The 57,671-nt window shown below is 62.2% G+C and carries 44 protein-coding genes and 5 pseudogenes (2 of these 49 cut by a window edge); 31 read left to right on the forward strand and 18 right to left on the reverse strand.

Annotated features, from left to right (window positions below; all coding sequences use genetic code 11):
- The 9 genes from ROSMUC_RS14180 to ROSMUC_RS14220 all read left to right on the forward strand — a co-directional run.
- Positions 1 to 271 carry the end of a cytochrome D1 domain-containing protein gene (locus tag ROSMUC_RS14180; protein WP_102105969.1) on the forward strand. The gene continues 968 nt to the left of window position 1, outside the view, so only the last 271 of its 1,239 coding nucleotides appear in the window; the start codon falls outside the window, past its left edge; its stop codon occupies positions 269 to 271.
- A 3-nt stretch (positions 272 to 274) separates the two neighbouring features.
- On the forward strand, positions 275 to 1,264 hold the full coding sequence (ahbB, locus tag ROSMUC_RS14185) for a siroheme decarboxylase subunit beta (RefSeq protein ID WP_037274443.1): 990 nt from the start codon (positions 275 to 277) through the stop codon (positions 1,262 to 1,264).
- Positions 1,261 to 1,710 carry an Lrp/AsnC family transcriptional regulator gene (locus tag ROSMUC_RS14190; protein WP_037274446.1) on the forward strand — a complete coding sequence of 150 codons (450 nt, stop codon included), beginning with the start codon at positions 1,261 to 1,263 and terminating at the stop codon, positions 1,708 to 1,710. The genes ahbB (ROSMUC_RS14185) and ROSMUC_RS14190 overlap by 4 nt, the downstream gene beginning before the upstream one ends.
- Positions 1,707 to 2,195, forward strand: a complete 489-nt coding sequence (ahbB, locus tag ROSMUC_RS14195; protein WP_037274449.1) for a siroheme decarboxylase subunit beta — start codon at positions 1,707 to 1,709, stop codon at positions 2,193 to 2,195. The genes ROSMUC_RS14190 and ahbB (ROSMUC_RS14195) overlap by 4 nt, the downstream gene beginning before the upstream one ends.
- Before the next feature lies 1 nt (position 2,196).
- Entirely contained in the window at positions 2,197 to 3,411 is a 1,215-nt protein-coding gene (nirJ, locus tag ROSMUC_RS14200) for a heme d1 biosynthesis radical SAM protein NirJ (RefSeq protein WP_037274452.1), read from the forward strand.
- Positions 3,386 to 4,933, forward strand: coding sequence for a nitrite reductase (locus ROSMUC_RS14205; protein WP_037274455.1), 1,548 nt, complete (start codon positions 3,386 to 3,388; stop codon positions 4,931 to 4,933). The genes nirJ and ROSMUC_RS14205 overlap by 26 nt, the downstream gene beginning before the upstream one ends.
- Complete coding sequence (locus ROSMUC_RS14210) at positions 4,890 to 5,630, forward strand: sirohydrochlorin chelatase (protein ID WP_037274458.1); 741 nt, start codon at positions 4,890 to 4,892, stop codon at positions 5,628 to 5,630. Before ROSMUC_RS14205 ends, ROSMUC_RS14210 begins: the two co-directional genes overlap by 44 nt.
- Complete coding sequence (locus ROSMUC_RS14215; protein WP_037274462.1) at positions 5,627 to 5,848, forward strand: hypothetical protein; 222 nt, start codon at positions 5,627 to 5,629, stop codon at positions 5,846 to 5,848. The genes ROSMUC_RS14210 and ROSMUC_RS14215 overlap by 4 nt, the downstream gene beginning before the upstream one ends.
- Positions 5,849 to 6,122: 274 nt before the next feature.
- Positions 6,123 to 7,961 (forward strand): PHA/PHB synthase family protein, encoded by a 1,839-nt coding sequence (locus tag ROSMUC_RS14220; protein WP_037274465.1) that lies wholly within the window; start codon positions 6,123 to 6,125, stop codon positions 7,959 to 7,961.
- Between the two features lie 243 nt (positions 7,962 to 8,204).
- Here ROSMUC_RS14220 and ROSMUC_RS14225 read toward each other — a convergent pair whose 3' ends face one another.
- The gene (locus tag ROSMUC_RS14225) at positions 8,205 to 9,698 is read right to left on the reverse strand and encodes an AAA family ATPase (protein ID WP_102105970.1); all 1,494 of its coding nucleotides are present in this window, start codon (positions 9,696 to 9,698) and stop codon (positions 8,205 to 8,207) included.
- A gap of 167 nt (positions 9,699 to 9,865) precedes the next feature.
- Here ROSMUC_RS14225 and ROSMUC_RS14230 point away from each other — a divergent pair.
- From ROSMUC_RS14230 to ROSMUC_RS14260, 7 genes and pseudogenes are all read left to right on the forward strand, one after another.
- Positions 9,866 to 10,123: pseudogene (locus ROSMUC_RS14230) on the forward strand (Tn3 family transposase); the annotation flags it as partial.
- A 321-nt stretch (positions 10,124 to 10,444) separates the two neighbouring features.
- Entirely contained in the window at positions 10,445 to 14,644 is a 4,200-nt protein-coding gene (locus tag ROSMUC_RS14235) for a metallophosphoesterase family protein (RefSeq protein WP_037274470.1), read from the forward strand.
- Between the two features lie 42 nt (positions 14,645 to 14,686).
- Positions 14,687 to 18,136, forward strand: coding sequence for a DUF6603 domain-containing protein (locus ROSMUC_RS14240; protein ID WP_102105971.1), 3,450 nt, complete (start codon positions 14,687 to 14,689; stop codon positions 18,134 to 18,136).
- A complete protein-coding gene (locus ROSMUC_RS14245; protein ID WP_037274476.1) occupies positions 18,133 to 20,703 on the forward strand; it encodes a hypothetical protein in 2,571 nt (856 codons plus the stop codon). The genes ROSMUC_RS14240 and ROSMUC_RS14245 overlap by 4 nt, the downstream gene beginning before the upstream one ends.
- Positions 20,700 to 25,076 (forward strand): hypothetical protein, encoded by a 4,377-nt coding sequence (locus ROSMUC_RS14250; RefSeq protein ID WP_037274487.1) that lies wholly within the window; start codon positions 20,700 to 20,702, stop codon positions 25,074 to 25,076. The genes ROSMUC_RS14245 and ROSMUC_RS14250 overlap by 4 nt, the downstream gene beginning before the upstream one ends.
- Positions 25,073 to 25,882 (forward strand): hypothetical protein, encoded by an 810-nt coding sequence (locus ROSMUC_RS14255; protein ID WP_037274490.1) that lies wholly within the window; start codon positions 25,073 to 25,075, stop codon positions 25,880 to 25,882. Before ROSMUC_RS14250 ends, ROSMUC_RS14255 begins: the two co-directional genes overlap by 4 nt.
- 1 nt (position 25,883) lies before the next feature.
- A complete protein-coding gene (locus tag ROSMUC_RS14260; protein ID WP_037274493.1) occupies positions 25,884 to 26,801 on the forward strand; it encodes a hypothetical protein in 918 nt (305 codons plus the stop codon).
- A gap of 73 nt (positions 26,802 to 26,874) precedes the next feature.
- Here the strand turns inward: ROSMUC_RS14260 and ROSMUC_RS14265 are convergent, their stop codons facing one another.
- From ROSMUC_RS14265 to dctP (ROSMUC_RS14285), 5 genes are all read right to left on the reverse strand, one after another.
- The gene (locus ROSMUC_RS14265) at positions 26,875 to 27,558 is read right to left on the reverse strand and encodes an IS6 family transposase (protein ID WP_037274496.1); all 684 of its coding nucleotides are present in this window, start codon (positions 27,556 to 27,558) and stop codon (positions 26,875 to 26,877) included.
- An 86-nt stretch (positions 27,559 to 27,644) separates the two neighbouring features.
- A complete protein-coding gene (locus tag ROSMUC_RS14270; RefSeq protein WP_037274498.1) occupies positions 27,645 to 28,454 on the reverse strand; it encodes a nitrilase-related carbon-nitrogen hydrolase in 810 nt (269 codons plus the stop codon).
- A gap of 15 nt (positions 28,455 to 28,469) precedes the next feature.
- The gene (locus tag ROSMUC_RS14275; protein ID WP_037274502.1) at positions 28,470 to 29,774 is read right to left on the reverse strand and encodes a TRAP transporter large permease; all 1,305 of its coding nucleotides are present in this window, start codon (positions 29,772 to 29,774) and stop codon (positions 28,470 to 28,472) included.
- Between the two features lie 3 nt (positions 29,775 to 29,777).
- Positions 29,778 to 30,296 carry a TRAP transporter small permease gene (locus tag ROSMUC_RS14280; protein ID WP_052115374.1) on the reverse strand — a complete coding sequence of 173 codons (519 nt, stop codon included), beginning with the start codon at positions 30,294 to 30,296 and terminating at the stop codon, positions 29,778 to 29,780.
- Between the two features lie 75 nt (positions 30,297 to 30,371).
- Positions 30,372 to 31,358, reverse strand: a complete 987-nt coding sequence (gene dctP / locus ROSMUC_RS14285; protein ID WP_206018458.1) for a TRAP transporter substrate-binding protein DctP — start codon at positions 31,356 to 31,358, stop codon at positions 30,372 to 30,374.
- A gap of 137 nt (positions 31,359 to 31,495) precedes the next feature.
- Between dctP (ROSMUC_RS14285) and ROSMUC_RS14290 the strand changes: the two genes are divergently transcribed.
- From ROSMUC_RS14290 to ROSMUC_RS14295, 3 genes and pseudogenes are all read left to right on the forward strand, one after another.
- Entirely contained in the window at positions 31,496 to 32,164 is a 669-nt protein-coding gene (locus ROSMUC_RS14290; protein ID WP_037274506.1) for a TetR/AcrR family transcriptional regulator, read from the forward strand.
- Between the two features lie 11 nt (positions 32,165 to 32,175).
- A pseudogene (locus ROSMUC_RS21405) lies at positions 32,176 to 32,301 on the forward strand (DUF2493 domain-containing protein); the annotation flags it as partial.
- A 132-nt stretch (positions 32,302 to 32,433) separates the two neighbouring features.
- Entirely contained in the window at positions 32,434 to 33,450 is a 1,017-nt protein-coding gene (locus ROSMUC_RS14295) for a nucleotidyltransferase family protein (RefSeq protein ID WP_245875189.1), read from the forward strand.
- Between the two features lie 526 nt (positions 33,451 to 33,976).
- Here ROSMUC_RS14295 and ROSMUC_RS14300 read toward each other — a convergent pair.
- Together ROSMUC_RS14300 and ROSMUC_RS14305 are read right to left on the reverse strand one after the other, a co-directional pair.
- Positions 33,977 to 34,849, reverse strand: coding sequence for a hypothetical protein (locus ROSMUC_RS14300; protein ID WP_052115375.1), 873 nt, complete (start codon positions 34,847 to 34,849; stop codon positions 33,977 to 33,979).
- Positions 34,850 to 34,852: 3 nt separating this feature from the next.
- Positions 34,853 to 37,570: a vWA domain-containing protein gene (locus tag ROSMUC_RS14305; RefSeq protein ID WP_170062574.1), complete on the reverse strand. Its 2,718-nt coding sequence runs from the start codon at positions 37,568 to 37,570 to the stop codon at positions 34,853 to 34,855.
- A 349-nt stretch (positions 37,571 to 37,919) separates the two neighbouring features.
- Between ROSMUC_RS14305 and ROSMUC_RS14310 the strand changes: the two genes are divergently transcribed.
- The 3 genes and pseudogenes from ROSMUC_RS14310 (at position 37,920) to ROSMUC_RS14320 (ending at position 40,685) form a co-directional block, all read left to right on the forward strand.
- Entirely contained in the window at positions 37,920 to 39,719 is a 1,800-nt protein-coding gene (locus ROSMUC_RS14310; RefSeq protein ID WP_052115377.1) for a bifunctional helix-turn-helix transcriptional regulator/alpha/beta hydrolase, read from the forward strand.
- 22 nt (positions 39,720 to 39,741) lie between these two features.
- Positions 39,742 to 39,906, forward strand: a pseudogene (locus ROSMUC_RS21755) (IS5/IS1182 family transposase); the annotation flags it as partial.
- Between the two features lie 116 nt (positions 39,907 to 40,022).
- Positions 40,023 to 40,685, forward strand: a pseudogene (locus tag ROSMUC_RS14320) (IS6 family transposase).
- Between the two features lie 48 nt (positions 40,686 to 40,733).
- Here ROSMUC_RS14320 and ROSMUC_RS14325 read toward each other — a convergent pair.
- Positions 40,734 to 41,885 carry an alpha/beta hydrolase gene (locus tag ROSMUC_RS14325; protein ID WP_052115378.1) on the reverse strand — a complete coding sequence of 384 codons (1,152 nt, stop codon included), beginning with the start codon at positions 41,883 to 41,885 and terminating at the stop codon, positions 40,734 to 40,736.
- Positions 41,886 to 42,096: 211 nt separating this feature from the next.
- Between ROSMUC_RS14325 and ROSMUC_RS14330 the strand changes: the two genes are divergently transcribed.
- From ROSMUC_RS14330 to ROSMUC_RS14340, 3 genes are all read left to right on the forward strand, one after another.
- A complete protein-coding gene (locus ROSMUC_RS14330; protein WP_052115379.1) occupies positions 42,097 to 42,639 on the forward strand; it encodes a helix-turn-helix domain-containing protein in 543 nt (180 codons plus the stop codon).
- Between the two features lie 217 nt (positions 42,640 to 42,856).
- The gene (locus ROSMUC_RS14335) at positions 42,857 to 43,954 is read left to right on the forward strand and encodes an efflux RND transporter periplasmic adaptor subunit (RefSeq protein WP_037274508.1); all 1,098 of its coding nucleotides are present in this window, start codon (positions 42,857 to 42,859) and stop codon (positions 43,952 to 43,954) included.
- Positions 43,951 to 47,016: an efflux RND transporter permease subunit gene (locus ROSMUC_RS14340; protein ID WP_052115380.1), complete on the forward strand. Its 3,066-nt coding sequence runs from the start codon at positions 43,951 to 43,953 to the stop codon at positions 47,014 to 47,016. Before ROSMUC_RS14335 ends, ROSMUC_RS14340 begins: the two co-directional genes overlap by 4 nt.
- On the opposite strand, the gene ROSMUC_RS14345 is transcribed toward ROSMUC_RS14340, so the two are convergent.
- Positions 46,995 to 47,414: an ion channel gene (locus tag ROSMUC_RS14345; RefSeq protein ID WP_052115381.1), complete on the reverse strand. Its 420-nt coding sequence runs from the start codon at positions 47,412 to 47,414 to the stop codon at positions 46,995 to 46,997. The two genes, ROSMUC_RS14340 and ROSMUC_RS14345, sit on opposite strands and share 22 nt — an antisense overlap.
- A gap of 361 nt (positions 47,415 to 47,775) precedes the next feature.
- Positions 47,776 to 48,042, reverse strand: a complete 267-nt coding sequence (locus tag ROSMUC_RS20870) for a hypothetical protein (protein WP_146005693.1) — start codon at positions 48,040 to 48,042, stop codon at positions 47,776 to 47,778.
- 222 nt (positions 48,043 to 48,264) lie between these two features.
- On the opposite strand from ROSMUC_RS20870, the gene dctP (ROSMUC_RS14355) reads away from it, so the two are divergent.
- Entirely contained in the window at positions 48,265 to 50,394 is a 2,130-nt protein-coding gene (dctP, locus tag ROSMUC_RS14355) for a TRAP transporter substrate-binding protein DctP (protein ID WP_102105972.1), read from the forward strand.
- Between the two features lie 518 nt (positions 50,395 to 50,912).
- On the opposite strand, the gene ROSMUC_RS14365 is transcribed toward dctP (ROSMUC_RS14355), so the two are convergent.
- From ROSMUC_RS14365 to ROSMUC_RS14380, 4 genes are all read right to left on the reverse strand, one after another.
- The gene (locus ROSMUC_RS14365; RefSeq protein WP_037274526.1) at positions 50,913 to 51,401 is read right to left on the reverse strand and encodes a VOC family protein; all 489 of its coding nucleotides are present in this window, start codon (positions 51,399 to 51,401) and stop codon (positions 50,913 to 50,915) included.
- 128 nt (positions 51,402 to 51,529) lie between these two features.
- On the reverse strand, positions 51,530 to 51,883 hold the full coding sequence (locus ROSMUC_RS14370; protein ID WP_037274527.1) for a DUF1428 domain-containing protein: 354 nt from the start codon (positions 51,881 to 51,883) through the stop codon (positions 51,530 to 51,532).
- Positions 51,880 to 52,599 carry a glutathione S-transferase family protein gene (locus ROSMUC_RS14375; protein WP_037274530.1) on the reverse strand — a complete coding sequence of 240 codons (720 nt, stop codon included), beginning with the start codon at positions 52,597 to 52,599 and terminating at the stop codon, positions 51,880 to 51,882. The genes ROSMUC_RS14370 and ROSMUC_RS14375 overlap by 4 nt, the downstream gene beginning before the upstream one ends.
- A complete protein-coding gene (locus ROSMUC_RS14380) occupies positions 52,589 to 53,023 on the reverse strand; it encodes a VOC family protein (RefSeq protein ID WP_037274532.1) in 435 nt (144 codons plus the stop codon). Before ROSMUC_RS14380 ends, ROSMUC_RS14375 begins: the two co-directional genes overlap by 11 nt.
- Before the next feature lie 67 nt (positions 53,024 to 53,090).
- Here ROSMUC_RS14380 and ROSMUC_RS14385 point away from each other — a divergent pair, with 67 nt between their 5' ends.
- The 5 genes and pseudogenes from ROSMUC_RS14385 (at position 53,091) to ROSMUC_RS14395 (ending at position 55,053) form a co-directional block, all read left to right on the forward strand.
- Positions 53,091 to 53,780: a winged helix-turn-helix transcriptional regulator gene (locus tag ROSMUC_RS14385; protein ID WP_037274535.1), complete on the forward strand. Its 690-nt coding sequence runs from the start codon at positions 53,091 to 53,093 to the stop codon at positions 53,778 to 53,780.
- A gap of 200 nt (positions 53,781 to 53,980) precedes the next feature.
- Complete coding sequence (locus ROSMUC_RS21050) at positions 53,981 to 54,136, forward strand: hypothetical protein (protein WP_170062575.1); 156 nt, start codon at positions 53,981 to 53,983, stop codon at positions 54,134 to 54,136.
- 58 nt (positions 54,137 to 54,194) lie between these two features.
- Positions 54,195 to 54,356, forward strand: a pseudogene (locus ROSMUC_RS20875) (integrase); the annotation flags it as partial.
- 89 nt (positions 54,357 to 54,445) lie between these two features.
- The gene (locus ROSMUC_RS14390; RefSeq protein ID WP_037274540.1) at positions 54,446 to 54,697 is read left to right on the forward strand and encodes a type II toxin-antitoxin system RelE family toxin; all 252 of its coding nucleotides are present in this window, start codon (positions 54,446 to 54,448) and stop codon (positions 54,695 to 54,697) included.
- A gap of 11 nt (positions 54,698 to 54,708) precedes the next feature.
- Positions 54,709 to 55,053, forward strand: a complete 345-nt coding sequence (locus tag ROSMUC_RS14395) for a helix-turn-helix transcriptional regulator (RefSeq protein ID WP_037274543.1) — start codon at positions 54,709 to 54,711, stop codon at positions 55,051 to 55,053.
- A gap of 71 nt (positions 55,054 to 55,124) precedes the next feature.
- Here the strand turns inward: ROSMUC_RS14395 and ROSMUC_RS14400 are convergent, their stop codons facing one another.
- The 3 genes from ROSMUC_RS14400 to ROSMUC_RS14410 all read right to left on the reverse strand — a co-directional run.
- Complete coding sequence (locus ROSMUC_RS14400; protein WP_037274546.1) at positions 55,125 to 56,630, reverse strand: pyridoxal phosphate-dependent decarboxylase family protein; 1,506 nt, start codon at positions 56,628 to 56,630, stop codon at positions 55,125 to 55,127.
- A gap of 65 nt (positions 56,631 to 56,695) precedes the next feature.
- Positions 56,696 to 56,980 (reverse strand): nickel-binding protein, encoded by a 285-nt coding sequence (locus ROSMUC_RS14405; RefSeq protein WP_037274549.1) that lies wholly within the window; start codon positions 56,978 to 56,980, stop codon positions 56,696 to 56,698.
- A gap of 28 nt (positions 56,981 to 57,008) precedes the next feature.
- Positions 57,009 to 57,671: the 3' portion of a PLP-dependent cysteine synthase family protein gene (locus ROSMUC_RS14410; RefSeq protein WP_037274552.1), read on the reverse strand. The gene runs 423 nt beyond the window's last position; the window shows 663 of its 1,086 coding nt (coding positions 424-1,086); its start codon lies off the right edge, out of view; it ends in the stop codon at positions 57,009 to 57,011.

The following is a 57,671-nucleotide window of genomic DNA, read 5'->3' on the forward strand; positions in this document are numbered from 1 at the left end:
GCAGGTCTGGGTAAATTTCGCGCATCCGTTGAATGACACGATTCAGGTGATCGATACGCTGAGCAAGCAGGTGATCCATGAATTCAAGCCCGGTCCCGGCGTGCTGCATATGGAGTTTACGCCGCGCGGTCACGAGGTCTGGCTGTCGGTGCGCGATGCGGGGCGGGTCATGGTCTATGACACCGAGACCTTTGAGAAGCTGCGCGAGATCGAAGCCGACAGCCCGTCGGGTATTTTCTTTACCGCGCGGGCGCATAAGACGGGGTTGTGAGCGATGGAGCATTTTGCCGATCCGATTGACCGGGCGCTCTTGAACGACTGGCAGCGCGATTTCCCGGTGGCCACGCGCCCCTATGGGGTGTTGGCGCAGAGCCTTGGCACCACGGAAGCGGATGTGATCGCGCGGCTGCGCGCAAAGCGCGCGGCGGGGCAGATCACGCGGGTGGGGGCCACGGTCACGCCCAACACGCTGTCGGCCAGCACGCTCGCGGCCGTGGCAGCACCGGAGGCGCGGATTGACGAGGTGGCGGCCATCATCGGCGCGGAGCCGGGGGTGAACCACTCCTACTTGCGCGAAAACCGCTGGAATCTGTGGTTCGTGGCCACGGGGCCGGACCGGGCGCATATCGACCGGGCGCTGGCGCGGATTGGCGCGCGCAGCCGGTTGCGGGTGCTGGATCTGCCCTTGGTGCGCCCTTTCAACCTTGATTTGGGGTTTTGTCTGCGCGGGGCGCGGGCACGGGTGCCGCAGGTGGCGGCCCCTGATCTGGCAGTTTTGCGCGCTGGCGACCGGGCGTTGGTGCAGGCGCTGACCGAGGGTCTGGCGTTCGAGGCGCAGCCTTATGAGAGGCTGGCAGCCCGGTTGGGGCAAAGCGAGGCCGAGGTGATGGCGCGTATCCGTGCGCTGAGTGCGGCGCGGATCATCGCGCGGTTTGGTGTCATCGTGCGGCACCGGGCGTTGGGCTGGCGGGCCAATGCGATGGTGGTCTGGGATCTGCCCTCTGAGGCAATCACCGAGGCCGGGCCGCAATTGGCGGCGAGCCCCGGTGTCACGCTCTGCTATGAGCGGCGGCCGGTTGAGGGGGTCTGGCCCTATCGGCTCTATTCCATGATCCATGCCCAGAGCCGGGCGCAAGCGTTGGCGGATCTGGAGTGCGCCGCCGCCCTGCCCGCGCTGCGGGATGTGCCGCATCTGGCGCTGTTTTCCAGCCGGTGTTTCAAGCAGACCGGGGCGATGGTGGCGGATGAAAGGAGCCTTGCATGACGCTCGATGCGATGGACCGGCGGATATTGAACCGGCTGCAAGAGGGGTTTCCCATCGTGCCGCACCCCTTTGAGGCGGTGGGTGCGGAACTGGGCTTGAGCGGTTGCGATCTCGTTGCGCGGCTGGAGCGGATGCAGGCGGAGGGCGTGATCACGCGCTTTGGCCCGTTTTACGATGCCGAGGCGATGGGCGGGGCGTTTTGCCTCTGTGCCATGGCGGTGCCTGAGGCGGAATTCGACGCGGTCGTGACAAAAGTCAATGCGCGCCCGGAGGTGGCGCATAATTATCAACGCACACACCGGCTGAACATGTGGTTCGTTCTGGCCACGGAAACCGAGGGAGAGATTGCCGGGGTGGCATCGGAGCTTGAGCGGGAAACGGGGCTGCGCGTGCACCGTTTCCCCAAGCTCAGGGAGTTTTTCATCGGATTCAGGGTAGCCGCATGACGATTGACGCCACAGACCGCCGGATCATCGCAGCCACGCAAGGGGGGCTGCCCTTGGTGCCTGCGCCCTATGCTGCCGTCGCGGCAGGGTTGGGGATGAAAGAGGACGTGCTCTGCGCGCGGCTGCGCGAGATGCAGGCGCAGGGTGTCATCCGGCGCATTGCCGTGGCCCCCAATCATTATGCCTTGGGCATGGTGGCCAATGGCATGTCGGTCTGGGATGTCGAGGACGGGCAGATCGCCGAGTTGGGGACGCTGGTCGGCGCGCTCGACTATGTGAGCCATTGTTATGAGCGCCCGCGCGCCCTGCCCGCGTGGCGCTATAATCTCTTTGCCATGATCCATGGCGCAAGCCGGGAGGCCGTCGAAGACAAGCGGCAGGCGATTGCCGCGCTCTTGGGTCCGGCGTGCCGGGCGCATGACATTCTCTATTCCACACGGATTCTCAAGAAAACCGGGCTGCGACTGCGGCCCAAGGAGGGCTGAGATGTTTCGTCTCACCGAATATATGCATCAACTGGTCAATCCCACGCCGCTGCGCCGCAGGGGGGCCGGGCCGGTCAAGCCGGTGGTGATCTGGAACCTGACCCGGCGCTGCAATCTGAAATGTCGGCATTGCTACACGGTGTCGGCAGATGTGGATTTTCCGGGCGAGTTGAGCCACGATCAGGCGATGGCGACACTGGCCGATCTGGGGGATTTCGGCATTCCGGCGCTGATCCTGTCGGGGGGAGAGCCGCTGGACCGGCGCGATCTGTTCGAAATCGCCGCAGAGGCGCGCAAGCGGGTGCGGATGCTGGCGCTGAGCACGAACGGCACCAAGATCCATGGCGAGACCGCCGACCGCGTGGCCGAGATCGGATTTGATTACGTGGGCATCTCGATTGACGGGGTTGGGTCGACGAATGACTGGTTTCGCGGGGTCGAGGGGGCCTTTGCAGATGCGTTGCGCGGGGTACGGGCCTGCAAGGCGCGGGGCATCAAGGTGGGGCTGCGGTTCACGCTGACGCGCGATAACGCGCCGCAACTGACGGATTTGTTGCGGCTTTGCGATGATGAGGGGGTGGACAAGTTTTACCTCTCACATCTGGTCTATGCGGGGCGCGGCGACAAGAACCGGGGCGAGGATGCGATGCATCGCCACACACGGCAGGCGCTGGATGCGTTGATCGACCGGGCTTGGGTGGCGGCGGCGGAGGATGCACCGCTGGATATTGTCACCGGCAACAACGATGCCGATGCGGTTTACCTGCTGCATTGGGCGGCGCGGCATTTCGAGGCGGAGCGGGTGGCGCATCTGCGCGCACATCTGGAGGCCTGGGGCGGCAATTCGTCGGGCTTGGGCGTGGCCAATATCGACACGCTGGGGCGGGTGCATCCCGATACCTATTGGTCGGATTACACGGTGGGCAATGTGAAAACCGCCAAATTTTCCGAGATATGGACCGGAAGCGATCCGATGCTGGCGCAGTTGCGGCAACGTCCGCGCCCTCTCAAGGGGCGGTGTGGGGACTGTGCGTTTCGCGCAGTGTGCGGCGGCAACACCCGTATTCGGGCGCTGCAACTGACCGGCGACCCCTGGGCCGAGGACCCGGCCTGTTACCTGAGTGATGCCGAGATTGGGGTGGAAAGCGCCCAAGCCCGGCTGACCGTGACCCCATTCCGAGGCAAGAGACATGATCCGGTTCACCGTTTTATCTAGCATTCTCATGATGAGCGCAGGTGTGGCGATGGCCGATCCAGCGCAGATTTACCGCGACGCCTGCGCCGAGTGTCACGGGGTGGCGCGGCTGGGTGGTCAGGGGCCTGCGCTCATCCCCGAGAGTTTGGGGCGGATGCGCGGGCCCAACCTGATCGAGGTGATCGCCAAGGGGCGGGCGGCGACGCAGATGCCCGGTTTCGGCGATGCGCTGAGCGACGAGGATCTGGCAGCACTGGCCGAATGGTTGCACACACCTTTAGCGCAGGCGCCGGTGTGGGAGGCCGAGGACATCGAGGCGACGCGGTGGTTCGACCCCGAGTATCACGCCGCCGAAGCGCCGGTGTTTACCGCCGATCCGCTCAATATCACGCTGGTCGTGGAAACCGGCGACCATCATGTCAGCGTTCTGGATGGCGACACATTCGCGGTGCTGGACCGGTTCGAGACGCCATTTGCCGTGCATGGCGGGCCAAAGTTCAGCCCCGAGGGGCGCTATGTGTTCATCATGTCGCGCGATGGCTGGGTGCAGAAATACGATATCTGGTCGCTCAAACAGGTGGGGCGGGTGCGCGCAGGCCTCAACAGCCGCAACATCGCGATGAGCGCCGATGGCAAATGGCTGGCGGTGGCGAATTACCTGCCGATGACGCTGACGCTGTTGTCGACCGAGGATCTGAGCGTGGCGCGCGTGATGCCGGTGATCGGCGCGGATGGCACCCCAAGCCGCGTTTCGGCGGTCTATCAGGTGCCGCAGCGCGACAGTTTCGTGCTGGCGCTCAAGGATGTGCCCGAAATCTGGGAGGTGGCGACCGACCCGGAGGCAGAGCCGGTCTATGAGGGATTTGTCCATAGCCGCGAGAAGGGCATGGTCGAGGCGCTACCCTCGTCCCAAGGCCTGTTCGCGCGCCGCCGGATCGAGGTGCGCGAGCCGCTGGATGACTTCTTTTTCTCGGATGATTACCGGCATCTGATCGGGGCCACGCGCGATTCCGAACGCGGCGTGGTGGTCAACCTCAACGTGGGCCGCGAGATTGCCGAATTGCCGCTGCCCGGTATGCCACATCTGGGATCGGGCATTTCATGGGAGCGCAATGGCCATCGGGTGATGGCGACACCGCATCTGAAAGAGGGCGTGTTGTCGATCATCGATACGAATGACTGGAGCGTGATCAAGACCATCGCCACCGAGGGGCCGGGTTTTTTCCTGCGCAGCCACGAGAATTCGCCCTATTTCTGGGCGGATGTGTTCTTTGGCCCGAACAAGGATGTCATGCATGTGATCGACAAGCAAAGCCTTGAAATCGTGCGCACATTGCAGCCAGAGCCGGGGGCCACGGTGGCGCATGTGGAATTCACCCGCGACGGGCGCTATGCCTTGGTGTCCATCTGGGAGGACGACGGCGCGGTGATCGTCTACGATGCGGCCACGCTGGAGGAAGTGACCCGGCTGCCGATGCGCAAGCCCTCGGGGAAATACAATGTCTTTAACAAGATTACATTCTCGGAAGGAACCAGCCATTAAACCCGCAGCCATCATCGTAAGCCACGGCCAGCCCTCGGACCCGGACCCGGCAGAGGCGGCGCTGGCAGGATTTGCCGCCGAGGTGGCGCGGTCCCTGCCCGGCTGGCATGTGGGATCGGCCACCCTGGCCAAGCCCGGCGCGCTGGAGGCGGCGCTGGCCGATGCCGGGGCAGGCGCGCGGATTTTCCCCTATTTCATGACCGGGGGCTGGTTCACCGGAGAGGCGTTGGTGCAGCGGCTGGAGGGGTCGCGCGCGGTGGTCTTGCCGCCCTTTGGTCTGGACCCTGGATTGCCGGGGCTGGCGGCGGCGCTCTTGACCGACGAGATGACCGCACAGGGCTGGCACGCGCCGGAGGTGCGGGTGTTTCTGGCCGCGCATGGATCGGGGCGCAGCACGCAGACGGCGCGGGACACGCAAGCGTTTGCCGCAGCCCTGGGCCAGCTTTTGCCCGTGGCGGAGCTGCGGGTGGGATTTGTCGAGGAACCGCCCTATCTGGCGGATCAGGCGTTCGATCTGGGCACGCGGGCGATTTGCCTGCCGTTCTTTGCCGCCAAGGGCGGGCATGTTCTGGACGATATTCCCGAGGCGCTGGATCTGGCGGAGTTTCAGGGTGTGTTGCTGGAGCCGATCGGCTGTGCGCCGGGGGCGGCGGCGCTGGTGGCGCGCAGTCTGGCGCGGGCACAGGTGCCGGCATGAGGCGCGCGCGGCTTTTCCTGCTGCTCTACCCGTTCACGGCACTGGCGGTGGCGATCAATCTCTTCATGCTGGCATTGATGGGGCAAGCCTTGGGGTGGCCCGCGATGCCGCCTGTCACGGCGCTGATGCTCTGTTGGCCACTTGGCCTACCGGTCAATTGGCTGGTCACGCGCTGGGTGCGCGGGCTGATTGACGAAGCAGAACGCGGCGCGTCCTGACCGGGTATCGGCCGAGATGGCCGCTGAGGCCGCTTGATGGCTTGCGTTGGACTGCGCCCTGTCGCGCGCGTATTTGATTCATATCAGGGGCAATGCCTGAAATCCGGAGGATACTCTGTCGCGGAATGGTTCTTCGCCCTGACCTCCGGGCGGCGGGCGTGTCTTGTGTGCCTTACGAGTTGTCCGGGTCTTTTGCGCTGGACCGTCAAAGACGCGGATCAGACGACCGCAGAGGCGGGGTTGGCCCCCTCAGATCCAAGGAGAGCAGTGCAGCATGGCCCGCAAACCAACCCTTCGCGAAACCCCGTTGCCAAAGACGGCGGCGGCAAAGCCCCTGTCCGTGGTGGCACCCTCGGTGCAAACACCTGCCCAAGCGCCGTCCGCTGACAAACGCGACCCGCACCCCCATGCAGCGCTGGACCGTGCCGCCATGGCGAGCCTCGCCCGGTTTACCGGCGGGTTGTCGCCACATGCGATGATCGACGCGTGGAGCGATTGGGCGATGCATCTGGGCCGCGCGCCGGGGCGGCAACTGGAGCTGATGGAACGGGCGCAGTCAAACGCGTTGAAGCTGATGCATTTCACCGCCGCGCAGATGTTTGGCCAGACCGCGGACAAGCCGTTCAAGCCGGGGCGTTATGACACCCGCTGGTCGCATCAAGGCTGGGACAAGCCGCCCTATGCTCTTTGGCAACAGGGGTTTCTGGCGACGCAGGATTGGTGGCATGCGGCCACCTCGGAATTGCGCGGATTGCGCCGGCAGAACGCGGATCGGACCGGCTTTTTGATGCGGCAGCTTCTCGATACCGTGTCGCCGTCGAATTTTCCGCTGGGCAATCCGGAAATTCTGGACAAGACGCTGGCGAGCGGGGGGCGCAACCTGATCGACGGGGCTGCGCATTATGCCGATGACGCCCGTCACATTCTGGCGCAGGAACATCGGCCGGTGCCAGAGGCGTTCGCGCTAGGCGAGGTTCTGGCCAGCACACCGGGGGTTGTGGTCTATCGCAATGACCTCATGGAATTGATCCAGTATACACCGACCACGGCAAAGGTGCAGGCCGAACCGGTGCTCATCGTGCCAGCCTGGATCATGAAATACTATATTCTCGATCTTTCGCCCGAGAACTCTCTGGTGCGGTGGTTGGTTGGGCAAGGCTATACGGTGTTCTGCATTTCCTGGCACAATCCGGGCGCGGACGATGCCGAGCTGTCCCTTGAGGCGTATCGCAAGCAGGGGATCATGCAGGCGCTTGAGGTCATCAACGGGATCGCGCCGGGACAAAAGGTGCATGCCAATGGCTATTGTCTTGGCGGCACGCTGCTGGCCATCGCGGCGGCGGCGATGGCGCGCGACGGCGATGACCGGCTGGCGTCGGTCACATTGATGGCGGCCCAGGTGGATTTCGCCGAAGCGGGCGAATTGCTGTTGTTTCTCGACGAAAGTCAGGTCGCATTCCTGGAGGATCTGATGTGGTCGCAGGGCTATCTGGACCGGCCACAGATGTCAGGCGCCTTTGCAGCGATCCGGTCTGAGGATCTGATCTGGTCGCGCGCGGTGCGGCGTTATTTCCTGGGAGAGTCGGATTTGCCCACAGATGTAACGGTCTGGGTCAATGACACGACACGAATGCCCGCCCGGATGCATTCGGAATACCTGCGCGGGATTTTTCTGGAGAACCGCATTTCGGCAGGCCGGTTTGCCGTGGACGGCAAGGTCATCGCGCTCAAGGATATTTCAGTGCCGCTCTTTGTCATCGGCACCGAGACCGATCATATCGCGCCGTGGCGGTCCGTCTACAAGACAGCCCTGTTTACCGATTGTGATCTGCATTTTCTGTTGACCAAAGGCGGGCACAACAGCGGCATCCTGTCAGAGCCGGGGCATCGGGGGCGGCATTATCGGATCGGCCATCGGCCAGAACTGGCGCTTTACCGCGATCCCGACACCTGGCTTGCAGGGCATGAGCCGCGCCCTGGGTCATGGTGGCCGGAATGGGCAGGCTGGCTGGCCCGTCAAAGCAGCGGGGCCGTGCCTGCGCGCACGCCCGGCGCAGACCCGGCCTATCCCGCGCTGGAGCGGGCACCCGGAACATATATCCACCAGACGTGATGATTGTTCCCGAGGCAAGAGACCCGGGGGCCAAGCTTAGCTTTGAACTCTGGCGAATGTTTTTTTCGTTTCCTCATTTCGGATCGTCTCTTTCACCATACGCTCCACCTTAACGGCTGGTCCAAATTTCCGCGACCACCTCTTCGCCTTTTTGTTGAGCGCGCGCTTCGATGCGTGAGTGTCTGCACTGTAAGGGCCGGGCAGAATAGGTTCATGACATTTCCTTCCCTATGCGCAGCGCTTTCACCCCAAAGACATTCGTGCAGAGCCTTGCGAAGCATGGTAATAGTTAAAAAGCTCGACATCACGCGCGGTCATATCCCTGACGCGCAGGAGATGCTTTGCTAACGTTATGAGCTTTGCCTTGTGTTCTTTCATCAAGGCAAGAGCGTTGCGCTTAGCTTCCATCAGATGCTGTTCTGCACGCCGCCTCACATACCCGGGTACGCTCCAGATATCTGTTGCCGCTTTTGCGTCCCAGAGCAGCCCTGTTTCCCCAAAGCCCCACTGTCGTTCTATGGACATGGCTATAGACGTCGCTTTAGCCAAATCACTTTCATCACCAATACCAGCGCCCGAGCTTGGTGCGCCAAGCACACATATTTCCGACGCCCTTCCCGCCAAGAGGACGACCAATCGTTCTCGAGCCTTAGAGGGCGTCATGAAGCTAAACGGTTCGTGCTCAACTTTCCCCCCCTCGCCGGTCAGACACACACGTTTTGGCAAGGACCACCCAAGTTGCGTCATAGCAACCACATGTCCGGCCTCGTGTATTGCAGCCCTACGCAGAGTTTCAATTTCAGGCTTTGGCGCAATCCTGTCGGCCGCAGCCTCTAGATGCGCTTGGTTGACTGGAACGGCATCTGCCCGCGCACGCCCAAGGGCATCACGAACAACCGCGTCCGCAACTGCACCCGATTGCCCAAGCAGCTGGTCTGCTATCGAACACAGATCCAGCCCCCCAACGTTGGTACTGCCAATCTTTGATGTCAGAATTGCCTCAATCCCCTTCTTGTCAGGAAGCGGCACATGCAGTTTGAGATCGAACCGACCGCTGCGAATGACTGCGGGATCAACGGCTTCCAACGAATTTGTCGCCCCAAGCAGGATCAGCCCCTCAACATCCTTCGCGCGGTTGATCTGTTCGAGCAAGCCATTGACGACGCCGCGCATATAGATTGAGTTAAACTCCGGAGTGTCTCGTTGCGTGAAGCTGTCCAGCTCGTCGATGAACAACACAGCCGGAGCGGCATTTTTTGCGTTGGCGAAGGCCTTGTCCAACGCGGCTAGCATGTCCCCCTGATGGCCATGCTTCTGGCAATCCGCGTAGGACGTGGAGATAATCGGGATACCAGCAGAGCCCGCAAAGGCGCTCGCGAGCGTTGTTTTACCGGTCCCTAGTGGCCCATAGAATACGGCGCTCGATGTCACTTCATCCCATGCAAGTTCCCCTGTTCGCCACGCGTTCAGCTCGTTGAGAATTTGGTTCAGATAGGTTCGAACCTCACCCACTCCATGCACAGCATCGAGGGTCAGGTCTGGCTGACCGATCGTCATTTTCTGGGCGATTTCAGCGAGCCGATCTGCGACTTTCAAGGTTGTTGGTGCCGCGAAGGCTGCATCAATCTGCGCCGGCGCCACCCTTTTCAGTAGCTGTTCAGACGGCAATCGGTTGCGAATGTCGGTCTCCGCAAGCTGACCGGTTGTACTGTGGGTCAACCGCAGGGTCTCGATCACTATATCCGATTTGAGGCCCCACCAGTCGACCTTCTGCGCAACAAGCGCGCGCGTTGCGGCAGATAGGCCACTACCTCATGTGGAAAACGAAAGCCCTTCAGGAGCGGCATGCAAGACGGGATGAGCATGCCAGAGCTCTACCGCCTACCGCAGACACAAACAACTTGGCAATGCCGAAGCGGGCCATGGCGCTCAACCTCGTCATCGCCGCCATCACGTTCTGGAATACAATCTACATGGACAAGGCCGCCAGCTACCTCGTGCAGACCAGCTCGCTCTACGACGTCAAACTGCTTGCCCACACATCGCCCCTCGGGTGGGAGCACGTCATCCTATCCGGCGACTTCGATTGGCATTCTGGAGCCGCAGACCGCAAAATTGCGCGCCCCCTGAACATCAGGCCAGCCAGAGACTGGGGAACCTGAAGGTGTTCGCTGAAAGTTCCTCCTTAGCGTGGTTCTACGAACAAACCTTCCGATGGCGCCGATCACCGATTTCGGATAGTGAACACCTTTGAACTCTATCACGCCAACCGCCTCTTACCAGCTCCCTGACAACGCTGAACTATCATGCGCGCTCCGAAAGTAGAAAGTTTGCGGCAATACCGTTCAATGGGCGGGAGCGGGTCGCATCTGTCGCGGGGGACCGACACCGGACCGCTGCCCGACTTCGGGCGCACGATCGTCTACGAAGTAGACGGAATTGACAAAACGGGCCGTGTCCCTTACACTTAATCAAATTTTTTAGTGTTTTCGATCAAGACTTTTTCGGGAACATGCCCTTTTTTTGCGCTTTTTTACGGCTTTTTTGATGTGCCCAATGATGACCCGCCTCCGTTCACGCTACGACCGTCAACCGAATGGCCGCTTCTTTTGCTCGGGCCGTTTGTCCGTAAAGTCACGCGGACAAAAGCGCATATCTTCATTGCAACCAAGGAACGCTGCTCCGCCCAGATCCTGATCCGAGAGGGCTTTCACGCCTATACCGCGCTGAACGACGGTTCAGAGGCGGACCAGGTGGAATTGCACCAATTGGGCTTGAACCTCTATGTGGGGCTTTTGGAAGTGGATCTGCCCAACCCCGGCGCAGAGAATGTCTACAGCTACGACGTGCAACTGCGCGACCTTGGTAGCACGGGGCCACTGTCTTATCGCCGACTGAACGATCTGGGCCTGCTGGGGAATCCGGATTTCTCGGGAAACGTCACGCTCGAAAGCCACGCCCCCCTCGGCTATGCTCAGAACCTGCTGCCGAGCTTTGTGACCCCGCCCGACAACCCCCTGCAGCTTCGTATCGCGCAGGCCTCGTGTCGCAAGCCTCATGGCAACCCTGATAGCGGGTACGAACCCGACGCGGTACCGATCCTCGACGAGATCATCGCGCGTGCGATCCAGGAACGCGAAATCGAGGATGCCGAGACAAACCTGCAATTCAAGGATTACGCAGGCAACACCATCTCTGGCCCGCAGTTTCCACCGACGGAGCTGACGGAACGTCCCCACCAGCTGATCCTTACCGGGGATCAGATCTATGCCGATGATGTCGCCCCCGCCCTGCTGGACACGATCATCAGCGTCTCCGAAGAGCTTTTTGGCTGGCACGAGGCACTACCGGGCATCAACGAGGGTGTGAACGGCTTTCTGGTCCAGCCGGGCTGGCGATCGCGCTACCTTGTGCTAAGCGGCGTCAAGGAACCGGCGAAGGACCTGAAATCCGACTATGACCAGAGCCACCTTCTGCGCTTTGCCGAATGGGTGACGATGTACATGATGGCGTGGTCGCCCGCACTCTGGCCGCGCACGCCCGACGAAAGCAAGGTGACCCTGCGCGAGGCCAAGCCCCGCCTACCGATTTCAGAGGCAATCGGTCTTCTGGAGATGGCCGAGTGGATCAACGCGCGTCTGCCGCAGCGCCAGGCGACGCAGCCGGTGGAACAGGGCGTGCGGCGCGCCACGCCGATCACGGCGCTGCTGGATTACGCTGCGGGCAAAGCGCGCGATCAACTCAAGGCTGCATCCGACAACGAAAAAGCGCGCAATGAGATCTTCACCAAGACACGCGAGCCGGCGATCCAATACGGCAGCACAGCCGTCTATGTGCGGCGCGTGCTGGCGAACACGCCCACCTACACGATGTTCGATGATCACGAGATCACCGACGACTGGTTCGTCACCCGCGACGTGGCAGAACGGCTCTTGGGCTACGACCCGATCAGTGCCAGTGCGCCTATGCCCGGACCCACCATCCCCGGTCCGAATGGCACCGTGCCGCCCGAGAATTTCTGGGGCGCCCATGTCGGTCCGAGAATCCTGCGCAACGGGCTCTCGGCCTACGCGATCTTCCAGCACTGGGGCAACGTGCCCGAGGATTTCGCCGGCTGGCAGAACCATGTCGCGAGCCCGGCCAGCAGTTTCGACAACTGGGAGGCCGACGGCATCAGCATCGGCGCTCGCCTACTGCACCTCTGGCGGCCCGGGGGACAGACCCCGCACCCACTATCGCCCCCCTTGGCCGGGCCCCATGTGGACCCCGACATCATCCGCGGCACCCTGTGGTGGGCAGGAACCGGGGGCGGCACCCCGCCGCCGGGCACGCAAGACGAGTGGTTGGCCTATACTTGGGCGCCGCATTCCGAAACCCGCGCCGCTGACGATCTGTTGCGCATCGGCGATGCGCCTGATGCCAGCACCGGGCTGATCCCCGTGACCGGCACGCCTGAGAATCGTGCGGCGTTCAAATCCTTCCGCTGGGACTACGCCATAGAATTCGACAGTCATCGCCTGATCGCGCTGGACAGTCGGACTTGGCGCCGCTTTCCGACAGATGCCAACACCAACCCTATCCCCGGCGTGAACATTCCAACCACCACGCTGATGGCGCGGGATGCCACTGCCGGCGTGCTGGAGACCTACGCCCAGGTCTGGACCGGTCGGACCAACCAGCCCTGCGTGCAGCTTGGCCTGATCATGCAGAACCTCGCCGACGTGCTGCAGGCGACCTACCTCGAAAATCCGCCCGCCGAAGTGGAGACCTTCGCCACGCGATCTGCGAGGTTCGGTGCCTCGATCCTGACCTTTGTCACCGGCGCGCAATCCCCGGCCCTGCAGCAGGTGTCCGATGCCATGGACACTTATTTTGCCGAGGTCAATGCCACCGCGGATGCGCGCTACACCACCCGGCCAGCGATGACCGATGACAAGGGGTACTGGCTACGGGCGGCCGCCATCCTGAAAGAGGTCGCAAAGCTGACGATCGCAAACCAGGATGTCTCAAAGCCGATGGCCGCGCTCGGTCATTACGTGGATCGCCTCTCTGCTGGCAGCGAGGTCTCCGCCGTCCGGTCGCTGCGCAAGGCGATCAATGTGGGCGCGGACCTTACCGATCTGCTCTCCACGCTGAACCCCACCTCGCAGCAACAGTTCTACCTGCAACCCACGGTCACCGATCTGGCCGCGATCCAGGCCGGGCGTGTCGCCGCGATCGCCGCGCTTACCGCGGCCCAGGGCGCGATGAACGCCCATGAGTCCTCCGAGCGGCTCTTCCGCGACGGCAGCGGCTACATGGCCGCCGAGCTGATCTCGGAGGGTGCGCTGACCTGGATGGTGACCGAGCCCATCACAACACTTGCGCCGCAGAAGGAAACCGTAATCCTCGCCTCGGCGCCGATCTTCGGGGTCAACAAGGTCGAACAGTTGCAGCGCGCGGCGGTCGCCAAGGGCACGATCGACGGGCTACCCGCGGCTGAAGAATACGATTTCGAAGCTTGGTCCGCGAACCCCGTGGGCTTCGACAACCTGATGATCGCAGCCAAGGACCTCAAACGAGCTATCGTGCTGTCGGGCGACGTGCATTACGGGTTCTCCAGCGTCAACCAGGTCACCATCGACCGAATGGACGTGGACACCACCTATGTGCAGTTTTGCTCTTCGGCCTCCAAGAACAGCGATGGCGTGACCAAGAAACTGGGAACCTTTGGGTACCTGGTCTTCGACGAGAGCCCCGACGAGGACATCGCCCAGTTCAACGGCGCCGAGATCCTGCGCGACGGCTGGGGCTACTGGAAGACCGTGAACGGCGACCAGCCACTGAGCAACAGCGAGGCGCTGTTCTTGGAATGGCTCGATGCCGAGATAGAGGACACCATCTCAAAGACCGCGCAGGAATACCATCTCGACGACCTGCAACTGATGCGCGCCGAGCTTCTCGCCGTGCGCACGCCGGAGGACTATCTCAATTGGCAGGTGCGGTGGTTCCTGCAACCTCCCGTCCGGGCGCTCGGGCAGGTCGCCGGAAACCCGCAGCACTATTCGCAACAGGCCTACAACTATCTGTCGAAGGCGCCCAAGAACGCGCTCATCGCGTTCAAGGATGAAAGCCTGTGGAGCATGGTGCGCCTGTACCGAGATCTCGTCGCTGCCGTAAACGACCCCAAGAAGGCCGTCTTCGGGCACCGGCTCTATGGCCGCGACGTACTCAACCGACTCGCCTTCGACGCCTACCGCCAGATGGGCATCGATGCCTCCTACGGCTATCACATCCGCACCCGATCGCTGTCGGACACGCAGGGCTTCGGGCGCCTCGCGCTCTACGGTGCGCGCTACCGCTATTCGCTGGAGGGCAAAAACGAGCCTAAGATGCGCTACGCCAATATTCAGGAGACCCATATCGTCGGCAGCGCGAATGTGGGGCTGGTGCGGTTCATCAACACTCCTGCTGGGCCGGGCGCGCTACATCACATGCTGTTCTACCCCGATCCCTCCCATCCCGGCATGGTCACCAAGCCACCTGGCCCGCTCCTGAGCAGCAAGGTCACCCAGCCCGATATAGGCGAGGTCACCGGCCTGAAACACCCGCGGATGGACTGGATGGCTACGCGGCACGAAGGAAGCTTCGACGGCACGACCGAGCCCATCGGGGCGCTGGGAGGTGGCAATGCCGGACCGTGACCAGGCAGCCAGACGCCCCGGCCGCAGGCATGGGGGGCTCCCATGTCGATGAACCTTGCCGTTCTGGTCGGCGAAGAGCTGCACCGCCTGCTACGCCCGCTGACCAACATCGCCTATGGCCGCGAGCCGCTGGTCGAGCTGCGCCGGTTGTTGCGCGGTTGCGGCTGGACCGTCACCGTAGAGGTGCAGGCACAGGCCGTAATCGAAGTGATCGACGATGTCGTGGGCACCGTGGAGACCTTCCTCGAGGATCCGATCCCAGATGATTTCCAGGAGGCGATCGACCGGCTGCAGCAGATCACGGACCTGATCGAGAACCTCAGGGGCCTAGGCCAAACGCTGGCCGAGCTCGACAACGGCCCGCCGCCCACCGCCGATGCGGTGGCTGCGCTGACCGAGGACCTACTGCACCACCTCGCGGTCTCGTGGCTGCAATCTAAGGCCGATCTCGTGGCGGCCACGGAACTCATCGGCCTGACGAGCCAGGTCGAGGTTCCCGAGATGACCATGGGATGGCTCAAGCGCCTGCCCGGCCGGCAGCGCCGGGTGCAGCTCTCGGTCTTTCCGACCATTCTGCAGGACCCCGGCGGATACCTGCTCGGTCGCCTTGCGCCTCATGGCTGGAACGAGCCGGAACAGGTTCAGGCGACGATGGTCGCGGTGCTTGTAGTCCTAGGGCCACTCTTGGCGCCCCGCGGCTACCAGCCCCATGTCATGCCGCGTGCGGCGCAGCCCGACCCGCGGCAGGCGGCGGCCGACCTCGTGAGGCCCAGTTTCGAGCTGACCCTGCCGAGCCGGCCCGGCGTGCCCGGTGCGGTGCTGGTCGTCGATGTCGAGGCCATCGCAGCCAGCGAAAACTTGCCCGCCGGCGGATCGGGCCCGGGCCTTGCGATCTGGCCGAGCGGCGGGGCAGGTTTCGCGGCGGAAGTATTGGGGTGGGACCTGTCGATCGCGGCCAATCTCGACACAGATGACGAGGCCATCGAGCTGACGCCCTCAGGCGTGAGCTTCGACCCGGACGTGGCACTCGATTTCAGCCTGCTGGCCACGCGTCAGCTCGATCTCGTGCTGGGGCTGAACCGAACCGGGCTGACCCTCGGGCGGCTGGAGATCGGCGCCGATGTCGCCGTGAGCGTCGGCGAGCAGCCGGAGCTGCGGCTCGAGGCTGTGGTGCGGGACAGCGAGGTCGGCATCTCGACCAGCGATTTCGGCTCCGCGGTGGCTAAAATCCTGCCGCTCGAACTGGCCATTCCATTCGATCTCGGGCTGGCGTGGTCCAACGTCTCGGGGCTGTCGGTCAGCGGCAGCGCAGGTTTGGAGATTACCCTGGCCAACGAGATCTCGCTGGCAAACGGGGCCTTCGTGTTCCGCGACATCCTGCTCGGCGTCGAAATCGAAGGCGAGGCCGACGGCGCACCGGGTATCGCGCTCGGGATCAGCGGTGACATCGATTTCACGCTCACCGAATTCGCTGCGACCGTGGAAGGCATCGGCCTGAAATCCGAGATCACCTTCCCACCCGGCGGCGGCAACATGGGCCAGGCGCACCTGTCCTTCGGGCTCGACCTGCCCGAAACCCTGGGGCTCTCGGTCAACCTGCCGGCGGTCACGGGCGGCGGCCTGATCATGATCGATCACGAGATCGGGCGATATGCCGGTGCCGTCTCGATCCAGATCATCTCGGTGGGCATCTCGGCCATCACCGTAATCGACACGCAACTGCCGGGGCAGGATGACGGCTGGGCCTTCTTCGCGGTCCTGACGCTCGAGTTTCCGGCGATCCCGCTCGGCTTTGGCTTCACCCTCAGCGGCGTCGGCGGCCTCGTGGCGATCAACCGCGGCATCGACACCTTCGCCATCGCCGCGGGCCTGAAATCTGGCGTGGTGGATTCGCTGCTTTTCCCCGACGATCCGGTCAACGACGCCGCCGAACTGATCGGCATGATCGACGAATACTTCCCGATCCTGCCGGGCAACACGGTTTTCGGCCCCATCGTCGAGCTGGGATGGGGTGCTCCCAAGACGCTGATCACCGCGCAACTGGGCGTGGTCATCAGCCTGCCCGAGGGCAAGATCGCACTTCTGGGCTCCATCGCGGCGCTGCTGCCCGATCCCGATGCGCCGCTGCTGAGCCTGAGGCTTGATCTGATCGGCGAGATCGATATCCCGGCTGGCACGCTCTTCATGACGGCCTCGCTTTATGACAGCCGCCTTCTGGCGACGATCGAGCTGTCAGGCGACATGGGACTGTTCCTCGCCACCAAGGGACAGCCCTACTTCCTGATGAGCGTGGGCGGCTATCACCCCGGTTTCGAACCGCCAGCGCTGGTGCCCGCCCCGCTGCATGACCTGCGACGGATGACGGCCTCGGTGGCGATCGCCAGCAATGTCAGCCTGACGCTCACCTGTTATTTTGCGGTTACCTCCAACACCGTTCAATTCGGCTCGGCCGTTGCGCTGGAGATGTCGAAGAAGATCCTAGGCAAGACCTATTACGCCCGTGGCGAACTAGGGTTTGACGTGCTGATCCGCTTCGAACCTTTTGCGATCATTGCAGAAATCAGGGCAAGCGTCGGTGTCTACTCGGGCGACAAGGAGCTTCTTGGCGTCCTGCTTTTCGCCCGGATCGAAGGGCCGGAACCTTGGTATTGCACCGGTCGGGCCGAGTTCAAGTTCTTCGGCATCAAGGTGAAGTTCAATGTTGAGGTCGGCGGCCAGGCAGGCCCCGGCAGCAAGCCGCGCGTTCCCCTGCATCAGGATGTCATCGACGCGCTTTCCTCCCCCTCGGCCTGGGAGGAGGTGGCGGTCGAAAGCGGGATACCCGCGGCCCTTGTCTTCGTTGATCTCGCCCCCGTCGCGGAGAGCGGCCGGATTTGGGTGCGCCCCGACCGGCAGGTTCGCGTGACACAAGGCGTGGCCCCGCTGAACCGGTTGATCGAGGTGGTGGGTCAGGGATTGCCCGAAGCGGGCGACGAGATGCTCGAGATTACCTCGGCCAGCCTCAGCGGGCTCGACCTGAGCTACAAGGAAGAACAGGACTGGTTCGCCCCGGCCCAGTACGAACAGATGGGACAGGCCGAGAAGCTTTCGCGGGCCTCGTTCGAAGAGATGTGCGCCGGGGTCTCCTTCGGTGGTAGCCAGCTGGAGACCACGGCCCATCCCGACACGCTCTGCACCGAGGGCTCGATGGATTACGAGGAAAGCTGGTGCGAGAAGGCGGAGCCGCGCATCCTGTCCCACGCGGTGGTGACCGATGCGCTGGTCGGCGGCGGCGCCGCGGCGCAGGCCCTGAACGCCGCCGTGGCCCCGGCCGCGCCGCAGTTCCAGGTTCAACCGGTGGCCTTCTCCGTGGTCGCCGAGGTTAATGGCATTGCTGACGCCTCGGTCCTGCAGGGCCAACCAGCGAGCCAGGGCGCGGCCCTCTCCGCTTCGTCGGGCCAGAGAAACCTGCGTGTGGTGTCGGTGGCCAGCGTCTGGGAGGAAGTGGCATGACCGGAACCCTGCATTTTCTGCCCTGGATGCGCTCGGGCCTCGGCCTCGGGCTTCCCACGTCAGAACCCGAAACGGTGGGGCCGCTGGACGAACCCGATACCATCACCGGATCGATCAGTGTAAACAACCTGACGGCCTCGGCCACGCTGTCGTTGCGTCCGCCGCATCACGTCACGCAGATCGACACCCAGATGATCACGCGACGCTATCCCTCGCCCAATGTGACGGATGCCGAATACGACTACTTCCCGCATATTGAGCTGCTTGCGCCGGACCTGCCCTGGTTGGCGAGCCCCTATCGGGCCGACGAGACCACGGCCGCCTCGGGCTCGACGGGCAGGTTGCGGCCCTGGCTGGTGCTGGTCTGTTTCCCGGTCGAGCGCGGCACGCTCTCGGCGGCCAGTCCCGATTCACCGCAGGAACTGACCGTGGATGCCGACGATCTGCCGGACCTGACCGAATCCTGGGCCTGGGCGCATATCCAGAGCGCCGTTCCCCCGGCAGAGGCCACCAGCGCGGCGGCAAACGCGACCGGTCAGGTCATTGCCCGGCTGATCTGCCCGCGCCGGTTGGAGGCCAGTAAGCGCTACCGCGCAGCACTCGTCAACGCTTGGTACTCCGCCGCAACCGAGGAGGCGCCCGACGCGATCGCCCCGGCCTGGACCGCGGGCGCCGGCATGGTCACGCTCAAGACCTACGACACATGGACCTTTGCAACCGGCGAGACCGGCTCCTTTGAGGCGCTGGTAGAACGCCTGCGGCCCGCGCCCGATGGCGAGGGCATCTACGGGTTGCACCCGATGGACATGAGCCGGCCGGGCATGGTCGAGCCGTTCGACGAAGACCTGCTGCCGGTGCGCACCGATTTCGTCGGCGCGCTGCGGGCGGTGGGCACCACGCCGAAGGATCCCGGAACCGCCGGGGCGGTCTTCGCCGCGGACGTGGAGAAATTGCTGCTGTCCGGCATCGACCGGCAGGAGATCGGCCGCTACAGCAGTGATCCCATCGTTACGGCGCCGTACTACGGCAGTTTGCCGATCGATGACGCCAAGCTCGGCATGCCGCAAACCGGCTGGCTGCGCGAGTTGAACCTGCTGGCCCATTGGCGGGCGGCGGCGGGCATCGGTGTGGCGATCGTGCGCCGACACCAGGAACGGCTGGTGGCACAGGCCTGGGACCAGGTGGGCGAGGTGCGCGAGGCCAATCGCATCCTGAGCCGCACGCTACTGCGGCGCAGCGTGTCGGAGCGTCTGAAGGCCAAGGCCTTTCAACTCGACCCGGCCCAGGCGCTCGGCGTTCTATCGGCGCAATTATCATTCCAGCGCAACGAGTTGGGCCACGCAGTCAAGGCCAGCCTGCGGGCTAGCACAGTGCCCAACGGCGCGGTCTCGGCGGCCATGGCCCGGACCCTGCGGCCCTCCAACGTGGTGCAAAAGACCCTGACCGCGCCGACCCGGCGCATCCGGTTTCCCGGCGACGAACCGGTCGAGGGGCGCGAGCAGTGGCGCGGCATGCTGGCCGACCAGCTCAAGACCGCTGATACCCGTGAGCAGATGCGCCTACACAAGCCGCGGTGGCCTGACGGGATGCGTACGCGCCCCGGCGGTCCAGTCGGCCCCGGCGGCCCAAAGGTCGATCTGGAAAGGCTGAAAGGGTCGCTTCAAACCACGTTGGCCCCCGCGCGCACGGCGCGACGGCAGGCCGAATTGCGGGTTCCGGCGCTGGCGGGCCTTCTGGCCGGTGATGCGGCCGATGCCGTACCTAGCATGGTGCGCACCGGCCCGGTCTATGCCGAGGCGCTCGCCACGACCCTGCAGGCTATCTCGCCCTCGCTGCTTCTACCCGGCATCGAGACCCTGCGGGAAAACTCGGTGCTGCTGGTGGAAACCGATGCCGCCTTCGTCGCCGCGCTCCTGGTCGGGGCCAACCACGAGATGAGCCGTGAGCTGCTCTGGCGCGAGTTTCCCGCCGACATGCGCCACACCGCCTTCCGGCGCTTCTGGCCGCGCCCGGACCCCACCAGTCATGACATCGACCCGATCGCGGGCTGGGGCCTCAAGGGCGACCTGGCACGGATGGGGCGCATGGCCGGCAGCAGCCTCGTTCTGGTGGTGCGCGGCGATGTGCTGCGCCAGTTCCCCTCGGCCCGGTTCCTACTGAGTGATCCGGCCAAATCCGAGCCAATGGCGCCCAGTTTCTCGGGTCGGTTGCCGCCCGACACAGCCTATTTTGGCTTCGACGTCAGCAACCGCGACGCAGTCACTGCCCCGGGCAGCGAGTGGCTTGTCGTGATCGAGGAGCCGGCCTTCGAGCCGCGCTTCGGCCTCGATGCCGAACGCAATGGGAGCGGAACACTGATGACCTATTCGGAACTGTCTTGGCACGATCTGCAGAACCAGAGCGGCCCGCATCTCTCGGTTCTGGCCGAAACCCAGTTCGCCTCCAACAGCGCCCTTGGAGGCGAGGCAACCTGGGGTCTCAACGGTGCGCATATGGCGCGGATCACCCTGCAACAACCAGTGCGCTGGATTTGCCGGGCGTTGGATTTGCTTGGAGGCGGCGGATGACCGAAGGCTTTAGAGAGCTCGACACCAGCGTGCCGCTGGCGCTCCTGCCGGTGCGATTGGAGGCGCGGGTTATGGGTGATGCGCTCAAGGTGCGGATCTTCCCCGACGCGATCCATGCCGATGCCCACGAAGAGGGCCTGACTGACGTCGAGAAAGCCGCCGGAGAGGCCTACTGGACCGGCATCTGGGAAGCCAAGGAGGGCGACACAGGTGCCATCACGGTGCTACGCCGGAAACTGGCCGGCATCGTCGGGGCGCATCGCGCCGTCTGGGTCGCCAACAAGACCATGCCCTATAACCAGGGCGAAAAGGACAAGCCCAAGTACCCCGACTTCGACACCATCGAGGGGGCGGGCCCGGTCATGGCCGCGCTGCTGCCAAAGCGCTGGACCTATCGCGTCTATGACCTCGGCATGTCGGTGCTGTACAAGGGCGAGTGCGAGGAACCGGTGGCCGAGCATCTTGCCATGGCCCCGAGCCTCGGCAGCGTCGACGAAAAGGTTCGCGACGAGGGAGAGGACGACGGCGACGATCACGTCGATGAGTTCCTCAAGCAGCAGAACCTGCGCTGGATGGTGGATTTCGAGCGGGCCAAGAAGGTCGGCATGGCCTTCGAGATCGCGCTCGAAGGCACCCGGCCCCGCTTCAGCGCAATCGTGGTGGCCGGGGCCCGCGATGACGGCGCGCTGAAACAGGCCGAAGCGCTCGACAACCAGTTGCGGGCCCATTGGTACACCGACGGGGCCGACGTACTGCCGCAGGGCACGCCCACTAACAACACCGAAGGAGCGCGCACCGGCCACGCCAGCGAGTCCGCCCCCGATATCGACCGCCTCTTTGCACAGGATGCCCAACGTCGGCCCATTGCCGCGGCCACCCGCGCGGCGCTGCTCGATGTGGGGCCCGCCGCCCTTCTGAAACTTCCGGCCGCCGATGCGTTGGCGCTGGCCTTCGGGATGACCTTCGCCTGTTTCTTCGATCGCATGGCGAACGCCAACCTGCTCGAAGGGGCGCAGGCCTCGGTGATGAACGGAGCCATCGGCTCCGGCCTCGGCGAATGTGCTGTGAACTGGGTGCTGGCGGAATACGGTCCGAACAACAGCACGGCGACTTGGCGCAAGGTGGCCCGCCACCACATTGACTGGGTCCGCGGCGCAGGCCCCCTACCGAGCCTCAGAGTGGGCGATCAGCCCTACGGCGTCTTGCCGATCCAGAATGCGCTCATGCCCGAGACGGTGCCCCAGCCAGACCAGGAGCTCGTGAGTTTTCTCAATGCACTTGCCACCTACTGGCGGCGCGCCCGGCCGCTGGCTCATCTCGACCCTGACGCCACCGATGGCCAGCCGGCGCGCTATCCGCTGCAGACCGTCGAGACCCTACTGGAGGTGCTCGGCGCTGTGCCGCATCCGCAGAACCTGCACCAACGCGGAGGCGAAGGCCCGCATATCGGCGGTGATGCCGAGGCTATTTCCGACGCCATCGACGACATCTGGCTCATCTGCCGCGATGCCGGCCAGCCCCACTCGCAGGACTGGTCCCGCAATATCCGCGAATTCCAGGCCGAGATCACCGGCATCTCGAACTACTACGTTTCGGATCCCGTGGCCCCGAGCATGGCTGCGCAGGTGGCCGCGGGGGCGGAATTCCGAGACTGGCTCGGGGCGGGATACACGCACCCCTCGGTGCATGCCGAAACGCTAGAGATCTACGATCGTGAGATCGGCCCGCGCCTGTCGGAGTATGCCGAGGCCACGGATGCCATGCCGTCGCTGGTGGCGGACTGGTCCGGCCGTGGCGGGATCAGCTTACCGCCAGGGATGAGCGTGACCAAACCCGAGCCGCTCCTGCCGCACGCCCACTACCTCTTCGACTCGCAGAGCAAGCCGATCACCGTGGAGGTCACGATGGACGGCACGCTGGGAAGGCTGATCGAACTGATCGACGATATCCTTTCGCGACTGGAGAAGCCCAATGACCGGAACGACCGGCAATGGCTGCTCAATTCGGATGCCTCTCTCCTAGAGATCCTGGTGCACCAGGGCTACCTTCTGGTGCAGAACGCCGACGCGGACGACTTCTCGAACCAGCTGAAGCTCCTGCAGGCCGGCCTTGCCGCCATGAAGGGCCGTCCGGCCGATGATCCCGAGATGCAAGCGATGGTGGCCGCGCTGCAGTTGCGCCAGCGCGAGAGCCTTTCGACCTTCATGAACCGGCTCGATGCATGGACCACATCTTTCGCGGCGCGCCGGCTGGCCGAGACCCGCTCCAAGACGCCCCGCGGCGTGATGACAGGCGGATACGGCTGGCTGCTGGATTTTGCGACCAGCGAAGACATACCTTCGCAGGGCTACATGCTGACCCCGTCTATGACCCACGCCACGAGCCTCGGCGTGCTGCGCTCGGGCTGGTCGGGCTACGGGACGTCCGAAGGCACCGCGCCACTTTCGGTGGACCTGACATCGGACCGGGTGCGCGGCAGCCGCTGGATCCTCGATGGGGTGCGCAACGGACAGGACCTCGCCGATATTCTCGGCGCCCGGTTCGAACGCTACGTACATGACGCCGATGGTCCGCTGGATCGCCACATCGACGAATTTCGCGATCTGACCAACAGCGCCAAGGACCTGCCGGCGCCGAAGCGAAACCTGACCGATGGATACCTGCTGGCCCGGGTCTATTCCGCCGGGCGGACGGAGGCCGAGGACGCGGTGCGAGCGGAAATCGACTCCCTGATCGACGGCATCGACCAGCCGCAAAGGCGGCAGTTGCGGCGCATCTGTCGTCGGCTCGCCCAAGATCTCGACGCGGTGGCAGACCTGTTGCTCGCTGAGAGCGTGCACAGTCTCGCGCAGGGCAAGGACGCGCAGGCCGGCTCGGTCGCCAACTTGCTCGGCGACGAGGACGGCGCGGTGCCGCCGATCACCGTGACCGCCTCGCCCCAGGAGGGCCGGCCCATCACCCACCGGGTGATCACCATCTGCCCGCCGCCGGCGGCCAAGCTGGAGAGCACCGCGGAGCATTGCGAACCGGCTATGGCCGCGTGGCTCCGGGCGCAGCTTCCGGACCTGAATGAGGTCGGCTGCCGGATCGTGCTGGAGCAGAAGAACGGCAGTACGAAGCCCGCGGGCTCGATCCTGTTGTCAGAGGTGCTCGCCAGCCCGATGGACGCGCTCGGTCTGGCGCAGCGTGGCGCCAGCCAGTCCGGCAGCCGGTTGGAGCGAGTGCTGCTGGCCCGGGCCCGGCTGCGGTCCGATGGGAAAGAGGCCGACAAACTCGTGCTGGACCTCGGCACGGCGGCGCAGGGCGCGGCTCTCGATGTCGACAGCTTCGGCGTGCTGCTTGATGCTCTGCGCGCCGCTCTCGACAGCGCCCGGCCCCTCACCCCCGCCGATCTCAGCGTAGCCGACCAGATCCCGCCCGACAGCACCGAGACCCCACCCCCGCCGGCGACCGAGGACACCAAGGCCCTGACCGATCGTGTCGACACGTTGCTGAAGCATGTCCTGGGCCGGGCCAAAGCGCTCAGGGAAGCCGAAACCCGGGAAGAGGTACTGTATCTCGCCGCTGAGCTGGCAGCGGTGGGGGTTGTGGGCGCACTCAATCTCGCCGACGCGCCGGGTGACAATGACCTGCGCCGCGCGCTGATCGCCTCCACCGAGGCCCATGCCGCGGCCGTTCGAGACAATGCCAACGGTCCCGCCGCGCAATTGGCTCAGGCGATGGGCAAGATCGTCCCGGTGTTGACGCCGCTCGATCTCGATGCCACCGACCCGGTCCTCGCCTCGGCTGCCTCCAGCACGCTGGCCGCGGCCGTTGCGATCGACGGGCCGGTCTGGTTCGCCCAAATCGCCAAGGTGACGCCGGGGGCTGCCGCGCTGGCAGACCTGTCGGACCTTGTCGGCAGTGTCGCGCCCGAGCCGATCATACGTGACAGCGGCGCCGTGCAGTTGCCGCATTTCGCCAACGAGCCATGGGCGGCCACCGGCTTGCCCGATGGCGACGACGGTCCGCGGGTCGCGCTCTACGTCACCGAAGGGCACAGACGGCTGGCGGACGGGCGCTCGGTGACCGGGTTCGTCTCGGGAAGCTGGACCGAGGTCATCCCTGCGACTGATCAGCAGGCCGCGCTGGCCTATCATTTTGACTCGCCGAGCGCCCGAGCGCCGCAGGTCATTCTGTTGTCCATGCTCGACGAGCGCGATCCCGAAAAGCTGGTGACGGAACTGCACTCGCAGCTCCTCGACACTGTGGACCAGATGAAGATGCGCGTGGTAGGGCCCGACAGGTTGGCTGAACTGGGTCACTACCTGCCCGCCGCCTTTGCCCAGACCGACGGGCGGCTGCCCTCCGACCCCATGGAGGGCGCGACATGAGGCCAAGCATCCGCATCGAGGCCAGCACCGTTGACCCCGAACTGACCGAGGGGCTCGCCGCGCGGGTGGCCGATCCGTTGTGGTATCTGGCCCGGCAATGGCAGGTGGGCGAGTTCAAGGGCGAGGATGCCGCCAGTCCCGTGGCGGTGGACGTGGCGATCGACATCTACCCGATCACGCAGGTGCGGCGCGACAATGCCAAGGAACCCTCGACTACCGCATTCACCCCCGGCACCGGGCCGATCGAGCCGATGGTCGAGGCAGAGCCTGCGGCGCTGTGTCTGACGCCATGGGACCATATGCAGGCCAGCCTGCGGCTGCTCCAACGTCTCGCCGCCATCGGCCTCGATCTCACCGAGAATCTAAAGAAAGAATACGAGCTTCCCCCCGGCTGGCTGCGCAGCGACGCCGACGACCGCCTTGGCCAGATCCGTCTGCGCCTGCTGGCGCGCCGCGCCTTCGACCCGCGCGAGTTGCTGGCCCACGTGCTGGACGAGGACTATGACCCTGGCAAGCTGCCATTTCTGCGGGCCGTTCCGCGCGGAAAGCGCGCCGACAGCGAGGCCGCCGTGTGGAACTGGGCCCGGACCGAGGCGGTTTTCGCCGCGACCGCCCCTGACGGCGCGCCCACGACCTGGCGGTCGCGCCGGCAAGAATACGTCTTTGCGCTGGGGATCGGCAGCAGCGAGGAGCCGGAGGCCCAGATCGTGCTCGCGGCGCCTGAACATACCGGCGGGCGGCTCGACTGGGAGCCGGTTCGACCTGGCCCGACAGCCAAAGGAAATCGGCGCATCCAAAACCGTTGAGGTGCGCGGACTCGTCTCGCCGCTGCGCTTTCCGGGCCAGCCGGCGGCACGGTTCTGGGAACTTGAGGAAGGCGAGGTCTATTTCGGCGACCTACAGGGCGGTGCGGCCGACCTGAACCGGGCGATCCTCGGCGCCTATGCCGCGGTGGCCGGTGACGATTGGTTCGTGATGCCGGTGCGGCTGCCTCGGGGCCATGTGGCCCGTGTCGCGCGGGTGCGGGTGCGCGACAACTTCGATCCCGGCTGGCACGGGATCGAGTCCACGGTGGTCAACGATGCCAAGGAGGGACGCCGGGTCTGGCGCGCCTTCGAGCACCGTGCGCCGGAGGGCGACAACGACGCCGAGGGCACCTCTCCGCTGTTGCTCATTCCGCCGATCATCGTCAGCGCGGAGCGCAGCGCGCCGGTCGAGGAGGTGCATTTCCGGCGCGACGAAATCGCCAACCTTGCCTGGGCCATTGAGCGGCGCAGTCTGCGCCCCTCGGGCCGGGTAATCGAAGCGAGTTACCCGGTCCCGCAGTCCGGCAAAGACCCCGAGTACGAGGGAGACTGGAGCTACGTTCTGGGCACGGACGTGCCCGACCACTGGTTCCCGCTCGTGCCGGTCAGATTGACCGATCAGAACGACGAGATCACGCTGCGCCGTGGGCAGATACGTGACGCCGTGGATCAGGACCCACCGCGCGCGAAAGGCGTCCTGCTGACGCCCGACCGCCCTTTCTACATCGATGAGGCCGAAGTGCCCCATGGCGGCGCACGCGTAACGCGGGGCTGGCGATTTGCACGCGGCGCAGACGGTTCTCGCCATTTATGGATGGGGAGGCGCAAGGAGCCCTCGACCGGCCCTATGGCGCTCAGCCCGCTGAGTTTCGACACTCTCCGCGGCTGGCCTCCACGACCGAAAGGAAAATCCGGCTAGAGCCCTGATCCGGATAATCCAGCTCTGTCGCAAATTTTTCTGATGGCTGCAAACAGGCTTCCAGCGGACATGATTATGCTGCCAGCTCCGCAAAGATCTGGAACGCCGAAGCGCCGTTAGCCGCGATTTGACCCTTGCGGATCATGTGAACGGCCTCGACGCCAGCAATGGTTGCGGCGGCCGAGTGGAACGCCTTGAAGCCCATCATCGGGGCGGTGATCCGCTTGATGAAGCGATGGTCCTGCTCAAGAATATTGTTCAAGTATTTGACCTGTCGGATCTCGACCGTGCGGCCTTCGCCGGTGCATTTCAGGATCACGTTTACCGCCTGCAGGCCGGCCAGGTTTGCGCCGCTCTTGTCGATGACGACCCGGTCGGGTACGCCGTTGATGCCGATCGCCCATTTGAAGAAGCGCCGTGCGCCAGCCAGGTCCCGGCGCTCGGACAGCATAAGATCAAGCGTTTGGCCATCGCGGTCTACGGCACGGTAGAGGTAAGTCCAGCGCCCTTTCACCTTGATGTAGGTTTCATCAATTCGCCAGGATTTGGCTGTCGTGCGCTTTCTCGCCTGGGCCCGATCGGCAATGAGTGGCGCGAGTTTCACCACCCGTCGGTTAAGCGTGGCGTGGTCAACCGCGACGCCGCGCTCCGCAAGGATCTCTTCAAGGTCCCGGTAGGAAACTGCGTAACGAACATCGAAGAACACCGCATGCAGGATCACCGACCTCGGATAATGCACGCCCTTGAAATCGATCACGTCAACCGCCTTTTACCAACCCACTGACAATGCTCACATATTCTGGGATACCAAGGAACCCAAAACCTTGCGACAATACCGGAGTTTCAGGCGATCCGGGCAATAGGCCAAGCTTCGATGTCAAAGCGCTTGATGTCCCTAAGAAAATCAAAATCAGACTTGCGGCACTGAGCCGCTGCAGTGTCAATTGTTGCTAGGATCAGATCTTCGGGGCCAGCGGCGCGGCAAAGGTGCTGGCCATCTGGGGCACAGATTGTACTTGCTCCACTGAATTGCGAATTGGTTTCGTCAGCCGCATAGTCGCAATATCCGATGAACATTGCGTTTTCATAGGCTCGGGACGGAACTATGGCATCCGAGACAAACCGCCACTTTGCCCGGAGAGCGGTAGGAACCAACAGCAATTCGGTGCCCAATAGCGCGGCTCGCCGCGCCAGTTCAGGGAATTCGATGTCGTAGCAGATCAGCACAGAACAACGAATGCCTTGGAATTCGAAAACATCCGGTCCCTTGCCGGGGTTGAAGCAATCGCGTTCGAAGTCGTTTGGTAAGGCGACCTTGCGATAGTTGCTCTTGAAACGCCCGTGACCGTCGAAAACAGCGGCACTGTTATAGAGCGCGCCGCCGCTCATTTCGGGGTAGCCCAGAACCAGCCCTACACCATGCCGAGCCGCAAGCTTTGCAACAGCTTGAAAGGATGGCGATCCTTGGGCTTGGGCCGCGGCCCTGACAGCATCGGCGCTGCCGTATCCGGAGAAATACAACTCTGGCGTGACGAGCATATTGGCACCGTTTGCGGCGGCGCGAGCCAATGCCAGATCGAGATCTGAAAGAGCTTCGTCCGCGGAACGAAACGCCGGGCGCGCTTGAAAGAGTGCTAGGTTAAGCTGTGGCATTAATAATCCCTATTCTCAGTGCAAGCCCAGCAAACGCGGGACGAAGAGCGACAATTCCGGGAAAAACGTGACCAACAGCATCACGGGGAGCGCGACGTAGCAGATGATCTGCAAGGCAGGTTTGACAGCCTCGTGGATCGAGACCTTTCCGATCCGGCACGCCATGTAGAGGATCGGCGCAACGGGTGGGCTGTTGGCACCGATCACGACCGAACAGGCAACAATCGACGCATAGTGAACTGGATCGACCCCATGATGGACCATCAAGGGCATCATCAGCGGTGCGATGACGACAGTCACCGAAAGGTCGTCCATGATCATGCCCACGAAGATCAGGAAGGCGTTAACCAAGAGCAGGATCAGTATCTTGTTCTCGGTCAGGTGCGTGACGGCTTCGGTCAATTCCTGCGGCACGCCTTCGGCCACCATAATGCGACCGATCATGAAGGAAAATAGCAGGATGAGAATGATCGTGCCTGTCGTCTCACCGGCTTCGACGATGCTCTGTCGGAACCGGGACAGCGTCAGGTCGCGGTAGATGAAGAAACCGATCAGGATTGCTATGAACAAGGCGACGGCGGCGGCTTCGGTCGGGGTAAAAACGCCACCATAGATACCACCCAGAATGACCACCGGCATCATCAGGGCCGGAAGGGCCTGAAGTGTCGCCCGCAGCGGGCCATGGGGTGATCTCTGTGCCGAAATCGCGGCCATACGTTCGGGTGTGTCGACCAGCATCCTTGCGGTCACGATCTTGTTGAAGATCATCAGTCCGAACATCAGCAGAAGGCCTGGCACGATCGTTGCCGCGAAAAGAGCGGTGATGGACTGGCGGGTGACAACACCGAAGAGGATCAGGGTTATCGACGGCGGGATCAGGATGCCGAGTAGCGAAGACACGCCCAGCAAGGCGCTGGTATAGCCGCGGGGATAGCCACGGGCGGCCAGCGGATCACCCATGATGGTGCCGATCGAGGCAACGGCAGCGGTCGCCGTTCCCGAGATTGCGCCAAAGACCCCGGAAGAACCGATGAGTGCCGCGCCGAGGCCGCCTTTGCGGCCGCGCATCGCCATGGACATGAAGCTGATCAAGCGTGTGGCAACTCCGCCACTCTGCATCAGATAGCCAGCCAGGACGAACAGCGGCAAGGCCAGCAGGATGACCGAGTCAAGCGACCGGAACCCCTGCAAGAGCAACGTCGATGTGTTGACGTCATAAGACCAGACCAGAAACATCAGGACGCCCGCGAAAGACCACGCTACTGGCACCCCGAAGATCATCAGGGCCATCAGGAGCAAGATACCCAATAGAGCTTCCATGGTTCAGACCTCTCCGGCGCTCTGATCGGCTCTGCCAAACACGGCGGCCGCGGCGACGATGGCGTCCCGAACGGCAAAGACAGCACATAGAATGGCAGCCAGGACGATCGCGGATTGCGGGACGATGAGAGGAATGCTGAGAGCGGCAGTCGTTTGCGGCCGCTTGATCGACCAGGCGACCATGTCGTTGGCCAGGCTCAGAAAGAACAGGCTCAGCACGACCATGACCACCGATACCGCGAAAGTATGCAGGGCTTTGTGCTTTGGATTCTTCAAAGACAGGGCAAGGAAATCGACCACCAAATGTTCGTGGTTTCGGGCCGCGACGACGGCGCCGCACATGTAGAGCCACATTGCTGACAGGGTGGCGAGCTCCAGTACACCCACGACCGACCAGCCAAGCACGAAACGGGCAAGAACCAGGAACAGGATCAGTCCGGTAATCGCAAGACTCGTGACTATCACCACGACGTTCAGAATGCCGATCAACCCGGCATCGAGCTTTCTAAGAAGGTCGACCATGTCGCGCTACTCCCGGTTTGCTGCATGCTGGAGAGGGTTGCGGCCGGAACCGTCGGACTCCGGCCGCAAAGTAAGCTAGTTCACCTGAGCGCGGATCAGATCCATGATTTCCTTGCCGACATCGGGTTCCATCTGCGGCCAGACTTCGGCGCGGACCTTCTGTGCGATCGGCGCAAGCTGTTCGTCGGTCAGTTCGAGATATTCTTTACCCGACTGCACCCACTGATCGACATAGTGCTGGTCTTCGTCACGGGCGGCTTTGAAGCGGGTCTCCATCACCGCGACAGCAGCATCTTCGATCAGTCGCTTGTGTTCGTCTGTGAGGTCCTCATAGGTCTCGAGGTTGACCAGCAGGTTACCGGTCACGAAGGTGTGTTTGGTGCGGACGTAGTAATCGAGCACATCCCGGAAATATTCGTAGTCCCAGTAGATCACGTTGCCCGCATCTCCGTCGACCACACCTGTCTGGATCGAGGTGTAGACCTCGCCCCAGTCGATTGCGGCGGATTGATAGCCCATCGATTCAAGTATTTGCGGGAACGGGAACAGCGGCGGCGTGCGCACCTTGATGTTCGCTGCGGCGGCAACGTCAGTGGCATAGCTGCCGCGGGTTGCAACACCGCTGAAACCTTCCGGCCAGGCGCCGAAGTATTTCAGTCCGATGTCGTTGAACACCGTGTTCAGCACTCCGTTTGCCCAGCCGCCGGGCTTGTAGGCGTCCAGCGCCTCTTCCCAAGATGTGACCATATAGGGGGTGTTCAGGATCCCGATCCGTTTGTCATAGGAAGTCGACGGCCATGAAATCATGGCATCGACTTCGCCGGCGACGAACAGGTCGAACACCTCAAGCTGACCGCCGAGTTCGTTCTGGTAGAAAATCTTGACGTCGATCTCACCGTTCGAGCCTTCCTTCACGGCATTCGCCCAGTTGGCAAGAGCAATGCCCGAGGGCGAATCACGGTCCCCGGAATCCGTTGCAAATTTAAGTTCGATTTCCGCCGAAACAGCGGTTGCAGCTAGCGCGGTTCCGAACACGACAGCCGTAAAAAAGCTTCGAAACATCTCCATCCTCCTTGTTGGGTTGTTCTATAAGGCCTTTACATAACGAGTGTTACGTATGTTGCGTAACATGCGTTATGCCCTATAGTTGAGTCAATAATTTTTTCGGGCGCTCCTCAGGTCCGGCAACAGGTGCAGGCATGGCAGAGAGAAAGCCCAGAAAAGATCGGAACCTAGATAAGGCAAGCTGGATCTTGGCTGCGCGCAAAACGCTGATCGAGAAAGGCATTGCCGGCATCAGCCTTCGCCAGTTGGCAGAAGACGTGGGGGCAACAACCGGAGCCTTCTACTGGCAATTTGCCAACCTCGAAGAGCTTTTGGAAGACGTGCGCCTGGACTGGGCGCAGCGCAATACGGCTCCGTTCACGCGCGCGATCGAAGCCGCAGGCGATGACGGTTGGGAGCAGTACCTCGCCTATGTCGGAGTGCTGTTGAACGAGGAGGAATACAGCCCGCAATACGACAACGCGATCCGCGACTGGGCGCATAGCTCAAAACGCACGGCTGAAGTTTTGAAGGAAATCGAAGCGTTCCGGATTCAACAACTTCTAAAGGTGTTCTTGGCATTGGGGTTCACGGACCGAGCGGCACAGGTCCGCGCCTATGTTACTTATTTCCATCAGACCGGATACAATGCGATGCAGGTATCAGAGCCGCGGGAAGAGCGGTTGATGAACATCCCCTTCTATGCGGAAGTACTGACCAACAGGACCGACCTCCTCGGCCTGAAGTCCGCCGAGGCTGTCTCCGATCTTTTCGCAAAAAGGCTCGGGGGGGGGCCTGATATTGGTGCATCGGTTGCAAAGTAACGCCAAATCCCTCAGCGACGGGGGTTGTACTCTTCGGCGGCAACGGGGTCGCGTTGAACCTCGGGCAGAAGGCGGAAGCGAAAGGTCAGACGGTCATGCGGGTGGCTGACCCGGCGAAGACGGCGTCGCAGGATTGAAGAGAGAGGGTCGCCTTCGGGCGGCCCTTTCGTTGTTCCTCATGCGCGTGGCGGTGCCCTAAATTGCTTTGCCTAGCAATTTCCTGTTTTGATAGGTATATGTGTGCCAAGCAAAACTTGGAAATGATTGGCATGACCCCACTCAGCAGCATCGCGATGAGCGCCTATACCGATCTGGTGCGTCTCTTGAAGGACGATGCACTGTCCGGTGTTGAAGGTAAGCCGACGCTCAAGGAGCGTGGAGAAAAGGCCTATTGGTATGCCGCGCGCCGTGTCGGAACGGAGATGCGGTTCATCTATATCGGTGAAGACAGCGACGAGACGCGTGCGCGCATCGACCGGATCGAAGAGCTGCGCGCAACGGCCAAGGAGCGGCAGGCGGAACGGTCGCGGCTCGTTCGTCTTCTACGCGCGGAAGGCATGACGCCCACCGACCGGGCGACCGGTTCCATCCTGTCGGCCATGGCCGCAGCGGGGACATTCCGGTTGGGTGGCACCATCGTAGGGACGAACGCGTTCCGGCTCTATGAAGGCGAGCTGGGTGTTCGCCTTCCCCTAGGGGGCATGGCCAGTACCAGCGACATCGACATCGCCCAGTTCGAAAAACTGAGCGTGGCGTTGCAGGATCAGGTCGACCCGGGTCTCGCCGAGACGTTCTCGGCTCTCAAATTCGATCCCTTACCGGCTCTTGATCAAGGCCGAACCTGGCGATGGGCCCAGGGTGGCAGCGGCCAGTTGGTCGAGTTTCTCACACCGGCCTTCGGAGATGAGACCATACGTGATCTGCCAGCCTTGGGCGTGAATGCCCAAGGATTGAACTATCTGAACTTTCTGATCGCTGAGCCGATCCACGCAGCCGCGATCTATCGATCCGGCGTTCTGGTGCAGGTGCCGCGCCCGGAGCGTTTTGCAGTCCACAAACTCATCATCGCGGATCGGCGGCGTGACGGGGCAGGCAGCCTCAAGTCCGGGAAGGACCGGGAGCAGGCAGCTTTCCTTATCGAGGCGATGGCCGAGGACCGTCCCGACGATCTGTCCCGCGCCTACGCCGCTGCGCTGGAGGTCGGACCACGTTGGCGGGAGCATATCGGCAACTCTCTGAAGCGGATGCCAAAGACGCAGACGGTCCTCGAGTGCCTCGGCGCGTGATCGCCGCAAAGATCACGCATGGAACCCGTGATCGGATCTTAAGCTAGCATGCGACTTGGTCCTGAGCCGATGCTCACGGCTTCCCGCTGGCGACCCATCTTCGGGGGGTGGCCAAGGATCATTGCAATGACAAATCCCACACAGGCAATTGGGCCGCCCGATCGAAGCCAAGCTTCAGGCTGAAGCCCAGCACGACCCATCAGGCGGCGCTTCGGAAGATTGCACCCACGCGGGCGCGCTTCGTCAGCACCCCGGCCAGACTCTCGGGCGGTGCTGGAGAAAGGGGACTTCCAAAGCTGGAGACTGTGCTGGTGGTGAGGGGGCAGGCCCGCGCCCCTGCGGGCCGCGGGGGAAGCGGACACCAAGGCTGCCTGAGACTGAAAGCACCGTTAGCATATAATTGCCAGCGTGATATATTATCGTAACGAGGCAGCAGCCTTGGTGGAAGGTGGCCGAAAAAGCGCCTTATGATACGATCCTGCCCCCTCCGGCACTCGACCCCGGTCAGTCAAACTTTGGGTTCGCGTCAGTCCCCAATCCTGACCCAGCGATCTGTGCCGGTGACACGGCAGCCGCCCGGTGACCCGCCCATCAAAGCAAGCGCGGCGGCGGGCAAGTTTAGTTCGATTGCGCGCGCGAAGGTCATTTCTTCGGGCGAGATAACGGTCATTGTCCAGACCATTTTCGACCCGCCACCCTGGCCCTCGGGAATCTGTGCAAACACATCGGCGGCCATGTCCGTCGTCCTCCACTGATTGTCGCCAATTTTCTGCCATTTGACCCCGGTGGAGTGCGACATCTCGAGCGTGTCGGGATGGAACGGATTGGCGAAGTCCATGCGTCGCGGCTCGCCTGTCATGCCGGGCAGGGCACCTTGCGAGGAGGGAAAGGCGTCTCGCATCATCGTTGGGCAACCTTCCATCTCGGTTGCTCCGATCTCGGCATGCCAAACACCGCTCCGCGGGCCACCGCCTGCCGGTTCGCCCGGGAAGAGGTCGATAGGTCGGGTATCCGGTTCTCCATCGGGAAACAGCTCGGTGGGTTCCCCGATGGGTTTGCCAGCGGGCAAGGTGCTGGGCAACTCGGGCGGGTGGCACGCGGGCGGACCGGAATAGACGACTTCTGCGTCCCGCGTATTGAAACCGATGCCGATCCGGGACACATCCGATTTTAAAACCCACGTGCCCTGACCGTTGCGGGCGTCAAAGACGAGTATGGACTCATCGTTCGGGGCCGTTCCGAACATGATCTCCAGTTCGCCGCGATTGTCCTTTTGCGGCGACACATATTCGGCTGCACCATCCTTGCCGACCACAACGGTAGGCGTATTGCAGGTCTGTGCCGTGGCTGAGGTGGCGATGGCAAGCCAGGGCACGGCAAAAAGAAGCGATTTGAGCATCTCTCAATTTCCTTTGATAATCGACAGAACGCGGTCGATGTCCTGGTAGTCAACCTTGCCCGCCGAGGCACCGATCGTGCCCGGGGGCGGGGGTGGTGCAATACGCAAGGTGCTGCGAATGACCTGTAACTCTTCGGTCGAGATATAGGGGGTGAACGCGCACAGTTCGGCGCCCTCGAAAGCCTCCACGCAGTCCTCTCCGCCGGGCTGGTTCAGCCCGATGATCTTGACCGGATCGGAGCCGAAGTTGCTGTAGAACCATCCAGTGAGGGTGCCCCGTGCGTTTTCCTGCGGGAATTCCACGCCCCAGAAGGCGGGCAGCGTCCCCATGAAGCCGCGCCAGGGCAGCAGGTAGCCGCAGGGGTCTCGGCCGCAGGTGCGCAGGACTTTTCCCGTGGTCATGTAGCGCCGCAGCAGCTTGATCGCCTCGGACAGGGTGTCGTCCATCATGGCCATGTCGGTGCACAACGTCCCCGCCCGGGTGCTGAAGCAGCCGCTATCGGGCGTTGGCCAGGTTTCCGGGTTCAGATGGGCCGAGCGGGCGTCGCCCGTCACCTCGAAAAAGTCGGCCCGCACTCCGTTCGCCGCGACATGGACCTCGCCTACCCAGTTTTCGGGCAGGAAAAAGGTCAGGCCCGTTTCCTCGTCTTTCATTTCGCAGATTGGGTTGGTGTGATCGTCGGGCAGACACCGGTAAGGGTAATCGGACCAGGCGCGCGCGGCCATGCGGTCCTCGCCGTATCCGTCACCCGTCGCCGTGGGCGATGCTTCGACCGCCCCGGCGGGCGGGCCCATGTCGCGGATCGCGCGGCTCAGGATTTCGATCGCTCTGGCCATCTCGGGGCTGTCGCTGGCAAACTGACAAAGATCGCCGGGCTGCATCTCGATGCAGGGGCCGTTCATTGTCGTCCATTGGTGTGGGTTCAGGACAATGGTTTCCACCGGATCGCTCGTGCTGAAAAAGGTGACGCGTACCGGGCCGGGCCGACCGCCTGCGGTCGCCGCTTCGCGGGTGGGCATGTCCGTGGCCCAACCCGGCGGCAGAGCAAACACAAGCCCGGTGGCGGGATCGTCGAAAAAGCAGGGAAACGGTTCATCTGCTGCGCAGGTAAAGGCAACGTCTTCGTTGACCTGATCGGTCGCCTGCGCCGCTGCATCCGCCTTCTGAATGGCGGCGGGTGTGGCTGTGCTCACCGCCGCGTCAAGCTCCGGCACCTCGCCGACCGTCAAGGGAACGCGCGCGGCAACCGCGTCGGGTCCGTCGAGTCCGCTGAAGACATAGACCAGCTCATACTCCCCGGGTTCGGTCGGGGCGAGTAGCGGTTTTGCCGGGCCGTAGCGGTTGTCGAAGAAGTCCTGAACATAGATGCTCCGATCCCACGACACCATGGCACCGTCGCGCCAGATCTCGATTCGATCGGAATTGCCCATACCGCCTGCGATGCTGACAGGCACCCTTGCACCGGGTTCAACGGCCGGGGGCGCGATCAGGCGCACCTCGGGGCGGGGCTCGACCGTGATGACAAATCGCTCCATCACCTCGTCGATCGGCAACTGGGCGTTGCGGTGGAACACCAGCAGGTAGTCGCCGGGTTCGGCAGGGGTGCGAAAGGTCCCGACGTGGGCCCCAAGCCGGCTTTCCTGCGTGGCATAATCGATCCGGCGATCCGTTGTATCGGTCGCATCGAGCGGCAGAAGCGAGAACACGAAATCACCGCCGCCGGTTGCCAGACCTTCCTCCGTGATCCGATAGGGGATCACGCCGTCTACGCCCGCCCGAAAGGCACCCGTCGGCGCGGGCATGTCAAGGCCAGGCAGCAGACCCCGAAACGGGACATAGATCGTGCGATTGTCGCCCGCATCGATGTTTTCAACGATTTCCCCATTGCCTTGGTCGCCCGCATCCGCCGTTATAAGCCAGTTTCCTGCGGTCAGTTCGACGGGCAGCGCGCCCGCGGTCGCGAAATCCAGAAGGCCCAGCTCCAGCGTTTCACCCGTCGCTTCGCTCACAGCACGAAAGGCGACCCGATCTGGCCGCCCGGCGATATCGGCGCGGATCGACAGGTTGATGGATGCTGTGCCCGGCTGGACCGGCTCGGCCACGGGTGCCGACGCGGTGCGCAACAGCGCATCGGACAGTTCCGCGCCTGATTGCGTGGCAAGGACCATGCCGCCGGTCTGTTCCGCCACGCAGCCGATCTGCTTTACTTCGCCCTCTGTCAGGCCAAAGCCCACCACATGGGCGCGAATAGGGATACCTTGGGCGGCCAGTTCGGCCGCCACTGCGCAGGGATCGCCGCCGCAGGTTTCCAGCCCGTCGGTGATCAGCACGATATCGGCCTCTTCGGCGGTGCGCGGAATTTCGGCCGCCGCGCGGCGTAGGGCATCGGCGAGGGGCGTCTTTCCTCGGGGGACTAATCCACGCAGTCGTTGACCCAGGGCTCGGGCGTCCTGCGGGCCGACGGGGGCAATCGTTTCAATATCGGTGCAGTCACCGCGCCGGTTATGGCCATAGCTAATGACACCAAGGGGCAGTGCGGGGTCGCGCGCCGACAGGAAATCGTCCAGCACATCGCGCGCCACTTCGATCCGCGACCGGCCTTCGGGCAATTGCGCCCACATCGAGCCGGACCCATCCAAGACAAGGATCGTTCCCCTATCCTGCGCCAACGCGGCGGTTGCGGCGCAAAGAAATGCAAGGGTAAAGAAAAATCTTGTCATTGTGGCGAGTCCGATCTTTGCGTCGAGCGTTGAAAATATTTGAGTGATGGCGTGGGCCATTGGCGAACCCGGGCTACCCGATCTGCCGCAAATGGCGTTGCCCCTAGAAAGTATTTTCGTGTTTTCATTCTAACCTCGGCTCATCCTGTCTGGCCGAACGGCGCAACCAGACCTTGGGCGCGAAGGGCGCCAAGTTTCCGAGCATAGGTAAAAGATGACAAACACTCCGTCATACACTAAGTGGTGTATGGATCGGGATTGACTTCGGTTCTGTCCTTCATATCACGCGCGGCTTGGCCACTGACGTGGCGGGCCTCCTAAAAACGCAAGCCGCGGCAGAGGGCTCTTCGTGTCTGACGAAACACGCAGCAAACCGGACGTTTCGTTCGGCGACACGTTACAAACGACCGAGCTTGATCTGGACATCATATCGGACACATTCCGCGCCTTTGTCGATCAAGCGGCCGTCGACAGCCTCATCGAACGCTGGAACCAGAAGCTGAATGCGCTCGACACCGACGCCAACCAGTTCGAGCGGCATTTTTCTGACGGCTTCTTCCGTCAGATGGACCTTGCCGCCGACACTCTGGATCGGCTGGAGACGCAGGTTTTCGAAGACCCAATTGAACGGGTCGTTGCCGAAGTTGCCGGACCTGCCGTTGTGATTAACCCGGACTTGCGGGTCGCCTCGGTCAATGCCAAGGGAGAGTGGAGCTTTGGATCATCCCCGGGCACCTTTCTGTCACTGGACTGCTTTTCCCCGGAATCGCGGGCGGACCTGGACGCTGTTTTGCGGTCGGCCAAGAAATCGGGCAACTTTGGGCAGGCGATCGTCCAGGTCCTTGACCGCGCCACCGGCGAGCCGGCCTTCCGCGCCGAGGTCTTCCTGCTCAAGGTGTCCAACAAGGACGGATTCTATATCGTGATCCGGTCTCTCGAATTGAGCTGGTCGCCCGAGGTGTCGGCGACCCTGTCTCAGGCTTTCGATCTGACCGAAGCCGAAATCGAAGTCGCCCGGCAGTTCTTCGAATATTGCGATATTGCAGAGGTGGCCGCCCGACGTGGCGTCTCGGTGCACACGGTGCGCACCCAGATGAAAACGATCCTCAGCAAGACCGGCGCGACATCACAGGCGGAACTGGTCCGGTTGTTCTCGATGGTGACCAGCCGGCAGATGCTGCGCAATCGGGGCCTGATCTCCAAATGGCAAGACCCGCTCGGGCGCGAAAAGATCCTCCTGTCCGATACGGGGCGCGCAATCGCCTGGACATGGATGGGCGCCCGCGATGGAACGCCGGCGGTTTTCCTGCGCGGTATGGCGATGGGTTACCTGTTGCCCGAAAGCGCGGAAAAGATGCTCAAGCAGGCCGGGATCAAGCTACTCATTCCGTCGCGGCCTGGCTATGGCAATTCGTCCCTGCACCCGGACCTCCCGGTTCTGGAAGACAATCGTTTGATGCTGCGGGAATTTCTGGACGGCATGGGAGTGAAAGGCTGTGTCGGCATCGGCCTGTCCGACGGTATCATCCCGCTTTTGGCGCAACAGGACAAGGACCCCACGACATTTCGGGCCTTGATCTCTGTCGGGTTCAACGGCTGCCTGAACCGGGCGGCATTTCGCAAACTTCCGGTGCCGCAGGCAACGCTTTTGCGCCTCGCCAGGACCGCACCGAGACTGCTGGAGCTGATCGCACGGATCGGCCAGCGCATGGTCACCCGCTACGGGGTGGATTGGTATCTCGATCGCGCCCATGCCTCGACTCCGCTCGACCTGAAGATCTGCCGCAATCCCACTACGGCGACGCTCGTGCGGGACGCCTGTTCGCATATGATCGTCCAAGGCACACGCACCTTCGTGCGGGACATGCAGATGTTCCACGCCCCGGTTGACGGCGCGATCGATCGGTTGACCATTCCCATGCTCAGCATGGTGCCGACCGAGGACGGTTTGTTCGATCTGGAGGAATACCAGCAGCTCGAAAGACGGAATTCACGCGTGACCGTCTTGCCCGTGCCGGAAACCGCGGACCTCTTGATCTACCAGAAAACTGAATTCATCATAGGTCGGATCATCGAAATCATTGGCTCCGAGGCAAATACGTCGATCCTTTCGCAAAGTTTCACGGTCGCCAGAGAGAGGCTGGTCTGATTGCCGTTTGGCCTGCAAGCTCCTCAGGCAATATCGCCGGAACCACTCCGATCCGAACCGGGGTTAGAATACCGGTGGGCGGAAGAAATATCGTGCATTAAAAGGGACATGTCAGATCTGCCCAACCAAAGAAATCTGCCGCCCGAAAGCGGAGGCCCGATACGTCACCCACGAACCCCATGAAGAGGGGTGCTGTCGCAAACTTCTGACTTTCGGAACGCGCGTAATATGTCAGCGTTGTCAGGGAGTTGGCAAGAGGTGGTTGGCGTGATCGAGTTCAAGGGCGTGCATTAACCAACGTCCGTGATCCTAAACGCAGTCTTCTTCTACCTCCGCTACGCCGTTTCCTACCGTTTCTTGGAGGAGATCATGGCCGAGCGCGACGTGAAGGTCGACCATGCTACTCTGAACCGTTGGGTAGTAGAGTTCGCGCCGCTAATCGCTGCCCGGGCGTAATCGAGGAAGCGGTCGACAGCCGCTTCCTGGCGGATGGACGAGACCTACATCATGGTGAAGGGTAAATCGACCTATCTTGACCGGCCTGTGGGCCGCGACGGCCACACCCTTGATTTCCTGCTTTCCGAGCGTCGAGACCTGTCCGCTGCCCGGCGCTTCTTCAAGCGAGCAATCGGCACCAAAGGCGTGCCGGACCGGATCGTGATCAACAAGAGCAGTGCCAACTTGGCCGGTCTGAAAGCCGTGAATGTGATCCTGAAACTCGTCGGAACGGGGCGGATCATCAAGATCCTGCAGATCAAGTACCTGAACAATATCTTGGAGCAGGACCACCGGTTCATCAAGCGCATCACAGGGCGAATGCTCAGCTTCAGAGCATTCCATTCGGCCACCGCTACGCTTGAAGGGATTGAGACTGCGCACATGATCCGCAACGGACAATTCGGCGCCACCGGCTGGAACCCATTCCAGCAGTCTGCCAAGCTCGCAGCATATTTATGTCCAGCGTAAGCCGCTTCTCACCCTGCTTGGAAATTTGTGATAGAAGCCATAAAAGAACTACCGCAGGCTCTGATCAATCAACGCGACGGGGGCGAGCATGACGGCCGTTGCCTCTTGGGCCAGCAGCATGGTTCCCGGAAGCAGCCCCGCGCGCCCCGAAGTATCAGACTCAAGGCCTTGGCGGATTGCTTCGGTTTCCTTGAGAAAGCTAATGACCGAGGGGGATGTGAGCGCAGCGAGATGGTTTGACCCCGCATCGCGTGCCGACGAGAGGTTGATGACCGTCACATTCAACCCCGCAACTTCTTTGACCCCCCTAATGTTGCCAAGGCGTCGGGGCACGCCCGTCAACCGTGCCGACAGGCGCAAGGCCGGATCGTTTTGCGAGGTGAAGATGACAAAGGGATCGGGCAGATCGCCAATTGCCTCAGCCTGTGCGCGGAATAGTGCCGGAGAGATGTCGGGCGAGAGCAGCACCACGGCAGATATCCGCGAGAAGGTCGCGAGATCCTCTCTCAGGACCATCTGTCGCAGAACCTCCATCGTCAGTTGTGCGCCCATTGAATGCGCGACAAGCACGATCTTGCGCGCGCCTGCTAGCCGGATATCCTGCAGCATCTGCTCCAGACCGTCGCGCGCGATGAGCGCAGCGTCGCGGTCTGCGGCATAGCCAAGAGGTGCGCCGCGTGACGGCCAAGCGTAATGAAGGGTGAGCGCCTCGATATCAAAATCACGGATCATCTGGGCTGTTCGAAAGACGCCCTCGCCCATTGTATTGTTGAATCCGTGGATTGTGACGACAACCTCATTTCCCCTGATCTTGCCCGAGGCCAAGGCGCGGGCGATCTCGGCGCGAAACGCACCCCGCCCCGCGAGCGGGGTAACGCTGTGCGTCAGGAAATGCCTGTCAGGGTCAGGGTTCGCGTCTGGCAGCGCTATGATGCCGGGCTTGCCCTCCTTGGGCACGTTCACATCTACCCGCGCATAGGTCAGCGACCCGGCAATTTTAGCGGCCCACGCCCCCTCGGCCTCTTGGGCGCGTGTGGTGCCGACGTAAACGGGCACGATGACATCCCCGGCAAGGGCTGCGGCATCGGGCAGGAGATCGGCGCGCGGTGTGCATCCACCAAACCACACCAAGGCCAGCAAGATGCAGAGCCTGTAATTCCACTTGGGGTGCTGAATGACGGTGGCGGCGTGACCATGCATCTGGAACAAACATCTTTCGGATAGACTGGATCACGTCAACGGATCGCGGCCTTGGTTCAGGATTGACTTCGCTGGTGGCAGAAAAGAGGGTTATATTATATGGATCTCGGCCGATAGCGGTGCCCTGCTCAAAACGGGCAGCGCAATAGCGGCTTATGTGATTTGCGGGGCAGTCACTTACCCCTTTGCAGAGTGGGAGCAGACAAAGGCGATGTCCGAGAAATCCGTCACCAAGGTGACACCACCCGCGCCCAAGGGAACGGCCGGGGTTCCCACGGCCAAGTCGCGGCGCGTAAGCGAGATACGCGATGTCTTTGCCGAGAATTACCTCGACTATCAATATCGTTTTGTAGAGTTTTTCGTTGAACATCTGGAAGATGTGAGCCGCGTCTTTCGCGGGGACCTGCAACAGATGCTGGTTCTGGCGATCATCGGTCAAGTCAAGTTAGGGGCAGTCCGCACGGCGGGGCTCATGGCGCAAGACCCTTTGCCGCCAGCACTCGTGCGCGACGGGATCAGCGCGTCGCGTATCGCGGATGTAACCGCGATTCCCCGCCAGACCGTGCGTCGCAAGCTTGCGCTGTTGCAGCAAAGGGGATGGGTCGAGCAATTGCCAGATAACAGTTGGACGATTTGCCACCGGGACGGGATAGCTGGTGCGCGGGTTGATCTGGCCGAGGTGGATCAGCGCGCCATAGAACGGGTTGCGCATCTCTTTACTGACCTAGAAACGCTGGTGAACAGGCACCTCTGACGGGCGTGCCGAGGGTGATCTGGTGTCAAGAGGCTGACTGCCCATTTTGAGCGCCTCGTTTCTTGCTCTGGCACACAAGGCCGCATACGCCTTTAAGAGATAGCACAAACGGCGAGAGCACCGATGACAGCCAAAACCCCCATCCTGTCTTGGGCCGCATGCGGCAGTGCGCCAAGATCATGCCGCGCCTGATCGGCACCGACCGGGAGGCCCGGCAATGAGCCTGCGTTTGGTGGTCCTTTTGGCCGCAGTGTCCCTCACGACCTGCGATGACGATCCGGGCGCGGCAGGCCCCACATCGCCACGGGCCGTGCGCACCATGGTCGTGGACCAAGGCGGCGCGGATGCGTATCGCACCCTGCCCGGCGTTTTGACCGCCGCAGAAACCATGCGCCTCGCCTTTCCTGTGGCAGGCAGGCTGATTGACGTGCCTTTGCGTGCAGGCGACAGGGTGGTCGAGGGAGAGCAGATCGCGCGCCTTGATCCCGCTGAGATCACGCGAGAGATCACCGCAGCCGAGGCCAAGCTGTCTGCGGCGCTTGCGCGTCTTGATGCCACGGATGCGGAGTTTCAGAGGCAGCGGGCGCTTTTCGAGCGTGGCCTTGTCGCGCGCGCCGGGTTCGAGCGTATTTCTGCAGAGCTTTCTGCTGCGCTGGCTGACCGGCGCGTGGCTGAGACCGAGCTTGCGGCCGCGCGCGACCGGCTGGACCGCATCACCCTGACCGCCCCGCGCGACGGGGTGGTGACGGACCTGCTGGCCAATCGGTTCGAGGAACTTGCGGCAGGCCAAGCCGTCTACGAGGTCGCGGTGACAGCAGCCCTCCAGGTCGAGGTGCTGGCCCCCGAGGCGCTCTTGGCCGTGATCGCGCCGGGAACGCCGGTCTCGGTGCGGCTTCCCGCCTTCCCCGACCAGAACTTTGACGCCGAAGTGACGGAAATTGCCGCCGATGCAGAGGCCGGTATCGCCTACCGAGTCAAGGCAAGGCTCGCCGCTCCGCCCGAGGGGGCCAAGACCGGATTTTCGGCGGCTGTATCCATCCGGCTGCCGCGCGCGGCAGGTGCGCTCGACGTGCCCCTGTCGGCGTTGGTCTATGCGGACACGCAGTCTGAACCGACGGCAGGCGAGAGCGGCACTGTCTATGTCTTTGACGAGGCGGCTGGCACGGTGAGCGCCCGCCGCGTGCGGATCGACGGTGTGGTCGGCACCGACCTGCTGGTGACAGAGGGGCTATCGCCCGGTGAGCGGGTCGTGACCGCCGGTGTCGCCCTTCTGACGGACGGCGAGCCCGTGCGCCTCTGGAGCCTGCCGGAATGATGGGATTGACACGCGCCGCGCTGGACCGCTGGCGGCTGGTTGTGGCGTTGACGCTGGTGCTGATTGTGACCGGGGTGACCACCTATTTCACCCATCCCAGTCAGGAAGACCCTGAAATCACCATCCGAACGGCGGTGGTGACGGCCCGTTTTCCAGGCATGTCGGCGGCGCGTGTCGAACAGCTCTTGGTCAAGCCCATCGAAGAGGCCGCGCGACAGATTGCCGAAGTCGACGGGATCGAAAGCGCGGCACAGACCGGCCTCGCCACTGTCAAGGTCGACTTGCGGCCGGACGTGACGCAGGTCAAGCCGGTCTGGACCACGCTGCGCAACCGCATGACCGACCTGGCCCCGGCCTTACCCGAAGGAACCCTGGGTCCGCTGGTTAATGACGACTATGGTCGGGTGGCCGTGACCACGCTGGCGTTACATGGCGCGGATTTCTCGCCAGCCGAGTTACGCGCGACGGCGCGGTGGCTCCGCGATCGCCTGGTGACGGTTCCGCTGGTGGGGCGCATCGACCTCTATGGGGTGCAGGAAGAACGAATCTGGATAGAATTCGACCGCGCCCGTCTGGATCAGGCGGGATTGACTGTCGAGCGGATGCTCGATGCCGTGGCGGACCAGAACCTGATCCTCTCGGCGGGTGCGCTGCAAACCGAGGACGGGTTTCGCTATGCGCTCAGGACGGACGGGGTATTTGAGGACTGGCAGGACATAGGCGACGTGCCTGTGCCTCTGCCCTCAGGTGGCACAACGCTGTTGCGCGATCTTGCGCAGATTTCGCGCGGTTATGTCAAACCTGTGCGCAATCCAGTGTTCTTCAACGGCAATCCGGCGGTCACGCTTGGGGTATCGATGGTCGAGGGCGGTGCGATCCAGACATTCGGCGCAGGGCTTGATGCCGCGCTTTCTGATCTGCGACGTGACCTGCCCCTTGGCCTCTCGCTCGATCTTGTGACGCATCAGCCACCCATCGTCGCGGCCTCGGTTGCCGAAGCGACCGAGAACCTGGTGCAGACCATCGCCACGGTGATGGCGGTGGTGATCCTGTTTCTGGGGGTGCGCGCCGGGCTGATTGTCGGGGCCATCGTGCCGCTGAGCATCGTGCTGGCGCTCGTGGGCATGGCGCTCTGGGGTATTCCGCTGCATCGCATTTCGATTGCGGCGGTGATCATTGCGCTCGGCCTTTTGGTGGATAACGGTGTGGTCATGGCAGAGGACATCAAGCGGCGCATCGACTCAGGTGCCCCCCCGCGCGCTGCCGCACTCGAGGCCAGCCGCACGCTGGCGGTCCCACTTCTGACCTCGTCGCTGACCACGATCCTCGCGTTCCTGCCGCTGATGCTGGCCAGTGATGCGACGGGCGAATTCCTGCGCGCGCTGGCACAGGTGCTGGCGTTGACGCTGATGGCGAGCTGGCTCTTGTCGGTGACGGTGACGCCCCTCTTGTGCGTGCGGTTTCTGCGATCTACGCACGCGACCGCAGAGTCAGAGACGCGGCCGGGGCGCGGGGCGCAGCTTTACCGAGCGCTGCTGCGCCGGGCCTTGGGCGCACGAGCGTTTGTTCTCATCGGTGCGCTGGTCGCTTTCGGCATGGCCCTCGCCGCTTTGGGCCATGTTCCGACGGGGTTGCTGCCGCCCTCGGAGCGGGCGCAATTCGTGCTGAATCTTGAACTGCCTGCGGGCATATCCGAAGACGAGACCGCGCGCGTCGCACGGCGTCTTGCGGGCTTTCTCGCGGATGACACACGCAATCCCGAAATCACCGGCAATGTCGTCTATGTTGGCTCTGGGGGGCCGCGCTTCTTTCTCGCCCTCTCGCCCCCTGACCCTGCCCCACATATTGCGTTTGCCGTTGTTAACCTTGCGGATGCCGATAGCGTGGCCGCGGTTCGCGCCCGCGCCGAGGACTGGATGCGCGCCAATCTGCCCGAGGCGCGTGGGTGGACAGAGTTGCTCTTTCTCGGGAAGACACCGCCCGGAACGGTCGAAATCCGCCTTGTCGGCGGTGACAGCGATGCGCTCTTTACCGCGGGCCGGATGGTCGAGGGTGTGTTTCGTGGCCTTGAGGGCACGCGTCAGATCCGGGGCGATTGGGCGAACCCGGTGCTGCAACTGACGGTCCTGATCGACGAGGCGCGCGCGCGGCGTGCGGGCGTTGCTCCCTCAGCCGTGGCACGCACTCTCGCGGCGCGCTTTGAGGGGACGCATGTGACGGATTACCGCGAAGGTGATCGCGTCATTCCCGTCGTCATACGCGCGGAAGAGGCCGCGCGGAACACGCTGGATGCTCTTGCCGATGTCACGGTCTTGTCCGCCGATGGCGTGGCAGTGCCGTTGATGCAGATGGCCGAGTCCGGCGGGGAATTACAGCCCTGGGTCATCCGGCGCGTTGATCAGGACCGGGCCTTGACCGTGTCCGCCCTGCATCCAGACCTATCCGCGGCCGAACTCCTGGCTCAGATCACACCCGAGCTTGAGGCGATGGACATGCCACCAGGCGTGCGGTGGGAACCTGATGGCGAAGTGGTTGCCAAGACCGAAGCCAATTCCGCGCTTTTTGCGACGCTGCCGCAATGCCTGCTTGGTATCGTGCTACTGCTGATCTGGCAATTCGATAGTTTTCGGCGTCCGGCGATCATCTTTGCCACGATCCCGCTGGTGTTGGTGGGGGTGGCTCCCGGCATGATCCTGATGAACGGGATTCTGGATTTCAACGCGCTCTTGGGTGTGCTTTCGTTGGCGGGCATCATCATCAACAATGGCATCGTGTTGATCGAGCGCATAGATGACGAGCGGGCGGGTAACGATGACCTCGCTCAAGCGTTGGTCACGGCCTGTGCCGCGCGCCTGCGCCCTATCGTGATGACAACGCTGACCACCATTCTTGGGCTGCTACCGCTGCATTTCTTTGGAGGGGAGCTTTGGCGCGGCATGACGATCGTGATGATGTTCGGACTGGGTGTGGGCACGCTTCTCACGCTATTTGTCGTGCCGTGCCTCTACGCGACGATCTTTGCGAACAGACGACGTCATGATTATCGATCCGAGCTGCCGTAAACCCGCTGCACCGCGACAAAAATCATCGCCGTGGTCCATCCTACGATGATCGTGCCGTTGGTTGCCGCAAAGGCGCCCAGCAACCTCCAATCCGGCCCCAGAACCACATCGCCATATCCGAGCGTTGTGAAGGTGACGGTGGTGAAATAGAGCGCTTCTTCGATCCCGCCGATCGCCCCCAACCCTATCAGGAGCATGGCCCAGAACCAGCATTGTGCACAGATCGAGAGAAAGAACCACATCACGACCGCGATCACGGCTAAGGCCTTGGTGACTGGCCGCCGTGGCAAACGCGATGCCCTGCGCCCGAACCGTGCCGCCACCCCCATGAACCCTGCATGAATGGCGACCGTGACAGAGATGGCCATCATCCCGATCGCGAGTTGGTGCAAAATCATGATAATATTCTGATCCTAAACTTTGGCAGAGCGATCCCGCTTTTTTTGCCGGTTCTCGATCCGCGAGCTTTCTTCTATCCAACTTTTGCTGGGATAGACAGCGCGCGTCTATGACTCTTAGCGAACTTGCGACACTTTCTGAGGTACTGTCGCAAACTGACATTCCGCCCGTGATAACCAGGTGTTCGTCGAGATCACTGTCGAACAAGGCGTCAAGCACCCAGACGACCCACATGTCCTTTTCCACGAGGTCTCCGGGCCGCCCCAGTTTCGAGGCTGCCACTTCCAACGCGTCAATCTTGTCGTCGCGCGACAGGGAAAAGTAAGCTTGGCTTTCTGTCATTGGGATGGCGCAAGCGCGCTAAGTTCCTTGGCCATCCAGGTCGGCGCAGAGGCTCAGAAGCTCGCGCTGCTCCTCTTCGTTCGACATCGCTTTGATCCGTGTCAAAGCCTGAGCGGCTTCGAACTTGCCGAAACAGGCGAGCGCCCGAAAGGTGTGCCCGGCACGACTGTTGGGCGCAGGAAGCTGCCAGCTCGGCACATATTTAAGCTCGACGCTTTGCGCTCCGAGTTTCAGATGACGGCTTGGGCCGGAGGTCCAATAAATCTGTCGACCTGATCGGCCCATCGTGGACTCTCATCGGGACAAGCGAGGCAGCAGCGCAACTTGCCCGAAACCGGACCTTTAGAGCTGTCTACAGGCCTAATCAGTTCGAGGTAACGGGAACCGGGAACCGGGAACTCCATCCCCCCAAATGAAATCTTTGCAAACAGCCGACTTGGACGTGCTTCGTCAGGTATCACGCAATGGTGGCAACGCGAGCAATTGCTCTCGCATTGACTTTGAGAAATGGCGTTTCTTTGGTATCGTGACATTACTATTTTTCTATTCCTTTTTGCTCAATTGACCAGGAGCCTGACATTGCCCGTTGTTCATTTACCTAAAACCTTTGAAAGAAAATCCCTGATCACCATTGCCTGCACTGGTATGTTTTGCTCGGTCGCCGCGATGTCCTCAGCCGCGGATCTGCTATTTGCCGTGCCAGATTTTCGCGACCCCCCAACGCAACGGTTCATTGAAACCATCATGTCTGATGATGCCTTAGCCGAAGCGGGTCTCAAGCTAGATGTTTTGCCCTATTCCACGCTTGGCGGCCCAGTCGCCACAGTGCAGGAGGCCCTCAAGACCGAAGCTGTCGCTCTCTTGCGCACAGAGTTGCTTGCTTTTGTTGCGCGCAATGAAGAGAAGATCCCGACAGTTGAGATGCTCTCTGCATATGAGAAGTCTTTTTTTGGTGTGGCGCCCGATGCTGACAGCCAGGGACAGAGAGCACCCTTGGAATTGGGGGCCACGGCCTTGCTGGGGGATCTCGGCCTCTTTGGTTTGGCGACATGGCCATCTTCTCCGAGCAGTATCTTCGCTCGGCGGGCACCGACAAACCTCGCAGATTTGCAGGGACTGAAGTTGCGCACTACTGGAAACGCTTCGACGGAGTTTCTTGAGCAGTTGGGAGCTGTCCCTCAGTCGCTGTTATCCTCTGAGGTGTTTCAGAGTTTGGAAACTGGCGTGATTGATGGCACCGAAGTGCTGAGCCTGCCGGAAGGAGACCTGAGACAGTTTTATGAAGTATCTTCGGGCGGTGCCCTTTATACGGATGCCAGCGCGCGAACCGGATTTTTCGTTATCGGTCAAACGGGTGCGGATGCGCTTACGGCACGACAGCTAAAAACCCTGGAAGGCGCAGCGCAAAAAGCGTCGCTGGCAGCACGAGAAACGTTGGTTGAGACGTATGAGGAGACCCTCCGAGAAGCGGAGAAATATGGGGTGCAAGTGGCCAGCTTTTCCAATGTGCTTGCCGAACAAGTGTCGGTTGCTGAGCAAATTGCGCAGGCCTATGGGCTTTCCCAGGAAGAGATCCTCGACCTGATCGGTGATATCGAGATCGCTGAATCAGGTGACGAGGCTCCCCGCGGCGAGAGCGGCCTTTCGCGCAATGGTGCCGGGCGGCCCGCTCATCTGTTTGTAGTAACACCGCGAAATGATGAAGCCGATCACGATGTGCGACAACGTTTCGGATATAAGATGGATGCGAGCACGCCCCTGCATTGCTTTCAGCTGAATTACACTCGCGAGGGTAGCCGTCACTTTGGGGAGCCCTTTACAGGTGAGATGGCAATCAGCCCCGACGGCATGACGACAGGAAATGGCGACTGTATAAAGCGGGTTTTCAGCCAGCGCCACCCGGATCAGGGAGTGACGTTTTTGATCCACGGATTCAACAACAGTTTCGAAGACGCGGTCAACTGGGCGGTCTCCGTGACCGAAGATCTGGCCATAGAGGGGGATGTCGTGCTCTGGAGTTGGCCGAGTATGGGGCAACTGTCTGGCTATGTTCGGGATCGCGATGGCGTTGATTTCAACCGCGTCTATCTGAGGTCCTTTCTGGCCACGCTGAAACTGTTTGTGGATCAAGGGCAGACCTATGACATCTCGATCATCGCGCATTCCATGGGCGGGCTGGTCGCAATGGACGCCTTGCGTTTCCTTGCGGAACCTCCGCAATTGAGCATCAGCAATGTGGCCTTGGTAGCCCCAGATGTACGCAAGGCGTATTTTCAGCAGACCTTGCAGCTCGGCTCGAATATCAGCCCGATTTGGTCTGTCTACGCTAATTCGAACGACGTGGCCTTGCTGGCGTCTTATGGCGTGAACAGAAGCCCGGCCATTGGTCTAGGAGGCCGGTTTAGGCTGATGATGGCGGGCGTTGATACAGTTGATGTCAGCGCGTTGGACCGAGATGTGTGTGCGGTTTGGAACATTGGCAAAGCGCGCTGCCGCAATCACACCCATGCGTTTGATGTGCAGCCTGTCGCAGTTGATCTTGCAGACCTTTTAAAGTCTCGCAAACCAGCGGCGGCGCGGGGATTGATTGAAAAGCAGGCTAGTGAGGGTCTGACCTACTACGAAATCAAACCTTGAAACGTGGCTCGCGGCCCAGAGCTGACCTTAGCCGGGATGGTCAACGCTGCGATGCGGCTTCACTTAAGCGTTTGTCCGTGACCTCGCGTGGCATGCACTGGAAGTGCCAAGGTCCGCAGTGTGGGACACAGCAAAGATTTGGACAATCAATCATAGCTTTTTACTCTCGCGACATGATTGGCTCGTAGGCTCGTGAACTCGAGTACGTGACAGAAGCGGGACGTCTCGCCATTCGCCCGGATCACCTCTCCGCTCGCTGCGCCAACCCTACCGTGGGAGATCGCGTGTTCGACGATAACCTTCGCCGGCGCTCGTTCAGTTGGCAGGGCCTCAAAAAGAGCTGTTCTCCCCACGATCTGCCGGGTGGATGCGGTCTCCCATGTCACCGCTGGATCGAAGGCTTCTGGGTCGCATATGCCGGTTTCCAAGGCGATCGCGATATTTTCAACGAAGCCATTCCTCGGAGAGTTTCCGCAATCCGGGCTGCGGATAATTCGGGGCATTTGTGTCCTCATTTCTCAGGTCGTGCCCCGCAACGCCGCCTCGATACCCGCGATGTCAATCTTCTGCATCTCCATCATCGCGGCCTGTGCGCGGGCCGATGCGGCCCGGTCCGGGTTTGACAGCGCTTCCATCAGAACTCTCGGCGTGATCTGCCAACGATAGCCCCAGCGATCCTTGCACCAGCCGCACATGAGGGGTTCTCCACCACTGTCCAAGATGGCATCCCAGAGCCGATCCGTCTCGGCCTGGTCATCGGTATAAACCTGCAACGAATAGGCATCGTTGGGCTGCACATGCGGTCCGGCATTGAGCAGCGCATAAGGCAGGCCAAGGAGCGTCATCTCGACCACCTGAACGGTCCCGGCTGGCGCGCTCGGTGCCTCTTCGGGCACGCGGATCATGTTGTCCACATGGCTGTCCGGGAAGGTGGCGGCGTAGAACTCCGCCGCCGCTTCGGCCTCGGTATCGAACCAGAGGAACACGGCAGCCTTTCGTTTCGTCATCGTCTTTCTCCTTTCAAAGGGCGGTCGGGACAGTGCATCGGAGTGTCACGCAGCTATCTGCGGGACCCGTCTGACACCCTGTCAGAACTCCAGCCCATCAACTCGCCAGCCCTTGCATCGATCACGGTTCAGGCGGTGTCCTCGAATATCGGGGTAAAGCCGCCCCACATCATGCGCTTGCCATCGAAGGGCATGTCCATGTCCTGCCAGCGCGGGTCGGTCTGCATGCTGGCGCCGCACTTGTCATGCGTTTCCTTATCCGGCCAGATCATCCATGAAAAGCAGACCGATTCACCCTCCTCCAGGGCCACCGCGCGATTGAAATCGGTGTGTTTGCCTTCGGGAATCTGATCGCCCCAGGTTTCCATGATCTGCAAGGCTCCGTATTCCCTGAAGAGTGGCCAGGCCTTGCGGGCGCTTTCGATATAAGCCTCCTTGTTCCCGTTCGGGACGGGGGTGAGGAATCCGGCGATATAGGTCATGTCGTCTCTCCTTGTATGGCTTGAAACTCCGCCATCCATGCGTCGAAACCGGGCGGCGGATTGCCCGTGAAACCGGCCATCTGCGCGGCTAATGCTCTCTGAAAGGCGGGCCGTTCGGTGCCCCGCGCGACATAGTCGGCGAGATTGGGGAAGGTTTCGATCAACCCTTCGCCTTCGATGATCCGAAGAACGCTGACCATCATCAGGTCACCCGCGCTGAAGCGGCCCGTGAACCACTCCGCCGGCCCGAGCCGATCCGACGCCTCCTGCAACCGTTCTTCGATCCGCGAGTAGATCCCCGGCAAACGCGGCGCCGACCAGGGTTCGGTAGCCTCGAAGATCGTCGCCATGGAGCGATCCATGATTGGCGGCTCCAGCGTGTTCAGCGCAGCGAAAAGCCATTCGAGCGCCCGCACCCGCCCGGCAGTGTCCTCGGGCATGAGGCCGGGAAACCGTTCGGCGATATGCAAGACGATGGCTCCGCTTTCGAACAGCGTCAGGTCGCCCTCTTCGTAGGTTGGCACCTGTCCGAACGGTTGCAAGGCACGGTGTGCGGCCTCCTTCTGCTGCCCTTGCGGAAGACAGCGAACGGCATAATCCTGACCGACTTCTTCCAGCGCCCAGCGAACACGCAGGTCACGCACCTGCCCCCTGGCGAAATCCGGCACCCAGTCGAAGGCGGTGATCGTGATCGGGGCGTCCGCCTTAACCGGCATGGGACATCTCCACCGGCCCTTTCTCGACCGCCTCGGCGCTCATCCACATGGGCTCCCAGATGTGACCGTCGGGATCGGCAAAGCTGCGCCCGTACATGAACCCGTGATCCTGCGCCGGGCAAGGATCGCCCGCACCGCCCGCCGCAACGGCGGCGGCGGTAATGGCATCCACCGCCTCACGATCCGCACGGCTGATGCAAAGCAACACCTGCGCTTCGGACGCGGGGTCCACCCGGCGCCGGTTGGTGAAGCTCGACCAAAACTCATGGGTCAGCAACATCACCCGGATATCGTCGGATAAAGCCATGCTCGCAGCGAGGTGATTGGTAAACTTGGTGTCCTTGGTGAAGCCGATCGCCTCATAGAACGCCATGGAACGTTCGAGGTCTGCCACCGGAAGGTTTATGAAGATCATCTGTGACATCGCGTTTCCTCCTGAGTCGCGTCGTCGATATGGACAGGCTATGAGAATGAGATTACAAAAAGCAACCATGGCATTACAAAATGAAACCAAATCGGCAAAAAACCCCCATGGCCGCTGGTACGGCGATGCCTGCGGCACGGCATTCGGCCTTGAGCTTCTGGGAGAACGCTGGTCGCTTCTGATCGTGCGCGAATTGATGTTCGGGCCTCGGCGCTTCAGCGACATTCGCACAAACTTGCCAGGGATCAGTGCCAAGGTGCTGAGCGAGCGGCTCGCCGGGCTCGAGGCAAACGGCGTGGTCCTGCGCTCGACCGCGCCCGAACCTGCACCTGCACGGCTCTACGGCCTGACAGAATGGGGCTATGCCGCGGAACCGGTCATTCAGAAACTGGGCCGGTGGGCTGCCGCCTCACCGTTGCACGATCCGACGCTTCCCTTGTCACCGGTTTCCTTCATGCTGTCGTTGCGAACGATGCTCGATGCCGAGGCGGCACGGGGTATAGAAGCGGAGGTGCTCTTTACCATCGGGACCGCACAATTCATCGCCCGGCTTGCCAACGGTGCGATGCCCGTAATGCGTGGTGATGCGAGAGAACCCGACTTGCGGTTCGAAGCACCCGCCGCTCCCCCCCTTGCGGCGGTCTTCTATGGTGGGGCGGCCCCCGAAACGGTGGGTGTGCAGATCACGGGCGCACCGGACATGGTTCGCACGTTCATCTCGCTTTTCAATCTACCCCCCAAGCACCACCCCGCATAAACGCCAAATGGTTACAAGCCGCGTGTCGATATCAAGAGTCATAAAGCGCTTGGGGTTTGCCCATCCCACGTTTGCGATGATAGCCCAGCCCCTGGTGTTTCCTCGGCTTTCGGAAGGCGGGCAACCACGGCTGCATCGGGCCATAGACGGGACACGGAAGAACGAAGCTCCGATCCAATGCGCGCCTCGGCAGCCAGTTCATGCATAGGGCGACACTGGTCTTTTCGGCACAGGACGCGCTGTCGCGACACCTCACGGAAAGCTACAATTTCTGGATGATCGTCATGGTGCGATACATAACCGAAGCCGGAAGCACGCTCTGCAAGGGCCGCGTCTGGATGCTTGTCACAGGGTAAAAGAGAGGCTGGTTTCGGAACCCAGTATCCAAATGTCACCGTCCGCTCTCCGTCCCCCCACTCGATGCGGCGCACCAAGGTTGTCCGGATTTACAAGAAGACCGGCAACCTGCGCGCAGTCCAACTGTTGCTACGCCATACCAAGATGGACAGCACGGTGCGTTATCTCGGCGTTGATCTGGATGATGCGCTGTCCTTGTCGGAAGGGATCGACCTGTGAGCTATGCTAGGCCGGTTCAGGCCGGCCAAGCATGTCGCTAAAAGCGACATTTTCTTGGCTTCGTGTCTTGCGTCGCTTAAAGCTACAGCATGAAGCAGATCAGCTATACGAAATCCGCTATTCGGGCATTGCGTCGGATGCCTGCGAACACGGCCTCGCTGATCCGCACCAAGATTGAGGCGTATGCGCAGGATCCAAGCGATCAGGCCAATGATGTGAAATCCCTCAAAGGCCGAGAGGGAATCAGGCTTCGGGTCGGTGATTGGCGGGTGATCATGGATGATAAGGGCAACGTCTTGGCCGTGCTGGACATTGGCCCTCGGGGCGGCATCTATGACTGAAAGGGCATGACATGAACGAGATGGTGACAATCCCGCGCGAAGAATATGAACGCTTGCTGGCCGCGGCTGAAGACCTGGCCGATCTCCAGACCTACGACCGCGCCAAGGCCACACTTGCGGCGGGCGAGGATGAACTGATCCCCGCAGATTACGTGAACCGGCTGCTGAACGGCGAAAACGCTTTGCGCGTCTACCGGGACTTGCGTGGGATGACGCAAGCCGTTCTGGCCGAAAAAGCGAGCGTGAACCGCGTGACCGTGGCCGAGATCGAGACCGGTCGCAAGCAGGGCTCAATCACGAGCCTGCGGGCCTTGGCGAATGCGCTCGGCGTGAGCTTGGATGATCTAGCCGAGTAAGGTTCCGCCCAAACTTGCCATTCATTACGCGCCTTGACGCGGCTGTGCGGTCTCTCCAAACCGGTCATTGATCACAGGCGCAGCAACTCGGTTGGTGCATCATCCGAAGCACCGACCAGGCTCATTTTGGCGCCGATCCGGAGCACCTCTTGCACCAAGAGGTCAATATCTTCTTCCTTTGTGCGGTGGTTACATATTGCGACGCGCAGGCAGTGTCGGCCGCGGATCGTGGTGTCGGTGATGACCGCGATACCGCTTTCCTGGATACGCAGCATGATTTCGGTGTTGTGGGCGCGCAGGTCGGCTTCGCGCATGGCGCCGGGCGCGTGGCGGAAACAAACAACGCTGGTCGCAGTTGGCGCCATAAGCTCCAGCTCCGGCGCGGCATCAATCAGCGCCGTCAGGTGAAGGGCCTGCGCAATATTGCGGTCGAGGATGCGCCCGAAGGTCTCCACCCCGTGATGGCGCAGCATCATCCAGAGCTTGAGCGCGCGGAAACCACGCGTCGTTTCAAGGCCGTAGTCGTGCAGGAACTCGGCCGCTGCCAGACCGCGGGTCGCGACCTGCAGGTACTCGGCGTTCTCTGCAAAGGTCGCGCGGTGCACCTTTTGGTCGCGCAGCAAAGCGAATCCGACGTCGAAGGGAGCGTGGAGCCCTTTGTGCAGGTCGAGGGCGAGCGAGTCCGCCCTTTCGATCCCCGCAACCAGATGCCGGTTCGATGGTGCGATCGAGAACATCGCCCCGATACAGCCATCCACATGCAGCCAGATACCCTGGTCGCGGCACAGGTCCGCTATCTCGGGCAGTGGGTCGATTGAGCCGGTGTTGGTTGTGCCGGCCGTGGCGATCACGCAAGCGGGGCGCACACCTTGGCTCCGGTCGGTCCGGATTGCCGCGCGCAGCGCATCAAGGTCCATGCGAAACGCGTCGTCTGTAGCAATTCGCGTCAGCGCGGTGCCACCCACCCCCAAAAGGTTCATCGCCTTCATGTGACAGGAATGCACCTGATCCGAGGCATAAAACCGCAGCGGCGCGCCAATATCGGCGACACTCTGATGATGCAGATCCACGTCGGCCATCGCATTCCGCGCCGCCGTCAGTCCAACTATATTTGCCATTGACCCGCCGTTGACCAGCGTGCCGCTCGCACCCTCAGGAAAGCCCATCATCTGACGCAGCCAGTCCGTGACCTGATGGTCCACCTGATTGGCTCCTGTATCGCCCCCGCCAAGATTCGAGCCGTCGATGGCGGCAAGAAAGTCCGCCAGCGCGCCCGTAAGGCAGCCCGCCCCCATGTACCACGCCCAGAAACGGGGGTGGATGTTGCCCATAGCATGGGGGTAGAGCTTGTTTTTCACGTCAGCATAGACCGCTTCCAGAGGGGCGGGGTTTGCGGGCGGCGGGCCATGGAACTCCGCCTTCGTCGCATGAGGCATCGGTTGCCAGACCGGCTCGTCGCGCAGGCCTTGCAGGCGGGAGATGGCATCGTCCACCATAACATGCGCCAACCTGCGCATGTCCTCCCAGTCGCCAGGGTCAAGGCTATCTTCCGTGTCGATCCGCGTATCTTGAGCCATACTTTGCTCTCCGTTCCATCGGAAACTGGACGTGATTGCCCAAGCAGGTCCAGTTTCGAAGTCTCTCAGGCCGGGTCGGGCCGCACGACCACAGTTGCGCCAATAGGTAGGATGTCGTCGCCCGGCATGCCGACGCAGCGCGCGTGTTCCCGCAAGGCGTCCTCGTCCACCGCTTCGTAGATACATGCCGTCCCGAGCCGTCCGTCGCGCTCCTTGATCACGTAGGAGCGGATCCAGCGTACCTTGTCCGGCATATCTTCGTTGCCGATGCGGGCCGAGGTTTCGGCGGTCTTTTCAAGCTCTGATTCATCTGCCCAGGCACTGCGACGGCGTATCATGTAGAGGTCCATGAGTCTTCTCCTTGGGTTGCCAAAATATCTACTCGGCCGCCATACGGTAGCCGGGCGTCGAGTCGGACAGGGCGCGTTCGTCGTCGTCCATGTCCTCGGGGATGTCCGCGAAGAGCGGGGTCGATAGATAGCGCTCTCCCGTGTCGGGCAGCATGGCGAGGATCACCGCGCCCTTTTCCGCCTGTTCCGCCATCTGCATGGCAATGGCGAAACTGGATCCGCCGGAGATCCCGGTCAGGATACCTTCTTGCGCTGCGAGCTTCTTCGCCCAGGCGATACCGTCCACCCCGGTCACCGGGATCAGCTCGTCATAGCCACCATTGTCCAAAACCTCCTGGAGAACAAAGGGGATAAAGTCGGGTGTCCAGCCCTGGATCGGATGCGGCTCGAAGGCCGGGTGGCTGGCGGAGGGCGAGCCGTCAGCGCCGCGTTCCTGAGCTACGCCGCTGGCGATCATCGCGGCATTTGCCGGTTCACTCAGAATGATCTTGGTTTCAGGACGTTCCTTGCGCAGAACGCGCGCCAACCCTGCGACCGTGCCACCTGTACCAAAGCCCGTTACGACGTAATCCAGTCTTTCGTCCTTAAAATCATTTATGATTTCTCGCGCCGTGGTCGCCTCGTGGATGTCGGCGTTGGCGTCTGTCTCGAACTGGCGGGCCAGGAACCATCCGTGCTTCTCAGCCAACTC

The organism is Roseovarius mucosus DSM 17069, assembly GCF_000768555.3.
Classification (GTDB): domain Bacteria; phylum Pseudomonadota; class Alphaproteobacteria; order Rhodobacterales; family Rhodobacteraceae; genus Roseovarius; species Roseovarius mucosus.

Bases quoted from the DNA above. Each gene is read 5' to 3' on its own strand.
- ahbB (WP_037274443.1), top strand. From the start codon at position 275: ATGGAGCATTTTGCCGATCCGATTGACCGGGCGCTCTTGAACGACTGG.
- ROSMUC_RS14190 (WP_037274446.1), top strand. From the start codon at position 1,261: ATGACGCTCGATGCGATGGACCGGCGGATATTGAACCGGCTGCAAGAG.
- ahbB (WP_037274449.1), top strand. From the start codon at position 1,707: ATGACGATTGACGCCACAGACCGCCGGATCATCGCAGCCACGCAAGGG.
- nirJ (WP_037274452.1), top strand. From the start codon at position 2,197: ATGTTTCGTCTCACCGAATATATGCATCAACTGGTCAATCCCACGCCG.
- ROSMUC_RS14205 (WP_037274455.1), top strand. From the start codon at position 3,386: ATGATCCGGTTCACCGTTTTATCTAGCATTCTCATGATGAGCGCAGGT.
- ROSMUC_RS14210 (WP_037274458.1), top strand. From the start codon at position 4,890: ATGTCTTTAACAAGATTACATTCTCGGAAGGAACCAGCCATTAAACCC.
- ROSMUC_RS14215 (WP_037274462.1), top strand. From the start codon at position 5,627: ATGAGGCGCGCGCGGCTTTTCCTGCTGCTCTACCCGTTCACGGCACTG.
- ROSMUC_RS14220 (WP_037274465.1), top strand. From the start codon at position 6,123: ATGGCCCGCAAACCAACCCTTCGCGAAACCCCGTTGCCAAAGACGGCG.
- ROSMUC_RS14240 (WP_102105971.1), top strand. From the start codon at position 14,687: ATGTCGATGAACCTTGCCGTTCTGGTCGGCGAAGAGCTGCACCGCCTG.
- ROSMUC_RS14245 (WP_037274476.1), top strand. From the start codon at position 18,133: ATGACCGGAACCCTGCATTTTCTGCCCTGGATGCGCTCGGGCCTCGGC.
- ROSMUC_RS14250 (WP_037274487.1), top strand. From the start codon at position 20,700: ATGACCGAAGGCTTTAGAGAGCTCGACACCAGCGTGCCGCTGGCGCTC.
- ROSMUC_RS14255 (WP_037274490.1), top strand. From the start codon at position 25,073: ATGAGGCCAAGCATCCGCATCGAGGCCAGCACCGTTGACCCCGAACTG.
- ROSMUC_RS14270 (WP_037274498.1), bottom strand. From the start codon at position 28,454: ATGCCACAGCTTAACCTAGCACTCTTTCAAGCGCGCCCGGCGTTTCGT.
- ROSMUC_RS14275 (WP_037274502.1), bottom strand. From the start codon at position 29,774: ATGGAAGCTCTATTGGGTATCTTGCTCCTGATGGCCCTGATGATCTTC.
- ROSMUC_RS14280 (WP_052115374.1), bottom strand. From the start codon at position 30,296: ATGGTCGACCTTCTTAGAAAGCTCGATGCCGGGTTGATCGGCATTCTG.
- dctP (WP_206018458.1), bottom strand. From the start codon at position 31,358: ATGTTTCGAAGCTTTTTTACGGCTGTCGTGTTCGGAACCGCGCTAGCT.
- ROSMUC_RS14290 (WP_037274506.1), top strand. From the start codon at position 31,496: ATGGCAGAGAGAAAGCCCAGAAAAGATCGGAACCTAGATAAGGCAAGC.
- ROSMUC_RS14295 (WP_245875189.1), top strand. From the start codon at position 32,434: ATGACCCCACTCAGCAGCATCGCGATGAGCGCCTATACCGATCTGGTG.
- ROSMUC_RS14300 (WP_052115375.1), bottom strand. From the start codon at position 34,849: ATGCTCAAATCGCTTCTTTTTGCCGTGCCCTGGCTTGCCATCGCCACC.
- ROSMUC_RS14305 (WP_170062574.1), bottom strand. From the start codon at position 37,570: ATGACAAGATTTTTCTTTACCCTTGCATTTCTTTGCGCCGCAACCGCC.
- ROSMUC_RS14325 (WP_052115378.1), bottom strand. From the start codon at position 41,885: ATGCATGGTCACGCCGCCACCGTCATTCAGCACCCCAAGTGGAATTAC.
- ROSMUC_RS14330 (WP_052115379.1), top strand. From the start codon at position 42,097: ATGTCCGAGAAATCCGTCACCAAGGTGACACCACCCGCGCCCAAGGGA.
- ROSMUC_RS14335 (WP_037274508.1), top strand. From the start codon at position 42,857: ATGAGCCTGCGTTTGGTGGTCCTTTTGGCCGCAGTGTCCCTCACGACC.
- ROSMUC_RS14340 (WP_052115380.1), top strand. From the start codon at position 43,951: ATGATGGGATTGACACGCGCCGCGCTGGACCGCTGGCGGCTGGTTGTG.
- ROSMUC_RS14345 (WP_052115381.1), bottom strand. From the start codon at position 47,414: ATGATTTTGCACCAACTCGCGATCGGGATGATGGCCATCTCTGTCACG.
- ROSMUC_RS20870 (WP_146005693.1), bottom strand. From the start codon at position 48,042: ATGGGCCGATCAGGTCGACAGATTTATTGGACCTCCGGCCCAAGCCGT.
- dctP (WP_102105972.1), top strand. From the start codon at position 48,265: ATGGCGTTTCTTTGGTATCGTGACATTACTATTTTTCTATTCCTTTTT.
- ROSMUC_RS14365 (WP_037274526.1), bottom strand. From the start codon at position 51,401: ATGACGAAACGAAAGGCTGCCGTGTTCCTCTGGTTCGATACCGAGGCC.
- ROSMUC_RS14370 (WP_037274527.1), bottom strand. From the start codon at position 51,883: ATGACCTATATCGCCGGATTCCTCACCCCCGTCCCGAACGGGAACAAG.
- ROSMUC_RS14375 (WP_037274530.1), bottom strand. From the start codon at position 52,599: ATGCCGGTTAAGGCGGACGCCCCGATCACGATCACCGCCTTCGACTGG.
- ROSMUC_RS14380 (WP_037274532.1), bottom strand. From the start codon at position 53,023: ATGTCACAGATGATCTTCATAAACCTTCCGGTGGCAGACCTCGAACGT.
- ROSMUC_RS14385 (WP_037274535.1), top strand. From the start codon at position 53,091: ATGGCATTACAAAATGAAACCAAATCGGCAAAAAACCCCCATGGCCGC.
- ROSMUC_RS21050 (WP_170062575.1), top strand. From the start codon at position 53,981: ATGCATAGGGCGACACTGGTCTTTTCGGCACAGGACGCGCTGTCGCGA.
- ROSMUC_RS14390 (WP_037274540.1), top strand. From the start codon at position 54,446: ATGAAGCAGATCAGCTATACGAAATCCGCTATTCGGGCATTGCGTCGG.
- ROSMUC_RS14395 (WP_037274543.1), top strand. From the start codon at position 54,709: ATGAACGAGATGGTGACAATCCCGCGCGAAGAATATGAACGCTTGCTG.
- ROSMUC_RS14400 (WP_037274546.1), bottom strand. From the start codon at position 56,630: ATGGCTCAAGATACGCGGATCGACACGGAAGATAGCCTTGACCCTGGC.
- ROSMUC_RS14405 (WP_037274549.1), bottom strand. From the start codon at position 56,980: ATGGACCTCTACATGATACGCCGTCGCAGTGCCTGGGCAGATGAATCA.